Annotated in this window: 54 protein-coding genes and 1 pseudogene (2 of these 55 cut by a window edge); 23 read left to right on the top strand and 32 right to left on the bottom strand. The window is 33.2% G+C overall.

Going from position 1 to position 57,671, the window contains the following annotated elements; all coding sequences use genetic code 11:
* From DM444_RS06380 to DM444_RS06360, 4 genes are all read right to left on the bottom strand, one after another.
* Window positions 1-1,621, bottom strand: the 5' portion of a protein-coding gene (locus DM444_RS06380) for a TonB-dependent receptor domain-containing protein (RefSeq protein WP_111284982.1). It extends 1,208 nt beyond the left edge of the window; 1,621 of the gene's 2,829 nt are visible here — the first part of the coding sequence; it begins with the start codon at window positions 1,619-1,621; its stop codon lies off the left edge, out of view.
* 433 nt (window positions 1,622-2,054) lie between these two features.
* Window positions 2,055-3,905, bottom strand: a complete 1,851-nt coding sequence (gene glmS, locus DM444_RS06370) for a glutamine--fructose-6-phosphate transaminase (isomerizing) (RefSeq protein WP_111284964.1) — start codon at window positions 3,903-3,905, stop codon at window positions 2,055-2,057.
* Window positions 3,906-3,914: 9 nt separating this feature from the next.
* The gene (locus tag DM444_RS06365; RefSeq protein WP_111284963.1) at window positions 3,915-5,513 is read right to left on the bottom strand and encodes a DUF4270 domain-containing protein; all 1,599 of its coding nucleotides are present in this window, start codon (window positions 5,511-5,513) and stop codon (window positions 3,915-3,917) included.
* A gap of 22 nt (window positions 5,514-5,535) precedes the next feature.
* Entirely contained in the window at window positions 5,536-6,342 is an 807-nt protein-coding gene (locus DM444_RS06360; protein ID WP_111284962.1) for a glycogen/starch synthase, read from the bottom strand.
* 106 nt (window positions 6,343-6,448) lie between these two features.
* Between DM444_RS06360 and panC the strand changes: the two genes are divergently transcribed.
* The 4 genes from panC to radA all read left to right on the top strand — a co-directional run bounded on the left by panC (window position 6,449) and on the right by radA (window position 10,381).
* A complete protein-coding gene (panC, locus tag DM444_RS06355; protein WP_111284961.1) occupies window positions 6,449-7,297 on the top strand; it encodes a pantoate--beta-alanine ligase in 849 nt (282 codons plus the stop codon).
* Between the two features lie 14 nt (window positions 7,298-7,311).
* A complete protein-coding gene (panD, locus tag DM444_RS06350; protein ID WP_008465481.1) occupies window positions 7,312-7,662 on the top strand; it encodes an aspartate 1-decarboxylase in 351 nt (116 codons plus the stop codon).
* 203 nt (window positions 7,663-7,865) lie between these two features.
* The gene (locus DM444_RS06345; RefSeq protein WP_111284981.1) at window positions 7,866-9,020 is read left to right on the top strand and encodes an alpha/beta hydrolase; all 1,155 of its coding nucleotides are present in this window, start codon (window positions 7,866-7,868) and stop codon (window positions 9,018-9,020) included.
* Window positions 9,020-10,381 (top strand): DNA repair protein RadA, encoded by a 1,362-nt coding sequence (gene radA / locus DM444_RS06340; protein ID WP_111284960.1) that lies wholly within the window; start codon window positions 9,020-9,022, stop codon window positions 10,379-10,381. Before DM444_RS06345 ends, radA begins: the two co-directional genes overlap by 1 nt.
* An 86-nt stretch (window positions 10,382-10,467) precedes the next feature.
* On the opposite strand, the gene DM444_RS06335 is transcribed toward radA, so the two are convergent.
* Window positions 10,468-10,953 carry a DUF6252 family protein gene (locus DM444_RS06335; protein ID WP_111284959.1) on the bottom strand — a complete coding sequence of 162 codons (486 nt, stop codon included), beginning with the start codon at window positions 10,951-10,953 and terminating at the stop codon, window positions 10,468-10,470.
* Between the two features lie 267 nt (window positions 10,954-11,220).
* On the opposite strand from DM444_RS06335, the gene DM444_RS06330 reads away from it, so the two are divergent.
* Window positions 11,221-13,185, top strand: a complete 1,965-nt coding sequence (locus DM444_RS06330; protein WP_111284958.1) for a transglycosylase domain-containing protein — start codon at window positions 11,221-11,223, stop codon at window positions 13,183-13,185.
* A 299-nt stretch (window positions 13,186-13,484) separates the two neighbouring features.
* Here the strand turns inward: DM444_RS06330 and DM444_RS06325 are convergent, their stop codons facing one another.
* Both DM444_RS06325 and DM444_RS06320 read right to left on the bottom strand, forming a co-directional pair.
* Window positions 13,485-14,234, bottom strand: coding sequence for a LytR/AlgR family response regulator transcription factor (locus DM444_RS06325; RefSeq protein ID WP_111284957.1), 750 nt, complete (start codon window positions 14,232-14,234; stop codon window positions 13,485-13,487).
* Window positions 14,231-16,048: a tetratricopeptide repeat-containing sensor histidine kinase gene (locus DM444_RS06320; protein WP_239455600.1), complete on the bottom strand. Its 1,818-nt coding sequence runs from the start codon at window positions 16,046-16,048 to the stop codon at window positions 14,231-14,233. The genes DM444_RS06325 and DM444_RS06320 overlap by 4 nt, the downstream gene beginning before the upstream one ends.
* A gap of 148 nt (window positions 16,049-16,196) precedes the next feature.
* Here DM444_RS06320 and DM444_RS06315 point away from each other — a divergent pair, with 148 nt between their 5' ends.
* The 3 genes from DM444_RS06315 to DM444_RS06305 all read left to right on the top strand — a co-directional run bounded on the left by DM444_RS06315 (window position 16,197) and on the right by DM444_RS06305 (window position 19,138).
* The gene (locus DM444_RS06315; protein ID WP_111284956.1) at window positions 16,197-17,162 is read left to right on the top strand and encodes an SIMPL domain-containing protein; all 966 of its coding nucleotides are present in this window, start codon (window positions 16,197-16,199) and stop codon (window positions 17,160-17,162) included.
* Window positions 17,163-17,345: 183 nt separating this feature from the next.
* Complete coding sequence (locus DM444_RS06310; protein ID WP_111284955.1) at window positions 17,346-18,506, top strand: vWA domain-containing protein; 1,161 nt, start codon at window positions 17,346-17,348, stop codon at window positions 18,504-18,506.
* An 8-nt stretch (window positions 18,507-18,514) separates the two neighbouring features.
* A complete protein-coding gene (locus tag DM444_RS06305; RefSeq protein WP_111284954.1) occupies window positions 18,515-19,138 on the top strand; it encodes a murein L,D-transpeptidase catalytic domain-containing protein in 624 nt (207 codons plus the stop codon).
* Between the two features lie 104 nt (window positions 19,139-19,242).
* Here the strand turns inward: DM444_RS06305 and DM444_RS06300 are convergent, their stop codons facing one another.
* The 5 genes from DM444_RS06300 to DM444_RS06280 all read right to left on the bottom strand — a co-directional run bounded on the left by DM444_RS06300 (window position 19,243) and on the right by DM444_RS06280 (window position 23,075).
* Window positions 19,243-20,280: an aldo/keto reductase gene (locus DM444_RS06300; RefSeq protein WP_111284953.1), complete on the bottom strand. Its 1,038-nt coding sequence runs from the start codon at window positions 20,278-20,280 to the stop codon at window positions 19,243-19,245.
* A gap of 198 nt (window positions 20,281-20,478) precedes the next feature.
* Window positions 20,479-20,772, bottom strand: a complete 294-nt coding sequence (locus DM444_RS06295; RefSeq protein ID WP_111284952.1) for a type II toxin-antitoxin system RelE/ParE family toxin — start codon at window positions 20,770-20,772, stop codon at window positions 20,479-20,481.
* Complete coding sequence (locus tag DM444_RS06290; RefSeq protein ID WP_111284951.1) at window positions 20,765-21,016, bottom strand: hypothetical protein; 252 nt, start codon at window positions 21,014-21,016, stop codon at window positions 20,765-20,767. Before DM444_RS06290 ends, DM444_RS06295 begins: the two co-directional genes overlap by 8 nt.
* Window positions 21,017-21,221: 205 nt before the next feature.
* Entirely contained in the window at window positions 21,222-22,166 is a 945-nt protein-coding gene (locus tag DM444_RS06285; protein ID WP_111284950.1) for an OmpA family protein, read from the bottom strand.
* Window positions 22,167-22,313: 147 nt separating this feature from the next.
* Window positions 22,314-23,075, bottom strand: a complete 762-nt coding sequence (locus DM444_RS06280) for an exodeoxyribonuclease III (protein WP_111284949.1) — start codon at window positions 23,073-23,075, stop codon at window positions 22,314-22,316.
* A 119-nt stretch (window positions 23,076-23,194) separates the two neighbouring features.
* On the opposite strand from DM444_RS06280, the gene DM444_RS06275 reads away from it, so the two are divergent.
* Window positions 23,195-24,997, top strand: a complete 1,803-nt coding sequence (locus DM444_RS06275) for a GNAT family N-acyltransferase (RefSeq protein WP_111284948.1) — start codon at window positions 23,195-23,197, stop codon at window positions 24,995-24,997.
* Between the two features lie 88 nt (window positions 24,998-25,085).
* On the opposite strand, the gene DM444_RS06270 is transcribed toward DM444_RS06275, so the two are convergent.
* The 6 genes from DM444_RS06270 to DM444_RS06245 all read right to left on the bottom strand — a co-directional run bounded on the left by DM444_RS06270 (window position 25,086) and on the right by DM444_RS06245 (window position 28,424).
* On the bottom strand, window positions 25,086-25,544 hold the full coding sequence (locus DM444_RS06270; RefSeq protein WP_111284947.1) for a hypothetical protein: 459 nt from the start codon (window positions 25,542-25,544) through the stop codon (window positions 25,086-25,088).
* An 86-nt stretch (window positions 25,545-25,630) separates the two neighbouring features.
* Window positions 25,631-26,017, bottom strand: coding sequence for a DUF805 domain-containing protein (locus DM444_RS06265; protein WP_111284946.1), 387 nt, complete (start codon window positions 26,015-26,017; stop codon window positions 25,631-25,633).
* Between the two features lie 87 nt (window positions 26,018-26,104).
* Window positions 26,105-26,359, bottom strand: a complete 255-nt coding sequence (locus DM444_RS06260; protein WP_111284945.1) for a TM2 domain-containing protein — start codon at window positions 26,357-26,359, stop codon at window positions 26,105-26,107.
* A 212-nt stretch (window positions 26,360-26,571) separates the two neighbouring features.
* Window positions 26,572-26,850 carry a TM2 domain-containing protein gene (locus tag DM444_RS06255; RefSeq protein ID WP_111284944.1) on the bottom strand — a complete coding sequence of 93 codons (279 nt, stop codon included), beginning with the start codon at window positions 26,848-26,850 and terminating at the stop codon, window positions 26,572-26,574.
* Between the two features lie 16 nt (window positions 26,851-26,866).
* Window positions 26,867-27,367 (bottom strand): DUF805 domain-containing protein, encoded by a 501-nt coding sequence (locus DM444_RS06250; RefSeq protein ID WP_239455599.1) that lies wholly within the window; start codon window positions 27,365-27,367, stop codon window positions 26,867-26,869.
* A 106-nt stretch (window positions 27,368-27,473) separates the two neighbouring features.
* Window positions 27,474-28,424 (bottom strand): 2-hydroxyacid dehydrogenase, encoded by a 951-nt coding sequence (locus DM444_RS06245; RefSeq protein ID WP_111284942.1) that lies wholly within the window; start codon window positions 28,422-28,424, stop codon window positions 27,474-27,476.
* Window positions 28,425-28,650: 226 nt separating this feature from the next.
* Between DM444_RS06245 and nhaA the strand changes: the two genes are divergently transcribed.
* Together nhaA and DM444_RS24085 are read left to right on the top strand one after the other, a co-directional pair.
* Window positions 28,651-29,790 carry a Na+/H+ antiporter NhaA gene (nhaA, locus tag DM444_RS06240; protein WP_111284941.1) on the top strand — a complete coding sequence of 380 codons (1,140 nt, stop codon included), beginning with the start codon at window positions 28,651-28,653 and terminating at the stop codon, window positions 29,788-29,790.
* Between the two features lie 184 nt (window positions 29,791-29,974).
* Window positions 29,975-30,232, top strand: a pseudogene (locus DM444_RS24085) (c-type cytochrome); the annotation flags it as partial.
* A gap of 86 nt (window positions 30,233-30,318) precedes the next feature.
* Here the strand turns inward: DM444_RS24085 and proC are convergent.
* The 9 genes from proC to DM444_RS06190 form a co-directional block, all read right to left on the bottom strand.
* The gene (proC, locus tag DM444_RS06230; RefSeq protein WP_095930297.1) at window positions 30,319-31,095 is read right to left on the bottom strand and encodes a pyrroline-5-carboxylate reductase; all 777 of its coding nucleotides are present in this window, start codon (window positions 31,093-31,095) and stop codon (window positions 30,319-30,321) included.
* Window positions 31,096-31,206: 111 nt separating this feature from the next.
* Window positions 31,207-32,556, bottom strand: a complete 1,350-nt coding sequence (gene mgtE / locus DM444_RS06225) for a magnesium transporter (protein WP_111284939.1) — start codon at window positions 32,554-32,556, stop codon at window positions 31,207-31,209.
* Window positions 32,540-33,325, bottom strand: coding sequence for a 16S rRNA (adenine(1518)-N(6)/adenine(1519)-N(6))-dimethyltransferase RsmA (gene rsmA, locus DM444_RS06220; RefSeq protein WP_111284938.1), 786 nt, complete (start codon window positions 33,323-33,325; stop codon window positions 32,540-32,542). The genes mgtE and rsmA overlap by 17 nt, the downstream gene beginning before the upstream one ends.
* Window positions 33,326-33,502: 177 nt before the next feature.
* Window positions 33,503-33,814 (bottom strand): DUF4286 family protein, encoded by a 312-nt coding sequence (locus DM444_RS06215; protein WP_111284937.1) that lies wholly within the window; start codon window positions 33,812-33,814, stop codon window positions 33,503-33,505.
* A 118-nt stretch (window positions 33,815-33,932) separates the two neighbouring features.
* Window positions 33,933-35,714 carry a tetratricopeptide repeat protein gene (locus tag DM444_RS06210; protein WP_111284936.1) on the bottom strand — a complete coding sequence of 594 codons (1,782 nt, stop codon included), beginning with the start codon at window positions 35,712-35,714 and terminating at the stop codon, window positions 33,933-33,935.
* Between the two features lie 208 nt (window positions 35,715-35,922).
* On the bottom strand, window positions 35,923-36,756 hold the full coding sequence (lgt, locus tag DM444_RS06205) for a prolipoprotein diacylglyceryl transferase (RefSeq protein ID WP_111284935.1): 834 nt from the start codon (window positions 36,754-36,756) through the stop codon (window positions 35,923-35,925).
* A gap of 88 nt (window positions 36,757-36,844) precedes the next feature.
* Window positions 36,845-38,116: a serine--tRNA ligase gene (gene serS / locus DM444_RS06200; RefSeq protein WP_111284934.1), complete on the bottom strand. Its 1,272-nt coding sequence runs from the start codon at window positions 38,114-38,116 to the stop codon at window positions 36,845-36,847.
* 158 nt (window positions 38,117-38,274) lie between these two features.
* Entirely contained in the window at window positions 38,275-39,192 is a 918-nt protein-coding gene (locus DM444_RS06195) for a hypothetical protein (RefSeq protein ID WP_111284933.1), read from the bottom strand.
* Between the two features lie 78 nt (window positions 39,193-39,270).
* Window positions 39,271-39,810: a DMP19 family protein gene (locus DM444_RS06190; RefSeq protein ID WP_111284932.1), complete on the bottom strand. Its 540-nt coding sequence runs from the start codon at window positions 39,808-39,810 to the stop codon at window positions 39,271-39,273.
* Between the two features lie 149 nt (window positions 39,811-39,959).
* Here DM444_RS06190 and DM444_RS06185 point away from each other — a divergent pair, with 149 nt between their 5' ends.
* Together DM444_RS06185 and DM444_RS06180 are read left to right on the top strand one after the other, a co-directional pair.
* Window positions 39,960-40,646: a hypothetical protein gene (locus DM444_RS06185; RefSeq protein WP_111284931.1), complete on the top strand. Its 687-nt coding sequence runs from the start codon at window positions 39,960-39,962 to the stop codon at window positions 40,644-40,646.
* Window positions 40,647-40,833: 187 nt separating this feature from the next.
* The gene (locus DM444_RS06180; protein WP_111284930.1) at window positions 40,834-41,283 is read left to right on the top strand and encodes a protease complex subunit PrcB family protein; all 450 of its coding nucleotides are present in this window, start codon (window positions 40,834-40,836) and stop codon (window positions 41,281-41,283) included.
* Here the strand turns inward: DM444_RS06180 and DM444_RS06175 are convergent, their stop codons facing one another.
* Together DM444_RS06175 and DM444_RS06170 are read right to left on the bottom strand one after the other, a co-directional pair.
* Entirely contained in the window at window positions 41,284-42,837 is a 1,554-nt protein-coding gene (locus DM444_RS06175; RefSeq protein ID WP_162614926.1) for a patatin-like phospholipase family protein, read from the bottom strand.
* A 23-nt stretch (window positions 42,838-42,860) separates the two neighbouring features.
* Window positions 42,861-43,427: a hypothetical protein gene (locus tag DM444_RS06170; RefSeq protein ID WP_111284928.1), complete on the bottom strand. Its 567-nt coding sequence runs from the start codon at window positions 43,425-43,427 to the stop codon at window positions 42,861-42,863.
* 232 nt (window positions 43,428-43,659) lie between these two features.
* Here DM444_RS06170 and DM444_RS06165 point away from each other — a divergent pair, with 232 nt between their 5' ends.
* Window positions 43,660-44,562 (top strand): PhzF family phenazine biosynthesis protein, encoded by a 903-nt coding sequence (locus DM444_RS06165; protein ID WP_111284927.1) that lies wholly within the window; start codon window positions 43,660-43,662, stop codon window positions 44,560-44,562.
* Window positions 44,563-44,601: 39 nt separating this feature from the next.
* Here DM444_RS06165 and DM444_RS06160 read toward each other — a convergent pair whose 3' ends face one another.
* From DM444_RS06160 to DM444_RS06150, 3 genes are all read right to left on the bottom strand, one after another.
* Window positions 44,602-45,732, bottom strand: a complete 1,131-nt coding sequence (locus DM444_RS06160) for a DinB family protein (protein ID WP_111284926.1) — start codon at window positions 45,730-45,732, stop codon at window positions 44,602-44,604.
* 134 nt (window positions 45,733-45,866) lie between these two features.
* Window positions 45,867-46,094 carry a CDGSH iron-sulfur domain-containing protein gene (locus tag DM444_RS06155; RefSeq protein ID WP_111284925.1) on the bottom strand — a complete coding sequence of 76 codons (228 nt, stop codon included), beginning with the start codon at window positions 46,092-46,094 and terminating at the stop codon, window positions 45,867-45,869.
* Between the two features lie 245 nt (window positions 46,095-46,339).
* Entirely contained in the window at window positions 46,340-47,842 is a 1,503-nt protein-coding gene (locus tag DM444_RS06150; protein ID WP_111284924.1) for a family 43 glycosylhydrolase, read from the bottom strand.
* A gap of 474 nt (window positions 47,843-48,316) precedes the next feature.
* Here DM444_RS06150 and metG point away from each other — a divergent pair, with 474 nt between their 5' ends.
* The 9 genes from metG to DM444_RS06105 form a co-directional block, all read left to right on the top strand.
* Entirely contained in the window at window positions 48,317-50,452 is a 2,136-nt protein-coding gene (metG, locus tag DM444_RS06145) for a methionine--tRNA ligase (RefSeq protein WP_111284923.1), read from the top strand.
* 25 nt (window positions 50,453-50,477) lie between these two features.
* Complete coding sequence (locus DM444_RS06140) at window positions 50,478-51,365, top strand: DUF488 domain-containing protein (protein WP_111284922.1); 888 nt, start codon at window positions 50,478-50,480, stop codon at window positions 51,363-51,365.
* Window positions 51,366-51,368: 3 nt separating this feature from the next.
* On the top strand, window positions 51,369-52,184 hold the full coding sequence (locus DM444_RS06135; RefSeq protein WP_111284921.1) for a hypothetical protein: 816 nt from the start codon (window positions 51,369-51,371) through the stop codon (window positions 52,182-52,184).
* Window positions 52,185-52,281: 97 nt separating this feature from the next.
* Window positions 52,282-52,557 (top strand): hypothetical protein, encoded by a 276-nt coding sequence (locus DM444_RS06130; protein WP_111284920.1) that lies wholly within the window; start codon window positions 52,282-52,284, stop codon window positions 52,555-52,557.
* 117 nt (window positions 52,558-52,674) lie between these two features.
* Window positions 52,675-53,562, top strand: a complete 888-nt coding sequence (locus DM444_RS06125; RefSeq protein ID WP_111284919.1) for a DMT family transporter — start codon at window positions 52,675-52,677, stop codon at window positions 53,560-53,562.
* A 161-nt stretch (window positions 53,563-53,723) separates the two neighbouring features.
* Entirely contained in the window at window positions 53,724-54,431 is a 708-nt protein-coding gene (locus DM444_RS06120) for an HAD family hydrolase (RefSeq protein WP_111284918.1), read from the top strand.
* A complete protein-coding gene (locus tag DM444_RS06115) occupies window positions 54,431-55,060 on the top strand; it encodes a chloramphenicol acetyltransferase (protein WP_111284917.1) in 630 nt (209 codons plus the stop codon). The genes DM444_RS06120 and DM444_RS06115 overlap by 1 nt, the downstream gene beginning before the upstream one ends.
* A 33-nt stretch (window positions 55,061-55,093) precedes the next feature.
* Window positions 55,094-56,488, top strand: coding sequence for a hypothetical protein (locus DM444_RS06110; RefSeq protein ID WP_111284916.1), 1,395 nt, complete (start codon window positions 55,094-55,096; stop codon window positions 56,486-56,488).
* 180 nt (window positions 56,489-56,668) lie between these two features.
* Window positions 56,669-57,671, top strand: the 5' portion of a protein-coding gene (locus tag DM444_RS06105; RefSeq protein WP_111284915.1) for an OmpA family protein. The gene runs 134 nt beyond the window's last position; the window shows 1,003 of its 1,137 coding nt (coding positions 1-1,003); it begins with the start codon at window positions 56,669-56,671; the stop codon falls past the right edge of the window.

Genomic DNA, 57,671 nt, shown 5'->3' with positions numbered 1-57,671 from the left:
AACCTCCAACTTGAATTTCAGCAAATTTTATAATATCTCTAAAATTATAATTTGCATCAGAATGATACATTTTAGAATTATCAACCAATCTTGATCCGCTAAGAACATCTGGATCACTTATAACTTGATTAAACGCATTTTTAAATTCAGGTGTTCCTGGCAAGAAACGACCAGTATCTGCTGTAGCTCTAGCAGTTGCATGAGCCTGTTGCGGTGTCATACCTGCTAAAGTTCCTTGAATATAAGCTCCAGCATATTGACCAAACCAAGTATTATCGTCTTTCCATTTTCTGTTTACGTTAATACCTGTAAAAACCATATCGTAAGAATGGCCTCCATCTTCTGCAGTCATATACCCTCTTAAGAAAAAGTTTTTTCCTTTAAATTCTAATTTATGTTGCTGCATAAAAAAGTCATTTAAATAATACCTGTTTGCACCTTGATAAACGGCATTACCTGTACCAAATTTACTTTGCCAGATAATTTCCAATCTTTCATCTCCAAAAGGCCTTCCATGCAAAGAGAAATCTACCTTCTTATTCGCAGCTTTATTATCTGTTAAATCAATCTCATTATACCCCGTTCTACTAACAGTTGAATTTGGCAAAAGATTAGATGCACCAGCTGGAATCAACCCCATTGCCTCTAGCTTTAAACCAACACCTTTAATGTTTGTAGAAGCCTCATCACCATATACGTTTATACCATCATAACTAGGATCTGTTCTATCGAGACCGCCTCTTGTTTTATCGTTATAATTTGTTGCGTACCAATCTGTAGCCTGCATATAGGTAAAGTTGGCTTTTGCAGCAAAGTATTTATTGAAAGCATGAGCCAATCGTATACCAAAATCATAATATCCATTTGTGCCTGCCGCCTCTTGCGAAGTTGCTCCATATTTAAAATAAGTTGAAATACCTGGATTTGTAAACGGACTTTTACTTGTCATGAATAAAATTCCATTGAAAGCATTTGCTCCATACAAAGCAGATGATGCTCCTGGAAGTAATTCCACACTTTGAACATCAACTTCCGAAACCCCAATCATATTTCCTAAAACAAAGTTCAATAAAGGAGACGAGTTATCCATTCCGTCTACCAACTGCATGAAACGAGTATTCGCAACAGTTGCAAATCCTCTAGTGTTGATTGACTTGAATGACATACTACTAGTGTTCATCTGCACCTCTTTCATATTTTCTAAACCATCATAAAAAGAAGGTGAAGCTGTTTTTTTGATTTCCTGAACCCCCATTCTTTCAATTGTTACTGGAGATTCCAGAACTCTCTCTGGTGTTCTAGATGCAGAAACTACAATTTCATCTAATTTGTTTTCTTCATCTGTTAAAATAACACTTAACTTCTGATTTGTTGATGTCACACTAATTGTTTTAGACACAAATCCTACCGCCGAAACTTTTATTGAAAAAGGCAGTTTAGAATTGGTCGTCAATTTAAATGAACCATCAAAATCAGTGGAAGTACCACTATTTTCTCCAACAACGACAACATTAGCTCCTGGAATAGATTGTTTGGTACCATCTGTAACCGAACCTGTAATTGTATTCTGCGCAAAAGATATTCCGCTGAATAACAACATAATTAGCAAGTAGACTCTCATTTGGGTAGTTTTTTCGTTAGTATATGTAGCCAAAATACACAAATATTTTAATATGCATAAAAAACTGTTAAATAAAATTGATATTTTTCATCAATTTGTACAATATTTTAACTATTTGCTAATTGAATTTATTAGAATAAAAACAAAGAAATACAAAAGAAAAATCAATATACTATGCATACATATAATTTTTTATCAAATTTTTGAAAATTTCATAAAAATACATATCCAGAAAAAAATTTCTGATAATAAAAAAAAGCGAGACCTAAATCTCGCTTTTTTAACATTTTTAACCTTTTAAACTTACTTGGAGTTTAGTTTAACTTTATTTGGTCGTTTTTATAAATTTCATAATTAACATAAATCATAAGACACAAAAAAAAGCGAGACCTAAATCTCGCTTTTTAAAACTATTATATTTGGATAAATAAATTTATTCTACCGTAACCGACTTCGCTAAGTTACGAGGCTGGTCAACATTACAACCTCTCATTACAGCAATGTAATAAGAAAGTAATTGCAACGGAATAGTAGTAACCAATGGCGATAATGCATCTGAAGTTTCTGGAATTTCAATTACATAATCTGCCAATTCGCGTACTTGAGTATCTCCTTTTGTAACAACTGCAATGATTTTACCGCTTCTTGATTTAATTTCTTGAATGTTACTTACAATCTTGTCATAGTGCCCTTGTTTAGGAGCAATAACAATAACTGGCATAAATTCGTCAATTAAAGCAATTGGGCCGTGTTTCATTTCAGCAGCTGGATATCCTTCTGCGTGTATATAAGAGATCTCTTTTAATTTTAAAGCTCCTTCTAAAGCAACTGGAAAATTATATCCTCTACCTAAATAAAGACAGTTTGGAGAGTCTTTAAAAGCAGCAGCAATTTCTTTTGCTTTATCATTCGTTTCTAATGCCTCAGATACTTTCTCAGGAATAATTTCTAATTCTTGAAGGTAAGTATGGAAATCTGTATTTGATAAAGTTCCTTTAGCTTTTCCTAATCTTAAAGCAATCATGGTTAAAACAGTGATTTGAGTAGTAAAAGCTTTTGTAGAAGCTACCCCTATTTCTGGTCCTGCGTGCGTATAAGCACCTGCATGGCTTTCTCTAGAAATAGAAGATCCAACTACGTTACAAACTCCAAATACAAACGCTCCGTTTTCTTTAGCCAATTTAATTGCAGCCATAGTATCTGCTGTTTCACCAGATTGTGAAATCGCGATTACTACGTCATCTTTATTGATAATTGGGTTTCTGTATCTAAATTCAGAAGCATATTCTACTTCAACAGGAATACGCGTAAACTCTTCAAAAATATATTCTGCCACAAGACCCGCGTGCCAAGAAGTTCCGCAAGCCACAATTAGAATACGTTTTGCATTTAAGAATTTCTCTAGATTGTCTTCGACACCAGCCATCTGAACAATTCCTTCATTAGCATGAAGTCTTCCTCTGTATGTATCTTTAATTACACTTGGCTGCTCGTAAATTTCTTTAAGCATAAAGTGATCATAACCACCTTTTTCAATCTGCTCCAAATTCATTTGAAGTTCTTGAATGTAAGGATCAACTAAAGAATCATCGTGGATTTTTCTAATTTTAATCGGTTTATGTAATCTGATATTTGCCATTTCACCATCTTCTAAATAAACTGCATTAGAAGTATATTCAATAAATGGTGATGCATCAGATGCCACAAAATACTCGCCTTCTCCAACTCCAATTGCCAACGGACTTCCTAATCTAGCCGCAACAAGTTCGTTTGGATTTTTTTTATCAAAAACAGCAATAGCATAAGCTCCAACTACTTGGTTTAATGCAATCTGAACCGCTTTTCCTAATTTAATATTTTCTTTCTTCTGAACTTCTTCTATTAAATTAACTAAAACCTCAGTATCAGTATCCGATTTAAAAGAGTAACCTCTTTTAATCAACTCCTCTTTTAGAGGTGCATAATTTTCAATAATTCCGTTATGGATGATTACTAAATCTCCTGAATTTGAAAGATGAGGATGTGAATTAACATCATTTGGAACTCCGTGTGTTGCCCAACGCGTGTGCCCAATTCCGATACTTCCATTTGTTGTAAAACCTTCACTCGCTTTAGCTTCTAGATCAGAAACTTTGCCTTTTGTTTTACAAAGTTTGATACCCGCCTCTTCGTCATATAACATAACGCCGGCACTATCATATCCTCTGTACTCGAGTCGCTTTAATCCCTTAATAACAATGGGATAGGCCTCTCTATGACCGATATATCCAACAATTCCACACATATATATTTATTAATTTGGTTTCGTGTAGTAAACCTCAAGTCGCACTCTTTTATCTTCTGCAACAGATGCTTTTGAACCATATAAGATTGTGCCTAGAGGACTCATCACCGATGCTTTCGGTGCTTGTGAAATAGTTTCGTTTTTAAGTTTCAATACATTTGAAGCACTTACGTTAATGCTTTGAGAAACAACTAATCCTAAATCAACATTTTTTGCTGTCGCATCTTTAATAAGATTACGAACATGATCTGTTATTCTAATTTTATACGTTGTTCCTCGTTTATTAGAATCCAGATTAATTATACCCCCGAAAACATATTTCGAAAGTCCTGGCTGAACAGTATTAGACGTTCCATCAGAATAATAATCTATTAAAGGAGTATTATTTGTCAAATCATAAAGATAAACCCTATTAGGCTCTACTAATCCAGTCATTTTATCAGCATCAATAGTAAAAACTAAATTAGCTTCATTTACTTTCCAATTGCTAGCTCTAATTGTTTCCAATTGAGAAGCAAAATCTGTAAGACGAATAACAGACAAAGATCCCTGACCTCCTTTTAAGTAAAGTCTTTCGTCTCCTTCTGTTTTATTTACATTTGTTGTTATAGCACTTTCGTAATCAGGTTTTCGAACCGTTTGAAGAAAACTTGCTGTACTTGCTACACCCGTACTATAACCGCTCTTTAGCAACAAAGTAATTGTTTTATCCTCAGTAGTGCTATCAGCATCTGTCGTAATAGCTGTTTTAGCTTTATATTTGATAATAATTTTACCTCCAGAAAAATCAATTAATGCCATATTAGCAGGACTGCTTCCAGATCTTTCAACATTAAAATACAACCCTCTAAAATATTCCTGAAAAATATCTTCTGTAGAAAGTTTTGAAGCGGCTGCTTTTAATATTTTATCCTCAAAGAATTTCTTATTAAGGGTTAAATTCATTGCTGGAACACTTCTATCAACCGTTTCTTTCTTAGTATCAGGATCAATTGTTGTTACTGAAATTTCCTGTGAACTAAAGAAGAATTCATCATTTTCTAGCTTATTAGTGCTATCATTTAGTCTATCACCTGATTTTTTTCCAGAAAAATCAGCGTCTTGATCTGTATAATAATACTGTGGCAATTGAGAACCATTATTAAAATAACTGTTTCTCATCTGCATACCAGACTCATAAATACTTAATTTTAATTTTCCGTTTTTATCTCCATAAATAGAATCTAATTCGTAAGTATGGCTTCCGTCATCATTAGTCGTTTTTAACGTATTAAAATAAGGAATACTAAGAGTAACACTTTCAATTACTGGAGATTCTCCAATCGTTGGTGCATAAGTTTCAAGTCCTATTTGAGTTACAAAGCTTGCAGTTGTAGTTCCAAAAACCGGGTCATCATAAATACCTAACGCATTTGTACCCAAATTATTTGACTGGATAGGAGTTACTTCTTGGTTAAAAGCCACAACATCATATTTTTCAGGTTCAAGTCCAAAATGATCATCACCTACTAAACCATCACCAAGCGCATTAAAATCTTTATCGCAAGAATATAAAAAAACAGCAATTACAGCTAAAAAGATTTTTTTAACAAAAGAAGTATTATACATGTTTTATAATAAAGTTAAAAATTTAAAGTCCAAAAGTTCTATAGAAATCTGTATAAGCGTCAGCAAATGCATCTTTCGTGGCGAAAGGTAAAAAAGGTTTTCCTGAAGATTCTATAAATTTTGTTAAACTTGGCGAAACATTTTCTGACGCAATGATAACACCGTCCGAATGTAAAATACTAGCTTTTAACACATTCTCGTAATTTGGAACTTCTAAATCTGATACAGCGTCATGAGGAACACCATCAAATTTAACTTTATTAATCATTTCCAAATCTAAATTTTCATCAAACGACTGTCCATAAACAGAAGTAATAATTTTAGTTTCAGAAAACAATGCTTCATGTTTGTAATAATGTTTCATGTAAATTGGTAGCATTGCCGCCAGCCATCCGTGAACATGTATAATGTCCGGAACCCAGTTTAACTTTTTTACAGTTTCAACAACACCTTTTGCAAAGAAAATTGCTCTTTCGTCATTATCAGGATATAAAACACCCTCTTCATCCGCGAAGGTTGCTTTACGTTTAAAGTATTCATCATTATCAATAAAGTAAACCTGAATTCTTTCTTTCGGAATTGAAGCTACTTTAATAATCAACGGCATATCTAAATCATTCACTACCAAATTCATCCCTGAAAGTCTGATCACTTCGTGTAACTGGTGTCTTCTCTCGTTGATATTTCCATATCTTGGCATGAAAATTCTTATCTGACCGCCTTGATCATTAATCATTTTCGGAACGTCATAAGACATTAAAGAAACCTCATTTTCAGCCAAATAAGGCACGACTTCAGATGATACATATAATATCCTCTTATCTTTCATAATAGTATTTTACTTAATTTTGGTAATAAAAACGTCGCAAAATTACAAAAATTTATGCAGTTTATAACTAATATATTATGTTTGCATAAATTTTAATAATACCTCAATGCATATTTTCTACAGTAAAGCAGCTTTGATAGCCTATCTTAAAACTATCAAAACCGCAAATTCAACTATCGGATTTGTACCAACAATGGGCGCTTTACACCAAGGACATTTGGCTTTAATGCAACGTTCGCTAAAAGAAAACAACGACACAGTAGTTAGTATTTTTGTCAATCCAACGCAATTTAATAATCCCGAAGATTTAGCAAAATATCCTAGGACACTAGAAGAAGATGTTAAGAAAATGCGTACATTAAGTGATAAAATTATTTTATACGCTCCTTCTGTCGATGATATTTATGAGGGAAATACCGTTTCTCAAACTTTTGATTTTGACGGATTGGAAAATCAGATGGAAGGAAAATTCAGACCTGGACATTTTAATGGAGTCGGAACAATCGTGAAACGTCTATTCGAAATCGTAACTCCAACTAATGCTTATTTTGGAGAAAAAGATTTCCAACAGCTTCAAATTGTTAAAAAACTGGTCGAAAAAACACATTTACCAGTAAACATTGTGGGCTGCCCTATTTTTAGAGAAGAAAATCAGCTTGCGATGAGTTCACGCAATGAACGTCTTACTGCAGATGAACGTAAAGAAGCTGCAATTATTTATAAAATTTTGACCGAAGCAAAAGACTTTTTTCAAAATCATAGTCCGCAAGAAACTGTCGAATTCGTAGAAAATTCTTTCAAAGACAACAAGGAATTTGAACTTGAATATTTTGTTATTGCTGACGAATCCACACTTTTATCTATCGATCAGAAAGAGAATGACAAAAATTACCGAGCATTTATAGCGGTATTTGTTAATTCTATAAGACTGATTGACACCATTTCATTAAATTAATCTAACTTTGCAGCATGCAAATTCAAGTTATAAAATCAAAAATTCATCGTGTTAAAGTAACGGGAGCCGATTTAAATTATATTGGCAGCATTACTATTGATGAAACTCTACTAGAAGCTTCAAACATCATTGAAGGCGAAAAGGTATCTATTGTTAACATTAATAATGGCGAGCGTTTTGAAACTTACGCTATTAAAGGTGAAAAAAATTCAGGCGAAATCACTTTGAATGGTCCTGCAGCAAGAAAAGTACAAAAAGATGATATCATCATTATCATTTCTTATGCAACCCTAGATTTTGAAGAAGCTAAAACCTTCAAACCTTGGATTATTTTCCCTAACGAAAATGACAATTCTTTAACCTAAGATTTTCTTTTTCTTACCGAATTACCCTACTTTGTCAAAAGCTAATTTTGCACAAAAACACTCTTCTTTTGTCTCAATCCAAAATGATTAAGACGATAAAACACTGTGCTTCAATTTTTAATCTACTTAACAAAGAAGCAAATAAAATAGTATATTGCCACACTATTTTCAATACTTTTTAATTCACTGAAATGCCACAAATCATGAAAAAAGTTTACCTGCTAATTTTATTAATTTCAATTTCGTCGTTCGCACAAAAAACGTTCGACAACATTAAATCAGAAAAACTAGGAGAAGAACGAAGAATCACAATCGGACTTCCTGCTTCTTACGAAGCAAACAAAGACAAAAAATATCCAGTTCTTTATTTATTGGATGGCGATTATTTATTTGACCCGTTTTCTGGAGCTATAAGTTATGGCACTTATTGGGATGACATTCCCGAAATGATTATCATTGGAATTCATCAAAATAAAGACGGAGAACGTTTTGATGACACAACAATCGATCAAAATGAAGGGCTTCCTTTTGAAAAAGGAGCAAAATTTTTCGAGTTTATCGGAGCTGAATTAATTCCATATATAGAAAAAAAATACCGTACATCGCCTTTCAGACTTATTGCAGGTCACGATTTAACGGCAAGTTTTGCTAATTTTTATTTGTATAAAGAAATTCCGCTTTTCGATGCCTACATCTGTTTAAGTCCAGAACTTGCACCAAAAATGGAAGTGCGTGTTGCCGAAAAGTTTGCTAAAATAAAAAAACCAGTGTTTTATTATCTTTCTGCTGGAGAAGGCGATATTAAGAAAATAAAAGAACCTATAGATAAATTAAACGGAAATATTAAAATTGCCAATAATCCGTTAGTGAATTATAAATATGATGTATTCAAAGGTGCTACGCATTATACAGAAGTATTACACTCTATACCAAGTGCACTGTACCAGATTTTTGAAATATACAGACCAATAAATTCTGCCGAATACAACGACAAAATTGCGGTTCTTCAAACAGGTTACGCAGAATATTTAGAAAAAAAATATACAGCGATGTCTGAGGTTTTAGGAGTTCAGATTCCTGTTAGATATAGTGATTTTAAAGTAGTAGAAAATCTTATTTTAAAAAGAAACGCCTACGATGAATTAAGTAAAATGGCTGAAATTGGAAATGTAAATTATCCAAAAGCCATGTTAGGAGAATATGAATTAGGCTTGATGTACGAAAAAATGGGTGATCCTAAACATGCTTCGAAAAAATATCAAAATGCTTCTCAAATGGAGCCAATTGGTGATTTAAACAAAGACATGATGTATGAGAAAATTGACGAAATGAATACGCTTGCTAAAAAAACCAAATAATGTCAAAAGTTAAAACTTCCTTTTTTTGCCAAAACTGCGGAACCCAATATGCCAAATGGCAAGGGCAATGCAACGCCTGCAAAGAATGGAATACGATTGCCGAAGAAATCATTCAAAAACAAGACAAAGTTGCCTGGAAAAGTGAATCTGCTCCAGTTAGCAAAGCGCCAAGACCTTTAAAAATAACCGAAATTGATTCTGCACAGGAAGTTCGAATGGACACTACTGACAGTGAATTGAATCGTGTTTTAGGAGGCGGACTTGTTCCTGGATCTTTAACGCTTTTGGGCGGTGAACCCGGCATTGGAAAAAGTACACTTTTACTTCAAGTTTCTTTAAAATTACCTTATAAAACTTTATACGTTTCTGGTGAAGAAAGCCAAAAACAAATAAAAATGCGCGCAGAAAGAATTACGCCAAACAGTGATAACTGCTATATTCTTACTGAAACAAAAACGCAGAATATTTTCAAACAAATTGAAACCATTCAGCCTGAAGTAGTCATAATCGACTCGATTCAGACTTTACATACCGATTATATCGAATCGACTGCGGGAAGTATTTCTCAAATTCGTGAAACCACTGCAGAACTCATCAAATTTGCTAAAGAAAGTAATATTCCCGTAATCTTGATTGGGCATATTACAAAAGATGGAAATATCGCGGGTCCAAAAATTTTGGAACATATGGTCGATACCGTTCTACAGTTTGAAGGCGACAGAAATCATATTTACCGAATTTTACGTTCGCTAAAAAACCGATTTGGTTCAACATCAGAACTTGGAATTTACGAAATGTTAGGCAGCGGATTGCGAGAAGTTAGCAATCCTTCTGAAATCCTGATTTCTCATAAAGACGAAGAATTATCAGGAACTGCAATTGCAACAACTTTAGAAGGTATGCGTCCGTTGATGATCGAAATACAATCTTTAGTGAGTACAGCTGTTTATGGAACACCTCAACGAAGCACAACAGGTTACAACGCCAAAAGACTAAACATGATTTTGGCTGTTTTAGAAAAAAGAGCTGGATTCCGTTTAGGCGCAAAAGACGTTTTCTTAAATGTAACTGGCGGAATTTCTGTTGATGATCCTGCAATTGACTTGGCGGTTGTGGCTGCGATTTTATCTTCAAACGAAGATATTCCAGTTGGAAAAGGTTTCTGTTTTGCTGGCGAAGTTGGGCTTTCTGGCGAAATTCGTCCTGTAAATCGTGTTGACCAACGCATTCAGGAAGCTGAAAAATTAGGTTTCGATACAATTTTTGTTTCTAAATACAACAAAATTGCTTTAAAAAATACTGGAATTAAGATTGAGCTTGTAGCAAAAATTGAAGATGTTGCAAGTATCCTTTTTGGATAATTTTTAGAATAATATATTATAAAAAAATCCTGCTAAAGTGTATTATTATACATGCTAGCAGGATTTTTTATAACCTTCTTAAATTCTTACCATTTTATAATTCTAAAGCTTCCTTCAGTAACTGTAAATGTTTCTCCTTTTGAAGTACCTGAAAAACTAAAAGTTCCTTCAATTTTTTTATCATCATTAGCGGTTATATTTATAGTTCCAGATGTAGCATTAGAATTGTTTATTTCTGGAATAAAACTAAAAGTTGCCTGATAAGTAGTTGTAAGATTTGACAAATCATACACTATTGGATGGCTTCCCGTTGTAATGTTTAAAGGAGCCCATAAAGAGATTTTTTTATATGTGTCATCAATTCCTGAACTTCCCATTATATTTACACTTCCCGAAGTAATTAAAGCAGGTTCTGAAAAAGTATATACTTTTTCATTATACTTAAATTTCATAAATCCTTCTTGGCTGCCTGGAACATCTGTATCATCAGACGAATTATCACTACTGCATGAAGACAAGACTAATGCACCAATTGCAAAAGACAAAAACATAATTTTTTTTAAAATTTTCATTTGACTGGTTTTTTTATTGTTTAACGAGACAAATATATAAGATATTTACTACATAAAGTTATGGTTTTCCACAAATATCAAAAGAAAATAGAATCAAGAAGGTCGTAACCTTTTAAAATAATATCGACAAGTAAACACAAACATTATTATATCAGCATTTTAGACATATTGTTTAAAAATTAAAAGAAAAACTCTACAAGCTGATAATTTTAAATTTAAATTTATCCTAGATTTGAAAACTGAATAATTTCGAAGCAAATTAATTTTATGAATTTTCCAAAACAAAAAATATACAAAGCGCTAAAAATACTGGGAATAGTAATCGTAGTGCTTTGCATCGGACTTTACTATTTTCGTGATTCGCTTTTAAAACAGGCTATCGCAAAAGTCACTCATAAAATGGCCGTGCAATACAACAGTAACTTTTCTGTAGAGTCGGCTTCATTTGATGGTTTATCAACCATAAAATTGACAGATGTGGTTTTGGCACCAATAAATGCTGACACGCTTTGCAAAATTAAAAATGTAGAAACTAGCATCAGTTTAAGTAATTTATTAATTGGCGATGTTCAGCTTGGAACTTTAAAAGTTGATAACGGTTATATTCAATTAGTCAAAAAAGGCAAAAAACGAAATTTTGATGCCTTTTTAAAAAGAGACAAAGAGGAAACAGAATCGAACGAAAAACGCAAATATGCTGCTTTTGCATACAGAATTATTTCAAAAGTGCTGAATTTGGTTCCAACCGACATGGATTTGAAAAACTTTCAATTCAAAATCGACGATAACGGAAAACAAACTTCTATAGGCGTAGATAAACTCGTTTTAAACAACAAACAGCTCGAGACCAATCTTCATGTCCAAGCAAAAGATTTTGATCAGCGCTGGAACATTAAAGGATTTGCTGATCCGAGAAATAAAAAAGCAGATATTCGGTTTTTCAATTTAGATACTGGCGCTATTCGCGTTCCATATTTAGATCAGCGTTATAACTTAAAAGCAAGTTTTGATTCTATTCGTCTGAATGTTCAAAACATTGACAAAAGTGGCAGCGAACTTCATATCGACGGTTACACTTCTATCGCAAATCTTAAAATCAATCACCCAAAAATCGCGAGCAAAGATGTGGTGATAAAAAATGCCCGTTTTGATTACCGTTTTTTATTGGGCGATAGTTTTATTTCTATCGACAGTTCTTCGACCATGCAATTGAACAAGATTAAAGTTCGCCCTTATATTTCTTACGACACTGAAAAAGACACGGTTTATACTTTGAAAGTCGATATTCCGAAAATGAAAGCGCAGGATTTTATTGTTTCGCTTCCTGACGGATTATTTACACATTTTCAAGGAATGCAGGCAACTGGAAATTTTGATTATAAGCTAGATTTCAAATTCAACAAAAACAAACCAAACACTCTTATTTTTGATAGTAAATTAAATAAAGAAGATTTAAAAATCACCAAATATGGCGAAGCAGATTTAAATAAATTAAATGGCGAATTTGTATATCGAGCGATTATTCAAAACGTATTACAAAGACCTGTTTTGGTTGGAAATGCAAATCCTAATTATACTCCTTTGGACCAAATTTCTCCATATTTGAGAAAATGCGTTTTAACGACCGAAGATCCGTCTTTCTTCTCACATCGCGGATTCATAAACGAAGCGTTCAAACAATCAATTCTTAAGAACATTCGAACTAAGAAATTCTCTCGCGGTGCCAGCACAATCAGCATGCAGTTAATTAAGAATGTCTTTTTAACTCGTGAAAAGACGCTTTCGCGAAAGCTTGAAGAAATCCTTCTAGTTTACATTTTAGAAAACAACCGAATTGTAAGCAAGGAAAGAATGCTGGAAGTGTATTTCAATATTATTGAATGGGGTCCAAATGTATACGGAATTGGCGAAGCGAGTCATTTCTATTTCCAAAAAAGCCCTTCGGCTTTAAATGTTGACGAATGTTTATACTTGGCAACGATTATTCCGAAACCAAGAAAATTCATGTATCAGTTTAATGATGAAGGTAACTTGAAAGATTACGCTATTAAAAACCAAAAATTCCTAAAAAATTTAATGTTCAGAAGAGGACTTTTAGTTCCTGAAGACACAATTGGTTTATTGCCTGTTTACATTTCAGGAAATGCACGTTCTTTAATCAAAATTAAAGTTCCAGATTCTACAGCAATCAAAACAGATTCTTTATCTGTTGATGATGAATTTGATTTGTAATTTTTTGCCACGAAGGCACTAAGACACAAAGTTTTTTTGTTTTTAATCTCGCAAAGACGCAGTCCCGAGGCTTCGGGAGCAAAATTAATTTTTTAAACTCAATTGCGTCCAGCTTTAGCTGGATGGAAATATAAATGCAAATCTAAGGGCTTTAGCCAAACTTTATAAGTTTGGCTAAAGCCCTTTTCTATTTCGATCTTATTCCCCTAGCTAAAGCTAGGGACTATTCAAAAGACTTTGCGTCTTTGCGAGATTAAAAAACTTTGTGCCTTAGTGCCTTTGTGGCATTAGCAAAAAAACTATTTAAAGTTCTTTAAAAACTCTTCTTTATAAGTTGGCGAAACTTCAATTTCAGTTTCATCGTTTAATGTTACGATTCCGCCTTTATTATACGATTTCACGCAATTGAGATTGATGATATGCGATTTATGAACACGAATAAAAGGCAAAGGCAAAATCTCCGAAAAATGCTTCAGAAATCGGCAGACCATTTTCTTGGCTCCAGTATTTAAATACAAATCGGTAAAATTTCCGTTTCCTCGAAGACGCACGATATCTTCCATTTTTACGACTTCAAAACCCTCAAGCGTTGGAAGAATGACTTGTTGTTTTTCTGGTTTTTGTTCGTGGAAATTCTCTACAATAATTTTATTTCGATTGAATATTTCATGATTTAAAATCTGATGATGCACTTTGTTTACCGCAATAATCAATTCTTCAATGCTGATTGGCTTTAAAAGATAATAAGCTGCACTTTGATTTAAAGCACGAAGCGAATATTCAGAAAAAGCAGTTACAAAAATAGTCTCAAATTGAAGATCTTTACAAGCTTCCAAAACATCAAAAGCATTTCCGAAAGGCATTTCTACATCTAGAAAAACCAACTGCGGTTTAATTTCATGCAACAACGGAACGGCTTCTTTTATATTCTGCGCTTCACCTACAACCTCAACTTGCGGACAATATTTGCTCAAATAATTTTTAAGCACTTCACGCGCTGCCAATTCGTCTTCGACAATTACACTTTTTATTTTCTGTAAAGTCATCATATTTTGTCAATTAATGGAAAAACAATTTGAACAATCGTGCCTGATTCTGGTACTTCTTTTTCCGAAACAGTAAATGAAATATCCTTTTTGTACAATTCTTTCAAAAGGTCAATTCTTTCTTTGGTATTGTTCAAACCGCGCGATTCATAGATTTTCTGATTAGTCGTTTTGAGTTCTCGGCTTTTGGTTAAACCAATTCCGTTGTCTTCAATTATCACATTGATTTTTCCGTTTTTAAACTCAAATCGAAGTGACAAAAAGCCTTTTTTATCCAAATAACGTAATCCGTGCCAAATGGCATTTTCTAAATGTGGCTGCATAATCATATTTGGAACAAAAACTCTTTCGGTATCGAGAGACTCGTCAACCACAATTTCAAAATCGAATTTATCCTGAAAACGCAAATGTTCTAAATCCAGATATTTCTTTAATTGTTCCACTTCTTTATCCAATGAAATAAAATCTTTATTAGAATTTTCCATCATATTTCGCATCAGATTCGAATAGGAAGTCAAATATTTATTGGCTTCCAATTCTTTATTTTCGGCAATAAACTGATTTACGCTGTTCAAACTATTAAAAATAAAATGCGGATTCATTTCGCGACGCAATGATTGCAAAGCGATTTCCTTATTTTTGATTCTGATCGAATAAAACGCTTTTACAATGAAGAAAAACAAAAGCAGTAACAAACCAATTGAACCTAAAAGGAAATAATTGAAGGAGTTTTTCTTCGAAATCAATTCGTCTTTTAAAACCTTTTCTTTTTCAAGCTGACGAATTTTATCTTCTGTAACCTGAAAAGTTTTAGCATCAATTAAAGTCGTATCGGATTTGATTAATTGTTCGAAATTATTAAAAAACTGTTCGTACAAAGCCATGCTTTCCTTGTCCTCGCCTTTTGTTTTATAATATTTGATTAATGAAGATAAACTCTTTTTGGCTTCCGATGAATTTCCTTTCTGAAAAGATAAATCGTAAGCTTCTTTTAGGGAAGAAATTGCTTTTTCTGGCTCTTTCTTTTCAAAGTAAAGCGAAGCCAGCGATTGCAGCTGTTTTATTTCGGTAGTAAAATCGTTATTGGTTTTGGCATCAGCAAGCAGTTTTTCATTAATGGCAAGCGCTTTATCAAATTGATTGTCTGCTACGTAAACTTTTGCAATTTCATTTTTGATTTTAACTTCTTCTGGTTTGTCTTTCGCATATTTTAAAGCTTTTTTATAACTTTCAATTGCTACTGCTTTGTCCTTTAACTGCAAAGAATTCTCTGCTTTCTGAATATAAGCTTTACTAACTTCTTCGGTTTTTTTTTCTTTTTTTAGCAATTCAATATTAGAATTCAAATAATCTGTCTGACTTGCAGGATTAGATTGATTTTTGAGTCGGTTGGCATCGTTAAGATTGATTTTCTCTTCAGATGCGTCTTTTGTTAGTGAACCTGCAGCTTCGTAATTTTTTATAGCAGAATCGAAGTTTTTCTGATTTTCCTGAACTTTAGCCAAACTTCTTGTAACGCGCGTTTTATCATCGGTCAGTTTTAATTTGGTAAAAGAGTTTAAAGCTCTTTTAAAATATTCTTCTGCTTTTGCATTATCGCCTTTGCTTAAAAAATCATTAGCCAGCTTTTCATAGTTTTGAGCAATTTTCGATTCATCGTTTTCATCTAATGATTTAGATAATTCTTCAGCGGTTTTACTTATTACGGCTTTACTCTTTTTTTCACTTTTTTCAGGAAGTGACTGCGCTATTATTTCGTGAGGAAATAAAAACGCTAAAAAAAGCAGACTAAAAACAATTAATACATGACGTTTCACAAACAAGTTATTTAGAAAGTGTAAAGTAACTTAATTTCAAATTCCTATCCTATCACATTCACCAAGTCAAACGGCCTGTTGACCCATTCTCTCAAAAATACGTTTTTTCGATCAATACTTTTACCTCATAATCTTAAAAACCATCATTATGAAAAAACTATTTTACTCCTCTTTCATCCTTTTTTCTCAGTTTATTATTGGACAAGTTTCTGGAAATGTCAATTATCAGAATCAATATACTGATAATAATGCTATTGATATTAGTTTCTCTTCTAGCGAAGGAATTATAGCAAGTGTAAAAGGGCTTGCCAATGTCAAAGCAGATTCTTACACAGCAATTTTCAGTACGACTCAAACGGGTAAAACAACTAAAGAAGTCAATGAACTAATTGACCAGAGAATTGAACGTTCGTTAAGCGAAATCAAACTCAAAAAAGGCGTTGAGATTTTCGTCGATATGATTTCTTTTGTTCCGGTTTATGAATATGAAGTAGAGAAAAAGATTTTTAGCCGTAAAACTTACAATGAAGTTCCTGTGGGATTTGAGTTGAAGAAAAACATCCACATAAAATACTCCGATCCAAATCAGCTGAATGATTTTATTTCGATTTTATCTAATCATGAGATATACGATTTGGTTCGAGTTGATTACTTCTCAAACTCATTGGAAACCATCAAAAAAGAAATGATGAACAAAGCCAAACTGCTGATTCAGGAAAAAATCAAGAACTATGAACTTCTTCTTGGAGAAACATTCACAAACGTTGAAAAAAGAATTACCGATGGTTTTATTGTGAATTTACCTGTCGAAATGTACAAATCGTATGAAGCGTACAACAGTTCTTCTTTAAACTTAAAAAAATCTGCAGATGTTAATCAGACCAATAAATCGACTACGCTATATTATCAGCCTGTATTCAATAAAGAATTCGACTTCATCATTAATCCTGCGGTTTTGGAACCAGTTATTCAAGTACAATATGAAGTAAAGATTTTCATTAACAGAGAAAAAGAAAAGAAACAAGTTGCCAAAACAGATAAAGAATTTATTCTGATTACTCCAAATGGCGATTTAAAACCTATTAATGTCAATTCTCCAAAACCAACCAATTAAAACATAATTAAAAGCACAACATTTTGACGCGGATAAAACAGATTCGTTATCCGCGTTGTAATTTATCTAGTCAATCCCATAACTATTTCACCAAGTCAAAAGACTGTTTCACCATTTGTCCCAAAAACGTGCTTTTTTAGTTTCTAAGTTTGATCTGTAATCATCCAATTAAAAACTAAAATTATGAAATCAAATCTTTTTATAACAGCACTTTTGGCGGCGTCAATTTCTTTTGCTGCGTGTAATTCGTCTAATGCAAAACCAATAAAAAATACTGAAATCGAAAAACCGGATTCAGGTGAAACGACCAAAATTCAAGTCGCGCTTTTATTGGACACTTCTAATAGTATGGACGGATTAATCGATCAGGCGAAATCGAGATTGTGGAATATTGTAAACACTTTAACGACTTTAAAATACGAAGGAAAAACGCCAGATATCGAAATCTCTTTATATGAATATGGAAATGACGGTTTATCTGAAAAGTCAAATTACATTCGACAAGTCACGCCTTTATCGACAGATTTGGATTTGATTTCGGAGAAATTATTTGCTTTAAGAACTAATGGCGGAAGTGAATATTGTGGCGCCGTAATTCAGGATGCGACCAAAGGATTAAAATGGTCAGCAGAAAACAATAGTATGAAACTGATTTACATTGCAGGAAATGAAGGATTCGATCAGGGAAAAATCAGTTATAAGGAAACAATTAGCGATGCTTTGAAAAATAATATTTATGTGAATACTATTTTCTGCGGAGACAAAACAGAAGGCATTAATTCATTTTGGAAAGACGGCGCAGATCGCGGAAAAGGAAAATATTTCAATATCGATTCGGACAAAGCGGTTCAATATATTGCAACACCATATGATGATGAAATCGCTAAATGTGATGAAAAAATCAATAAAACCTATATCAATTACGGAGCGAAAGGTGCAGATAAAAAAAGAAACCAAGTAATGCAGGATCAGAATGCTAAAATGGTTTCGGCTTCCAATTATACTGATCGCGCGGTAAGCAAATCGAAAGCGGCTTATAAAAACGAAAGTTGGGATTTAGTAGATAAAGTAAAAGATGATGCAGGCGCTATTTCTAAAATTCAGAAAGAAGAACTTCCGGCAGAACTTCAAAATAAAACTACTGCTGAAATTCAGGTAATCGTAAACGAAAAGAAAAAAGAAAGAGAAACAATTCAGAAAGAAATTAGTGTCTTGGCAAAAAAGCGTCAGCAATATATTGATACTGAAGCTAAAAAAACTAAAACGCAAGACGATCTTGGAAATACGATAAACTCTTCTATTCTAGCTTTCGCTAAAGTAAAAGGCTATACGGTTGAGAAATAAGAATTCCAATGAAAAAGAAAATCTTCTTTCTGCTCTTTGCTGCGATTCCGTTGATTTGTTTGAGCTGTGAAAATAAAAAAGAGAAAACAAAAGATACAAGAACTACAAAACCGATTTATTCCTATGAAAAGAAACTAAAAAGTGAAATTGCTGAAATAAGAAGCTTCTTGGGGAAATCTTCAAAATACAATTCAGATGTTGCGCTATTTTTAGTCATGAAGATAGAATCTGGAAGAAATAGGTTTTTTATTTATGATTTGAAACACAGCAAATTGCTAGATAAAGGTTTGGTTGGACATGGTTCTGGTTCGGAAACAGGAATTCCAGGCGAGTTAAAATTCAGCAATATTAAAAATTCCAATTGCAGTTCGTTAGGCAAATATGCTATTGGTAGTTCTTATTTTGGAACGTTTGGAAAAGCCTATAAATTATATGGTTTAGACAAAACCAATAGCAATGCTTTTGATCGAAATATAGTGCTTCATAAGTATTCTGAAATTCCATTTGATGAACAACCCTATCCAATTTGCAATAGTCTTGGATGTCCAATGGTAAACGAAAAGTTCTTCGGCGTTCTCGAAAAACTGATTGACAATTCTAAAAAGAAAATCATTTTGGTTATGTATTATTAATTCAAAAAACAAATCCCGATAATCAAGATTATCGGGATTTTTGTATTGTCAGTCTGAAACCTAACAGGTTTTTAAAACCTGTTAGGTTTGATTGTGTACATTTTTTAAGGAGCCGGATCTGGAATTATAGCCTGAACTGCATCAATTTCTGCTAAAATTTGTTTAGAAAGAACCACATCAATTGTGTCGATGTTTTCTTTTAATTGTTCCATAGTTGTCGCTCCGATAATAGAACTTGTCAAGAATGGCTGTTGCAACACAAATCCCATTGCCAATTGCGTTAACGTTAAACCATGTTTTTTAGCGATTTCCAGATACAATTTAGTCGCTTCGGTACATTGGTCGCTATTGTAACGTTTGTATTGCGGAAAAAGATTAATTCTCGCTTTCGGGTGACTTTCTCCAGTTAAGAATTTTCCAGTCAAAACTCCGAATGCTAAAGGCGAATATCCTAATAAACCAACATTTTCATATTTTGAAACTTCTGCAGAATTCACTTCAAATAAACGGTTCAATAAAGAATACGGATTTTGAACAGTTTTGATTCTTGGAAGATTGTTGTATTTGCTTTCTTCCAAAAGGCGCATCATTCCCCAAGCATTTTCATTAGAAACTCCAATATGTTTGATTTTACCTTCTTTAATTAATCCGTCGAAAGTTTCAAGAATTTCTCTGAAGTTATCTTCCCAAACATCATCATGTCCGTGAAAAGCACGCTGTCCAAAATTATTCGTTTTTCTTTCTGGCCAGTGCATTTGGTACAAATCGATATAATCGGTTTGCAGTCTTTTTAAGCTATTTTCAACCGCATATTTAATACTTGCTGGAGAAAAATCCAATTTCTCACGCATATAACCAAAATTCGGATTCGGACCCGCAATTTTAGACGCTAAAATAACTTTATCTCTATTTCCTGATTTCTTAAACCAAGTTCCAATAATTTTTTCTGTGCTTCCGTAAGTCGCTTCACTCGCAGGAACCGAGTACATTTCGGCAGTATCAAAGAAATTAACTCCTCTTTCAAGAGCATAATCCATTTGTTCGTGTCCTTCTGCTTCTGTATTCTGCTGCCCAAAAGTCATTGTTCCAAGGCATATTTTACTAACTTTTATATCGGTGTTAGGTAATGTAGTGTATTTCATTTTTTTTCTAAAAGGTTCAAAGTTGCAAAGGGACAAAGGTACAAAGGGATTTTTCAAATCAGGATTTGAAAAAGGTTAAAAAAAGTACAAGTTTTTTTACTGATACCTTCCTGAAAGGTTTTTCAAACCTTGTAGGAACAAAAAAGGCTCAAAGAAAAACCTTTGAGCCTTTGTACCTTAGAACCTTTGTTTCTAGATTTATTTTAAACTTTTTAATGGATTTTGAAATGCATTGAAAATCCTAACAATGAAAACAGAATCATCTTTTATTTGATATAGAATTTTAAAATTTCTGACCACAATTCTACGGCAATCTATCCTATATTCATCGAATTGAAACTGCTCTGCAAAAACGATATTATTCGCACTATTAAATAATTCGTCTCTAACTTTTAATGCGGTTACTTTCGAATATTTACTTTTAAGCTCAAAATAAATTTCCTTCAAATCCAATTTTGCATTTTCTGACCAAAAAACTGTTGGTTTATTCATTATCCCAATCTTTCATTTCTTTTGACAAATCTTCACTGGAAATTATTCGATTATATTTAATATCCTCTAAACCTTCTTCTACTTTATTATGATAATCAGTTAATGTCATGGGATTTCCTTTCGCATCATACGAAACCACTTCATTTAAATAATTATCAAATACGGAAGAAACAATTCGCAGAACTCTTTCATCAGCCAAATCTAATTGATTTTTTATTTTCTCTTTTAATTCTGGAAGCCCCATAGCCTAAATTTTTGAAATCCAAAGTTACGAAAATAATAAAAGAAAAATTCCAATTTGAAAAATCCAAATTCCAAAACTAAAGCTTCAAATCTAATAAGAAACTTTCAAGGTTTTGGGAATCTTGCAGGAACAAAAAAGGTTCAAAATAAAACTTTGAACCTTTTTAAAAATCTTAGAAGCTTAGCATCTCAGAACCTTAGAATCTTTAATTAATACTATTAAGCATCTCCGCAATCTCATCTAATCTTGGTGTCAAGATAATTTCGATTCTACGGTTTTTAGCTTTTCCTTCTGGCGTTGTGTTACTTGCCAAAGGAGAGAATTCGCTTCTTCCCGCTGCTGTTAGTTTTTGTTTATTGATTTTTGGGTTTTCGCTCAAAATTGCAACAATTGCTGTTGCTCTTTTAGTCGATAAATCCCAGTTGTTTGCAATTGGTCCAGAACCTGCGTATGGATCATCGTCTGTATGTCCTTCAATTAAAACAGAAAGATCTGGATTGTCACCTAAAACTTTTCCAAGTTCTACAACCGCTTTTCTACCTTCTGTTCCAACTGCCCAGCTTCCTGAATTGAAAAGTAATTTGTTTTCCATAGAAACATAAACTTTTCCGTTTTTATGTTCAACTGTTAAACCTTTACCTTCAAAACCAGTTAAGGCTTTAGATAAAGTCTCTTTTAGTTTTCGCATTGCTTCTTCTTTCGCTGCGATCATATCTTCAAGTTCTTTCAAACGACCTGCTGTTTTGTCCAAACGAGCTTGTTCATCTGCAAGAGCTTTACCTTTTGCTTCTAATTGCGCTAACAATTCACGGTTTTTAGCCATGTTTTTCTCCAATGCATCATTGCTGTTTTTCTCTAACGCATTATAAGAATCTTGTAATACTTTATATTTCTTTTGTTCAGCAGCAAGATCAGCTTTTTGTTTTGCCAAATCATCTTTTGTGCTTGCCAAATCTTTAGTCAGTTTATCGCGATCTAGTTCTAACTGATTTTTTGCTTGCTTTAAACTTTCATTTTCATCAGCAATAGAACGATTCTCTTTTTTCAAATCAGAATATTTCGTTTCTAAATCATTATAAATTTTCTTAGAAACACATGACGTTGTGGATAAAGCTATTGCCAGCAATCCAATAGAGGCTTTTTTAATCATCTTACTTAATTATTTTTATGGGGGCGTTTAACAAATCAAAACTTTTAGTCAAATTCCAAATTTTAAATTCCAAACTCCAAAAGCAAGAATCTGAATTCATACTTGAAATTTAAACTGCATTTTACTTTACAAGAACAATACCAAAAATTAATCAATCTCGACTAAAATCGGACAATGATCTGAATGCATAGCGTCTGGTAGTATAACAGCTCTTTTTAATCTGTTTTCTAGCGCATTGCTTACCAAATTATAATCGATACGCCAACCTTTGTTGTTTCCTCTCGCTCCTGCACGGTAACTCCACCAAGAATAATGATGCGGTTCTTTATTGAAATGACGGAAACTGTCTATAAATCCAGATTTCATAAAAGCATCCAACCAAGCGCGCTCTGCAGGAAGAAATCCAGAAACCGTTTTGTTACGAACTGGATCGTGAATATCAATTGCTTCGTGACAAATATTATAATCGCCACATATAATCAGATTTGGAATCGTAAGTTTTAATTCATTTATATAATTCTGAAAATCATCCATAAACATAAACTTATGATCCAATCTTTCAATATTTGTTCCAGATGGAAGATAAAGACTCATAACAGAAACATCGTCAAAATCTGCACGAAGATTTCTGCCTTCAAAATCCATATGATGAATTCCTGTTCCATAAACTATATTATTTGGCTTTGTTTTAGAAAGAATAGCAACTCCGCTATATCCTTTTTTAGTCGCTGGATAGTAATATTGAAACGGATAACCCGCTGCTGTAAGATCGTCTACTGGAATTTGATCTTGTGTAGCTTTTATTTCCTGAAGGCAGATAACATCAGGATTTGCTTGTTGCAGCCACTCAATAAAACCTTTGTTTATTGCAGCTCTAATTCCGTTTACATTATAAGAAATAATTTTCATCAGTGATTTTTTTAAGGATTTCAAATGTAATAAAAAAGTGCAAAGTTTATCTTGGAAACAATGAAAAGTAGACTTTTTTGTTATCTTTGTTCGCTGTTCTAATAATTTAAAAGTAGTACATGGGTTTAGTTACCGCGAAAGAAGTTGCAAAAGCAATAAATGTTGAAAAGTACGGAGTTTTCGGTACATTTTCTGGCTGGATTCTTATGAAGGTTCTTAAGATCTCGACCCTTAATAAAATTTACGACCGTAATAAACACCTGGAAGACCTTGCGTTTTTGAACGGAATTTTGGACGAAATGGAAATTAAGTTCGAAATCCCTGAAGAAGATTTGAAGCGTCTGCCAAAAGATGGTGCGTATATTACCATTTCAAACCATCCGCTTGGAGGAATTGATGGAATTTTGCTTTTGAAATTAATGCTTGAAAGAGAGCCGAATTTTAAAATCATTGCCAATTTCTTGTTACATAGAATTGTTCCGATGAAAAAATACATTATGCCGGTTAATCCTTTTGAAAATCATAAGGATGCAAAGTCGAGCGTAATTGGTATTAAAGAAACTTTACGTCATTTAAGCGACGGAAAACCTTTGGGTATTTTCCCAGCTGGTGAAGTTTCAACTTATAAAGATGGTAAATTAGTAGTTGATAAACCTTGGGAAGAAGGTGCACTGAAATTAATCAGAAAAGCAAAAGTTCCTGTAGTTCCTATTTACTTTCATGCCAAAAACAGTAAATTATTCTACTGGCTTTCTAAAATTGATGATACTTTACGTACTGCAAAATTACCTTCTGAACTTCTAACGCAGAAAGATCGTGTAATTAAAGTTCGTATCGGAAAACCAATTTCTGTATCTGAGCAAAATGAGATTGAATCTTTTGAAGAATATTCAGAATTCTTGAGAAAGAAAACCTATATGCTTGCCAATCCGTTTGAGAAAGACACTAAACTGATTGACACAGCTAGCTTAAAAATCACAAAAGCACCTAAAAAAATTGTTACTCCTGCAAACGAATCAAAATTAATTGATGAAGTTCAGGCTTTAAGAAACAGCGACAGCAGATTTTTGCAAAGTAAAAACTATGAAGTTTTCTTTGCCAGCGCAAAAGAAATTCCGAACATTTTACATGAAATTGGTCGTTTACGTGAAATCACTTTCCGTGAAGTTGGTGAAGGAACTAATGAATCTATTGACTTAGACGAATACGATCAATATTATCACCATATGTTTTTGTGGGATGATGAAACCAAAAAAATCGCTGGAGCATACCGTATGGGATTAGGTTCTGAAATCTATCCAAAATACGGAATTGAAGGTTTCTATCTAACTGATCTTTTCAGATTTGAGCCGGAACTTCACGATATGATGCATAAATCGATCGAAATGGGTCGTGCATTTATCGTAAAAGATTATCAGCAAAAACCAATGCCTTTGTTCTTATTATGGAAAGGTATTATTCATACCACTTTGCGCCATCCAGAACATAAATATTTAGTTGGCGGTGTAAGTATCAGTAATCAGTTTTCAGATTTCTCTAAATCGTTGATGATTGAGTTCATGAAATCTAACTATTATGATCCGTATATTGCACAATATATTCACCCGAAAAAAGCGTACAAAGTAAAACTGAAAGACGCTGATAAAGATTTCATTTTCGACGAAGCAGAATCTGATTTGAACAAGTTTGACAAAATCATTGACGAATTAGAACCAGGAAACTTACGTTTGCCTGTTTTAATTAAGAAATACATCAAACAAAATGCAAGAGTTGTAGCTTTCAACGTTGATCCATTATTCAACAATGCAATTGATGGTTTAATGTACATTAGAATTGCAGATATTCCAGAAAGCACAATGAAACCTGTTATCGAAGAGTTTCAGATTGAATTGGAACGTAAATTATCTGAGAAGGAAGATTAAGTTTTCTCTTTTGATATATAATAAAATTAGAAAATCCCATTTGCTTAATTAGTAAATGGGATTTTTGCTTAAATAACTTTTTATTAAATTACTTATCTAGATCTGCACTCCAATCAATCTCTTCATTAAACCAATTATTTAATTTAATTTCTCCACTATCCATTTTAATTGGAATTTTTTTCGCCCAATTTTTAATATTATCGATAAATTCTTCTTTATCTAAACCATCAAATTTATGTTTATCTAAAGCATTATCTAAATACTCAAGAAAAATTTTCCCTAAATGATATCGCTGTTCTACTTTATACATTTTTTCATATTGTTCTAAAGAAACAGTAATATCTATTGTTAAGAAGTTTTCCTTTTTTGAGTATCGTATAAACGATTTTCTTTCATAACTTTTAGGAAGACATCGCAATCCAATTCCGATTGAAAGATTTACTTTTTTATACTTTTTGTTTATTTTATTTTCTAAAGAATCTATCAATTCATCAGCTAATTCATAAACTTTCGCTCCTGCAGTATCTGTTTCTATAGAAAAATCCATATATCTTTAATTTGAGTGAGTAATTTTAAAACAAAAAACCAACATTCTACTGAAGCAGAAGTTCCTCATTTACATTTTTTTTATAACTAATTAAGATCTTTCCCCAATTCTCTTAAATACTCCATTTCATCTATAGGATCTTCGCCATAGCTATTTGTCCCTTCTCCACCTCCTGTGCATATCAATATGACATTATAAAATGGAATTAAGGCATACAAACTGCTTTTGCCAACATCATGCATTCTCCTTACCGTTGCCCCAATTAAAGGAATCAATACAAATAGATTGTATATTAATCCTAACGCTCCTATTTTCGTTTCTTCAAAAGTCAATTTGGCAACATTATCTATTTTATTCAGCATGATTACTAGAATAATGTGCACTAAAATAAAAGCCAAGTATTCTTTTCTTCGTATTCTTCCATTAAAGTTCGCATAATTATGCAGAACTACCTTTTTATATATTTCGATCATTATTAAAGCTTTTATTGATTAGACAACATAAACTTCATTAAAACAAAAAATCCCAATCGTTACTGAAAGGGATTTTTTATTCTAATCTTAGAACCAAGGTTTTTTTCCAACTTGATACGTTTGATAAAACTCATCATCTGATTTTGTTAAGTAGATGATTCCTTCAACAAATCCAACCATTCCACCAAGTCCAAAAGTAACCACACTAGCAATTAATTGAATAATCCCTTCTTTTTGGTAACCTAAATAAAATTTATGAGCACCGAAAGCTCCTAATACAATACCTAAAATTCCTGCAACAACTTTTTTATTCTCTACTTTTCCTGAATTTGTGTTTTCCATTTTCTAAATAATATTTTTATTTGTTATGACTTAAAAGAGCATCTTTTTTGTTTCTAGAATGCTCTTAAAAAGTCTGCAATATTATAAAGTGGTAAGCCAAAGTATAATCTCTAAAAGTTTTTATTATAACAGAAAAAGACAATTTATTGCATAAAAAAAATCCCATTCAAAATTGATTGAATGGGATTTCTAGTATTATATGCGTTTTTCTCTTAAAACCAGCCTTTTTTACCAACTTGGTAAGTTTGGTAAAACTCTTCATCTGATTTTGTCAAGTAAATGATTCCTTCAATAAATCCGATTATACTACCAATTCCACAAGTAACTACACTAATTACGATTTGTATAATTCCTTCTTGAGTATAACCAAGTACAAATTTGTGAATTCCTAAAGATCCAAAAAGAATACCCATAAGTCCAGCTAATACTTTCTTATTTTCCTGTCTTGGTTGCGACGGTGTGTTCCAGCTTTCTGGTTTTGTTGTTTCCATTTTTTATATTATTTAGTTAATTATTAATTCCAATTTCATCAATTTCTTCTGTTGTACTTTTTGGGTCTGGACCGTAATAGTTTTCTCCAAACTCTCCTTCTGTAATCAACAAAACTAACATCCAAATAGGTCCAGCGAACGGAATTAAAGCAACTAAAATTGTCCAGCCACTTTTGCCCAAATCATGCATTCTTCTAACTGTAACCGACAAAGACGGAATTATAGATGCAAGCATGTAAAGAAAAAATAGAACTCCTACAATTGAAAGACCTACTATTGGGCCTAGAATTGCAGATAATATTATCGCTAAAAAAGCAAATGCAAAAAAGAGAATTCCTGTCGCAAGGCGAAAATACCAATATTCACTTCTTCTAGCTCTTCCGCTAAAGTTTGCATAGTTCTGGAACATGGCAATTTTATACCATTCAATCATATTTAAAATCGTTAGCTTTTCCCTACTCTTTTTAGGATTTTCGGTATGCTCCAAGCTTCGGCCAAACAAGTTATTTAGACTCATTCTTTGAAATTCGGAAACAATATTATTAAAAATTAACAAATAAAACTAATCTCACTAAATAAAATTCACAAGAAAAACCTCGTTATTAAAATCTAAAGCCTGTACGCTATTTTTTATTGTAAACTGCTTTAATTTTATCGACAATTACCTGAGCTAGACGTTCATGGCTTTCAAAAGTCCAACCTGCAATATGAGGCGTCAGTAAGACATTTTTGGCTTCCAAAAGATATTGAAAGGCTTCTGGCGTGTTTTTATCTTGAAAGAGCGTTTCGAACGAAAGTTTTTCATACTCCAAAACATCCAAACCTGCACCTAATATTTTTTTCTCTTTCATCGCTTCAACCAAGTCTGCTGTCACTATGTTTTTACCGCGAGAAGTATTGATGATCCAAAAAGGCTTTTTAAACGCATTTATAAAGTCGCTGTTGACCATTTTATCTGTTTCTGGTGTCCAAGGAAGATGAAGGCTTAAAACGTCTGTTTTTTCACGTAATTCTTCTAATGAAACTTGTTTGGCATTTTCATCCCCAACATTATCCAAAATATCGTAGCATAAAACTTCTGTATCAAAACCTCGTAGTTTTTTAGCGAAAGCTTTTCCCATATTTCCGTAACCAATAATTCCGACTGTTTTTAAATCCAGCTCATGACCGCGATTGCTTTCGCGATTCCATTGTCCTGCTTTAACCTCTGCGTCTGCTTGATTTAAGTTATTGAATAAAGATAAAATTACGCCAAGCGAATGTTCTGCAACAGCGTTGCGATTTCCTTCTGGAGCTGCAATAAGATGAATTCCTTTCGAAGAAGCATACTCACAATCAATACTTTCCAAACCTGCGCCAACTCTTGCAATAAATTGCAACTTTGTTGCAGCATCTAAAAAAGTCTTGTCAATCTTGAAACGACTGCGAATTACGATTCCGTTATAGTCTTGAATTTTTGTTTCGATTTCTTCTTTTGAAGATTTAAAATCAGCATGATTTTCGAAACCAGCTTCTTCCAATTGATTCCAAAGAATCGGATTATTGCTGTCGATATGAAGAATTTTTATACTCATTTTGTGTAGAATTTTATAAATACAAAAATACGGGAATTGTTTAAGATTTTGATTTTAATCTCGTAAAGTCGCGAAACCGCAAAGAAATAGTGGAAGACAAAAAAATAAAAGCTTCTTGCTTCCAAGCCTTCCTGGCAAACTCTTTTTTATTGCTTAGATTTTTTCTAACTTTGAAAGAATAAGAATTTTCAAATTCTAACTTCAATACTCCAGAAAATCTTCTGCAATGAAATTAACCAAGACTTTTACAGCCTTTTTTGAAAACGAAAAATCGGGAGGAATTATCTTGCTCTTGGTCACGCTTTTATCTCTTTTTCTTGCCAACTCAACGGTTCAAATTCCGTATGTGGCATTTTGGGAAAAAGAAATTGTGGGACATTCTATAACCCACTGGATCAACGACGGATTAATGACCATCTTCTTCCTTTTAATCGGTTTGGAGCTTGAACGCGAGATATATCATGGCGAATTATCGAATTTTAAAAATGCTTCTTTGCCAATAATGGCCGCTTTTGGCGGAATGCTAGTTCCTGCCGCAATATTTTTAGTTTTAAATTACGGAACGACCACACAAAACGGAGCCGGAATTCCAATGGCGACCGATATTGCTTTTGCAATCGGAATCTTGTCACTTCTCGGAAATAAAGTTCCAGCTTCATTAAAAGTGTTTTTAACTGCTTTGGCCGTAATTGATGATTTGGGTGCCATTATCGTGATTGCGATTTTTTACACCACGTCAATTTCTTTTCTAAATCTCGGAATTGCACTTGGAATTTGGTGTCTTCTTTTTGTTTTAAACCGAATGAAAATTCACAACCTAATTCCATATCTCATTGGTGGAGTTGTAATGTGGTATTTTATGCTTAATTCTGGCGTTCACGCCACAATTACTGGTGTGATCTTGGCATTTGTTATTCCGTTTGGAGATGGCGGAGAAAAAACGTCTTCATACAAGTTGCAGCATTTTCTACACAAACCCGTTGCTTTTTTCATTTTGCCTTTGTTCGCAATTGCCAATACTGCTTTAACGATTACCGAAAACTGGCATGAAGGTTTAAATCATGTCAACACATACGGAATCATTCTCGGACTAGTAGTTGGAAAACCACTTGGAATTTTGCTTTTCTCTTCTGTTGGCGTAACGGCAGGCTTGTGCACTTTACCGAAAAATTTAAAATGGGCGCATATTTTAGGTGCAGGAATGCTGGGCGGAATTGGTTTTACAATGTCAATCTTCATTACAGTTCTTGCTTTTAAAAATCCAGAAATTATTGTTTTTTCTAAAATTGCGATTTTGATTGCATCATTTTTGGCGGGACTTATGGGATTTGTTTATTTGAAATACACGCTGAACAGATTGAAATAAAATTCCAATTTAGTAAGTTTAATAAATGAAAAGAATCAGACAAATACTTACGATATCAATATCACTTATAATATTGCTTGCTGGTATTATCTTTTATCAAATAAAATACAATCCTTCACGCCCAAACTTAGATCCTCAAATGCCCGTTCCGTTTTGCGGAACCCAAGCTTTTGAATTAATAGGAGATGCTTCCAAAGGAAAAGAGATTTTTAATTCCAATTGTGCAGCTTGTCATAAATTAGATGCCAAGAGTACAGGACCTGCATTTAGAAATTTAGACTCATTGGTTTTTGTCAAATGGATGCTAAGGAAAAACCATAAAATCGACAGCACTAAAATTGAGAATTTAGGAATCGATTATCATCGTACAATGTTTAAAGACGTTCTAGATGAAAACAATCTTCCTTTCGTAATCAAATATTGTTCGAGAATAATTGATTAAACTTAAAAACAAAAAATCCCAAACCCCAACAAGAATTGGAATTTGGAATTTATCCCGAAGCTTCGGGATTGGAATTTCTTTAAAATCTACCCTTTGATTTGTTTCAAAGAAGTCTTAATCCCTTTAATTAATGATGAACTGAAGCCATTGTGTTCCATTTCATTTAAACCTACAATTGTACAACCTTGAGGTGTTGTTACACGGTCGATTAATTGTTCTGGGTGCACTCTTTCTTCTAAAAGCATTTTTGCCGCTCCTTTTACGGTTTGTGCTGCAATTGCCAAAGCGGTGTTAGAATCAAATCCAATTTCGATTCCTGCTTGCATAGACGCGCGAATATAACGCAATGCATACGCTGTTCCGCAAGCGCCTAAAACGGTTGCTGCATCCATCAATTTTTCGTCGATTACTGGAGCTGTTCCTAAATCTTGGAATAAATCAACAATTGGCGAAGCATTTGCCGCATATTTTTCTGGGAAAGAAATACAAGTCGCCGATTCTCCAAACTGCGCCGCAATATTTGGCATAATACGTACAACTGGATATTCGTAGTTTGTTTTGGTTTGAAGCACATCCAAAGACAATCCGCTTACTGCTGAAGCAATTGTTTTGTTTTGAATAACTGGCAAAATTTCAGCCAAAACAGTATCTACCTGATACGGTTTTATAGTTAAAATTACAACATCAGCTTCCTGGATGTTGTGTTTATTATCGTTTGAAACAGCAATTCCATATTCAGATAAATATTGAATGCTTGCTATGTTTCTTCGTGTGACAGTAACTTGGTTGTTTTTCGAGAATTTAGCAATTCCCAAGGCAATAGAAACCCCAAGGTTTCCTCCTCCAATAATGTGTACTTTCATTTTGGTTGGCTTTAATTATTCGTAACTGATAAACAGCATTTTTTCCGCCTGTAAATTACGTAGATTTTAGAGATCTTAAATCACTGTAATCTGCTAATTTGTGGCAAAAATCTAAAATCCAAGAATTAAGTTTGCTACACCAAAGTAGAGCATAATTCCAAATACATCATTGGTTGTTGTGATAAACGGACCAGTAGCAATTGCGGGGTCAATTTTATTTTTGTTCAAGAAAAGCGGTACTAAAGTTCCTAAAGTTGCTGCAAAAAGAATTACTACAATCATCGAAATTGAAATCGCAAATCCTACCAAATATTGCTGATACATAATAGAATGGTATCCTAATAAAAGCAAAGAGATAATACTTCCCGATATCATAGAAACGGTAATTTCTTTAGTAAAATAAGCACGGCTGAAATCTTTCAGCGTTCCGTTTGCCAAACCTTGTACCACGATTGCCGAAGCCTGAACTCCAATATTTCCTGCAGTTGCAGAAAGCAAAGGCACAAATATGATTAAAGTAGAATATTTTTGAAAAGTTGCTTCGTTTCCTTTCAAAACAAAAGAAGCTACAATTTCGATCACCATTCCAATTAAAAGCCAAGGCAAACGTGCTTTTGTCAATTCGTAAACGCTGTCATTCGATTCAACGTCTTGCGTGATACCCGCCGCTAACTGGTAATCTTTATCGGCTTCTTCCTTGATTACGTCTACAATGTCATCGATGGTAATTCTTCCCACCAAACGCCCTAATTCGTCAACCACCGGAATAGCCTCTAAGTCGTACTTCTGCATGATACGAGCAACCTCAACGTCTTCAGTATCAACTTTTACAAAATTTAATTTTCGGATATAAACATCACCAATTTGCGTTTTGGTAGAAGAAGTCAATAAATCTTTAAGTGATAATCTTCCTTTTAAACGGTTTTCATCGTCAACCACATAAATTGAATGTACTCTAGAAACATTCTCGGCCTGAATTCGCATTTCTTTTACGCAGGTCAAAACGTTCCAGTTTTCATTCACTTTTACAAGCTCTTTACCCATCAAACCACCAGCAGTGTTTTCGTCGTAACGCAAAAGATCAACAATGTCTTTGGCGTGTTCAACATCGACTAATTCCGAGATTACTTCTGCCTTTATTTCTTGCGAAAGTTCGGCAATAATGTCGGCAGCGTCATTAGTTTCAAGCTCATCAAGCTCTTCCGCGATTTCCTTTGGTGAAAGTCGGCTTAAGATGTTTTCACGCAGATCTTCCTCTAATTCAAGAAGAATTTCGGCAGTTTTATCACTATCTAAAACCTTAAAGATGTAAGTTGCCTCATCAAAATCTAATTCTTCTAAGATTTCGGCAATATCGGCGTGGTGCAGATCATTAAGTAAAACTTCAAGTTCGTTGTCGTTTTTCTTATTGATAAGTTCCTCTAACTGGTGTATAAATTCTCTACTAACTTTGAACTCCATCGGTTTCTATTTTTTGAGTTAGTTCAATAAATTCATCAACGCTAAGTTGCTCCGGACGTTTATCAAAGATAGTGTCTTCTCGCAAATTGTCTGATAAATTTAATGTTTTCAAACTGTTACGTAATGTTTTTCGTCTCTGCTGAAAAGCAGTTTTTACAACTGTAAAAAACAACTTTTCGCTGCAAGGAAGACTATAATCTTCCTTTCGGGTCATTCTCATCACACCCGATTTCACCTTGGGCGGAGGAATAAAAACGTTTTCATTAACCGTAAACAGATACTCGGTATCATAGAAAGCCTGAGCTAAAACTGATAGTATTCCGTAGGTTTTTGAGCCTTTCTTTTCACAGATACGCTCAGCTACTTCTTTCTGAAACATTCCAGAAAATTCTGGAATCTGGTCTCTAAGCTCTAATGTCCTAAAAACAATCTGAGAAGAAATATTGTACGGAAAGTTACCAATTATGGCAAATTGTTTATTTTGGTAAACTTCATTTATATTATACTTCAGGAAATCCTGAGAGATAATTTTATCTTTTAATTTTGGATAATTGGCATCCAAATATGCCACAGATTCTGTGTCGATCTCAATAACGTGTGTGTTAACTGGCTTTTCAAGTAAGTACTTAGTAAGCACACCCATCCCTGGTCCTATTTCTAAAACCTCATCATATCCCTTAAAAGTCAAAGTATCAGCAATAGCTTTTGCGATACTTTCATCTTTAAGAAAGTGCTGTCCTAAATGTTTTTTGGCTTTTACTTTTTCCATTTCATTTATCTTGTTTGCCACGAGGCTGCAAAAGTATTCTTTTTACTGTAAAGGCACTAAGAAGCAAAGCTTTATTTTTTGTTTTTTTGCCACGAAGACTCAAAGACGCCAATATTTAGTCCCTTTCTTCTCAATTAAAAAACTGAAAACTGCGACCGTGACTGAAAACTAAAAAAATTAATGCTCCGAAATAACTTCCAATTCTGTTCTGAAAGAAAGCATTTTATCGGCAAATAAACCTAACGCTTCTCTGTGAAATTCTGGTTCGTCTTCGATATAAAACTTCTCTAGGGTTTCTTTACTGTCTGTTACATATTGTACAGAATAGGTAATTCCTCCCATTTCTTCTTCAACTAGAACTTTTACAATTCGCGCCGAAGAAAATTTCTGAGTTGCCAGAATTTCTGGTATGTGTTTTTCCTGCATCCATTTTAACCATTGGTCATGAACGCTTTCGTGTATATTTGTGGTAACGTTGTAAATAATCATTTTTTCTAAGGTTCTGAGATGCTAAGGTTCTGAGTTTTTTTCTGAAACTTAAAAATCAATTCTCATATTACTAATTTTTCTTGTTTAATCGGTTAATCGATTAACCGATTAAACCAAACTATAAATTCTTATCTCCTCTCAATTCTCGGTATTTTTTTCTGGCATCGACAAAGTAAATACTGTCTTGATGGTTAAAAATTACTTTTTCATATAAAGGTTTTGCCTTTTCTGGATCTTTTAGTTCGTCGTTGTAAATTTCGGCTGAGAAAAATAGTGCTTCATCAACATAAATTCCGTCGCTGTGATTGTCTATAATTTGCTGATATTGGCTTAAAGCTGAAGCAAAATCCTTCTGACTTTCGTAAACTTTTCCTAAACGAAGTAAAGTAACCGCTTCAATTTCCTGACCTTTAAAGTTTTTTAGAATATTCTGAAACTGCGTTATTGCTTCTTGCTTTTTATTCTGATAAATTAAAAAATCTCCTTTTGCAAGTTGCTTCAGAGCCACTTGAGTCGAATCTGCTGCGGTATTATCATTAATTAAAAGAAAATATTCTAAAGCATCATTGGCGATTAACTGCGTGTTTGCTGCTTTTAATTCTTTAAATTGTTTATTCGCCCACTCAAAATCACCTTTGTAATAACTTGTTTTCGCCGCTTTCAAACTTGCTTCATGTGCCATTACATCATTCTTCAGATCCAATTGAATTTGCGAATAGTAAATAAGCGCCTGATTGTACTTTTCTTCCAAAAGCAAAATATCAGCCAATTCCATTTTAGCATCGGCTTTTTGATATTCGTTTAAATTCAATTCTAAAGCCTTTTTGATTACTGCCTTTCCTTCTTCTGTTTTTTTCAAATTAAAAGCCAGAAAATGGGCTTGAATGATTTGCAAAGATAAGGTAAAAGGATTGATTTGGTAAGTTGCCAGCAATTGCTGCAATTCTTGATCGATGGCCGGATAATCTTTTTCCTGCGCTTTATCGATCTTAATCTGCATCAAATATGCATTCGACTGAATTAATAAATCTAAATCTTTTGTATTTTGAAGAATGAAATTCAAAATTTCTTCTGCTGTATCAGTATCGTCTTCAGTCAATGCAAACTGACTCAAATTAACAATGCTTAACAGCGATTCTGGTTCGCGTTTGTAAATCGCTTTTTCTTGAATAAACGCTTTTCCGAATTCTTTCTGCTGTACATAAAACCAACTCAAATAATGATTCCAGAAAACATCTTGATCTTTCTGAGTTTTTAAGATTAATGCTTTACGCATTGCATCTTTAAAAGCCGTATTATCGGTTTCGCCGTTCATGAATCGAGACAATTGTGTCTGAATCAGATTGGTGTTCTGCGGATTTGTAAAAGATTCTGTCAATAGTAAATCGATCATCAAATCGGTTTTTCCTAATTGACCGTACAACATTCCGATTTGGAAATTGAAATTAAAATTTGGCTGAACCTGCATAGCCGTTTGATACGATTTTAGAGCATATTCCAACAATACTTTTTTCTCGAATGAACTTGCTATTCCGTAAACATCATTCGGATTTACTTTTATTTTCTCGATTGCCTGTTCGTAGTAATTTTTGGCTTTCGAATCATTTTTCTGCAATTGAAAATTATATCCTAATTCAACTAAAAAAACTCCTTGCTTGTAACGGTTGAAACGATCTTGAATCGCTTTTTCAGCATTTGCGTATTGCTGCAATTGCTGATAACAATCAACCGTTCTTAAAAAATATTGGGTGTTAGATGGCGCACTTCTTAAAAGCTCTTCATAACTGATTTTAGCTTTTTCGAAATCACCTTTATCGTAGTAATATTGTGCCAGTTGCTCGTTTTGGCCAAACGCAAAACCAGAACATAACAAAACGATACAAATCAATATGTTTTTCATATTTTTTAAGTTTTCAGTCTAAGTCGCGGTTTTCAGTCTAAGTTTAACTGTAAACTGTCACTGTAAACTGGGACTTTTTTTTAGTTTTCAGTCGCAGTAACGGTTTTCAGTCTTGTTAAAACTGCAAATTGGCACTGCCAACTGGCACTTTTTTTAAGTTTTCAGTCGCAGTTTTCAGCCTTGTTAGAACTGTAAACTGTGACTATTTTTAGTTACTGTCCACTGAGACTTTCTTAGTTTTCCAGAAAATCAAACCTAAGCCAATTAAAATGAACGGAATACTCAAAATCTGTCCCATATTAATTAGCATACTGTTTTCAAAAGCTTCTTGGTTTTCCTTGAAAAATTCAATTATAAAACGAGCCGTAAATAATAAAGTTAAGAAAGTTCCAAAGATTAATCCCTGTGCATTTCTAATTTTCTCCGATTTATACATATAAAACAGAATTCCGAAAATCAATAAATAAGCAAAAGCTTCATATAATTGCGTTGGATGTCTCGGAATCAAATCGTCTCTCTGAAAAACTACGCCCCAATTTCCGTTGGTTGGTTTTCCATAGATTTCAGAATTCATAAAATTTCCCAGTCTGATAAAAGCGCCCGTTACAGGAACTGCAACTGCCATTTTATCTAAAAGTCCGAAGAATTTTACTTTGTATTTTCGGCAGTATAAAATCATTGCCGTTATAACTCCAATCGAACCTCCGTGACTTGCCAAACCTTGATAACCCACAAATTGATAAGCTCCTTTTATTTTTTGAATTGGTAAAAGAATTTCTATCGGATGTTTGAAAAAATACTCAGGTTCGTAAAAGAAACAATGTCCGAGTCTTGCACCTAAAACGGTTCCGACAATGACATAAATAAGTAAAGAATCGAGATTGTCTAAAGAAAGGTTTTCTTTTTTATAAATGTTTCTGACGATGTAAAACCCGAGAAGAAGTCCGCAGGCAAAAAGAGCTCCGTAATATTTTAACGGAAAAGTATCTGTGATCCAGAAAATGACAGGATCTACGTTCCAATTTAAAATTCCGTTTTTCATTGGTATGAGTTTTTAGTTTTCAGTCGCAGTCGCAGTTTTCAGTCCAGTATGAAACTGAGACTGAAAACTGCGACTGAAAACTAAAAAACTAGTTTATAATATCAAATCCGCAGTAAGGACGTAAAACCTCTGGGATTACGATTCCTTCTGGAGTTTGGTAATTTTCAATAATTCCAGCTAAAACACGAGGAAGCGCTAATGAACTTCCGTTAAGTGTGTGAGCCAATTGGTTTTTTCCGTCTTTATCTTTAAAACGTAATTTCAAACGGTTTGCTTGGAAAGTTTCGAAGTTAGAAACAGAACTAATCTCTAACCAACGATCTTGAGCAGTTGAAAATACTTCAAAATCATAAGTCAAAGCAGATGTAAATCCCATATCGCCTCCGCAAAGACGTAAAACTCTGTATGGTAATTTTAGTTCTTTTAAAATCTCTTTTACATGTTCTACCATTCCGTCTAATGCTGCATAAGAATTATCTGGATGCTCCACACGAACGATTTCTACTTTATCAAATTGGTGCAAACGGTTTAATCCACGAACGTGCGCTCCGTAAGAACCTGCTTCACGACGGAAACATGGCGTATACGCTGTATGTAAAACAGGAAGATCACTTTCGTTTAAAATAACATCACGGAATAAATTCGTTACTGGAACCTCAGCCGTTGGAATCAAATATAAATCATCAATTGTAGAATGATACATTTGTCCTTCTTTATCTGGCAATTGTCCTGTTCCAAAACCTGAAGCTTCGTTTACCAAATGAGGAACTTGAACTTCGTTGTATCCTGCAGCTGTATTCTTGTCTAAGAAATAATTGATCAAAGCACGTTGAAGCTTTGCCCCTTTTCCTTTATAAACAGGAAATCCTGCTCCAGTTATTTTTACACCCAATTCAAAATCGATGATGTCGTATTTCTTTACCAATTCCCAGTGTGGCTGTGCGCCTTCGTGTAAAACTGGAATATCTCCTTCTTGAAAAACATTCAAATTATCATCTGGAGTTTTTCCTTCAGGAACAATATCAGCTGGAAGGTTTGGTAAAGTGTATAGTTTATTGGTTAACTCAACAGCCAAAGCTTCTGCTTTTTCGCTAAGTTCTTTACTTTTCTCTTTTAGTGAAACTGTTTTTTCTTTTAAGATTGCTGCTTTAGCTTTCTCACCAGCTTTCATCAATTCACCAATATCTTTGGACAATTTATTAGATTCTGATAAAGTATTGTCTAATTCCACCTGTGCAGCACGACGATTTTCGTCTAATTGAACCACCTCTTCAACAACGCTTTTAGCATCGATATTTCGTTTTGCTAAAGCTTTGATTACTTTCTCTTGATTTTCTCTAATAAATGCAATTTGTAACATAGCTTGATTTTTATAACTATTGTATTTTTTATAACGGAAGCAAATTTAAGGAAATGTTTGTTAACAATAGGTCAAAGTTTTGCAGGAAAACTGAAATCTCCTATAAACAGCAAAAGCACCTTAAAAGTGCTCTTGTTGTTTTTTGATTTTTTCTAAATTTATTCCAGAAAACGATGTCTGTCATCTCTATTGAAAGCATATTCTTTTCCGTTAAACTTGAGCTTTTCAAATTCTCTTTTAGTTTTAAGATCGCTTTTTTCTTCTACTCCATTTTCTAGATCATCTTCAACCGATTCTTCATAAGAAAAGTTTTTGGTGATCATTAAATCAAAGTAACCATTGGTTTTTTCGTCAGAAAAACTCATTCCGGTTTCTAGAGTTTCGATCTGAAAAGTACCACTTCCGTTAGAATCTCCATTCGTCAAGTGAATAGGATATTCGTACAATACTTTTTTGATTTCTTTATTAGCCAAAGTTACCAAAGTGAATTTTTGCTCCGAATACAATACAATTCTACTGCTTGCGCTGGCTTCAGTGTAAAAAGCAACTGCAGGAGTTTTTCCGTTTAAAAAAACGAGGTCTTTTAAAATATGAGATTTTGAAAATCGGATGGCTTCATTATCGTAATAACCTAAATTATCATCAAATTCTTCGGCAATTACACTTCCGTTTTCCCGATTTACAAATAAGTACTTGCGCTGAAAATAATTGCCTAACTCTTCCTCATCATTCTTTATCGCTTTTTTATTGTGTTCTACAATTGTCAAAACAAAAAAAGCGGTTTTATCATCGTAGTTAATCGAACTCGTTTCGCTAATCTTGATGGCAGAATATTTAATTTTAAGATTTGTCGCGACTTTCGAAAGCAATGGAAGATCCAATTCTGTTGAATCTTCAATTTCATCTGTGTTTTTAAAAATGAGTTTCTTAATCTCCTTTTTATTTAAATCCGCATCAATTTCGGTCTGGGAAAGTAGTTCTTGATTCTGAATTTGTGTTTCGTCTTTGATCTTATCACTTTTCCCGCAGGAAAGCAAAAGCACCAAAATTCCGTTCAAAAGGGCAGTTTTTTTCATAGGTTTTGGTTTATTAGAAAATTTTAGGGCACTTCAAATATAAAATTTTCTTACAAACCATAACAAAAAATTGAAATTTTAATCTCTCTTAATTTCGTGTCCAACAAACTCTTCCAGTGCTTTAAACATTTCTTCAACCGAAAGAACTTCTGTATCAGGATGCGATTTTAAAAACGTTGCATTTAATTCAGCCAGATTTTCATCCAATTCAAAATAAGCGTTATTATTTAGCAAATCCTTGAAAGCGTTTGGAGCATCAAATTTCTCTTTTAGAAATTTTGCTAATTTGATATTGCTTTGCAAACGAAGCTTTCGGCATTGTTCTTTAAATAATTCTAAATGTTTTTCGGCACCAATTAAAGCCAAACCTTCTTCTATTAATTCATTCAATTCTTTATTCCATCCTGAATCATGAACGAATTTTGAAAAATTTCCTTCGGCATATTTAGACGCATAAAAATCCAGATAATAGCTCATTAAAGCATCTTCATGAATCAAATCGTCGTCTATTTTTTCTTCGCGCATTAAATTGATTACCGAAATATTCGAATTTACAACATCTTGTGGATTTTCACTTTTTGCTGCCGTTTCTGAAATAATGATTTTACCGAATTCCATTTACGTATATATTTAGAGGATTATTTTGCAAAGTTGGTGGAAAATTTTGAAGAAACGAAATTGTTTTTGTGATGTAATTTTGAATGGTAAACGACCCACTTTAAAGTAAGAAAAAAATTACTATTTTTGCAGTGTTTATAAACTCAAAAATGGAATCAAAAATCATAATTCGTATTCTTATTATTATTGTTGTTTTAGCTGTTAGTAATATATTAAAAAAGACTTTAGCAAAGAAACAAGAAGTATTGTTTGATGAGTCAGACAATAATTTAGAAATTGATAATGCAATAGATTTCGGTTACAAAATGCAATGGTTCGCAGTAAAAACAGATAATAAAAAAAGAATTGCAGAAATTTTAAAATTACAAAAAGTATCAAATTGTAATTGGGAACTAGGAATACAAAAAGCCTACAACAACTCAATTTTTATTACGCCACAAATCGGCAAATGGACATTAGTTTGTGGAAATAATTTTTCTTATAATACAGAGAAACAAATTTTACTAGAATTAAGTAAAGAATTTGGTGAAGCTCAGTATTTTGCCACACATAGAGTTTCCGATTATCATAGCTGGATGAAAGCTATTGACGGAAAACTAATAAGATTGTTTACTTATTCTGGCGAATATGAAAATGGCTATATTATGGAAGGTGAACCAACTGAAATAGAGAAAAAATATATAGTCCAACAAAGTTCTACAGAAAATGATGCAGATTATATTGATTCTATAAATGAACAAATTTTGATGCAAATTGCAGAAAACTGGAGCATAAATCCAACAAAATTAAGTCAACGCAAAGATGTCAAACATGAATTTGGAATATTGGGTTTATGATGATATTTAAAAATATTACAATTGTTTTTAATTTTTCTTAACTAACACACAATTTTTAATCAAAACTTCCGTTATGGTTAAATTAGTTTTAAAAAACCTAACACCTTTTTTACGCAACTATTTAGAGACAAATGCATCTATTATAGATAAAGCTTTATACTAAAGTTTCAAAACCAAAACCAAAACCATGAAACAAATTATATTAATTGTTAGTATTCTGCTTGCATTAACTAGTTGCGAAAGTGAAGATTTACCAAACTCTGATGTGCAATTTTCGTTAGTTGCGAAAGGAGATTCTTTTCCAAATGATCAAAGTCTTGCGCCGAGACATTTAATTATCAAAGACCAAAAAAACTGGGATAAACTAGTTAAGGAAATGAATGCTTCTACTAATCTTTCCAAATATTTTAAAGAAAACACTATTGATTTTAGCAAATATCAAATCATTGCTGTTATAGACAAAACACAAACCAGCGGTGGACATTCTATAGATATTGTTGAAATTAGCGAAAATCGAAATACTATAATTGTAAAAGTCGAAAAACTACAAAACGGTAATAATACTTCCAAATTATCTAGACCTTACGATATTGTAAAAACAGACAAAACAGATAAAAAGGTTATTTTTGAACAATAGTTATCCTCTATTCTCCACCAGTAAATCTTTCAATTCCTTCGTTTTCAAATAAGCCGCAAAACGTCCAGCCAAGAGCAGCATTTCTTTTTCTTGGGGTGTTATTTTTAGCTTGGTTTCTACGTGAGACGAATATTCATATAACATCAAAAGCTCGGCTGCGCCAAAATCTTTAAACTTTTCTTTGTCTAAAGTAGAAAGCTGCACTTCGCCATATTTATCTTTTTTAAAACTACCTATTCCAAATTTTGCAATTAACTGCGCTCGAAAATCATCATGAAGTTTAAGCCAGCTTGTCGCATCATCATCAGTATTTTTTAATTGCGTTACCAAATCTTCGTAAGCTTGATCTTTGTTTAGCTTTAAAAGATAATCCCGCAATGTTGTAAAACCAATTATCTGGTAATTTGAAGTTGGAATTTTATATTTCTCAAGATCACTTTCGACATCTTTTTCAAAAGTTATGTAACGAGTTTGAACCGTATATAAAGAAGCGGTTTCTAATAAAGAAATCAATCTGATTTTTTCATCATTTATAAAAGGCGCCTTTTTTCCTTGTCCTAAACAATCAATAAATAGCGCTTTTTTGTTTTTGTCTTTGACTTTAGAATCATTGTGAAGCAGTTCGATCAAGGTTTCGTAACCCATATTATCAGACGCACCGCCATCAATCACGCATAAAATTTTATCTTGATTTTTGATTCCGAATTTGGTTTTTGGAAGAACACCAGGAAAAGCAGAACTTGCAGTAATAGCATAAGTCAAAGGAAAATCATAACCATTATTAATATAATTTTCGTCAAGCGAAAGTGACGCTTTATTGGGAGCCAAAGACGAATTGATTTTCAAAGCCCGAATAATATGTGGCATAAACGGAAAACGCTCGCCGTTGTTATAAGCCGTTCCGTTGGCAACCATAATGGGCAATTGCGGATTCTGTTTACTGTCTTTTGGAATAAAGAAATCAGACAAAAGCATTTGCGTTTTAAACTTATTCTGATTCTCTGGATTGCTGCTGTCATATTGCAAAACTTCCAAATCTAAACGTTGTGCCATAGAGATTTTTTCTCCTTTTTCGTTTCTGCTATTATTCAAAAGCGAAAAAAGTGTCGCCGATTTACTGACATCCGATTTAAAGGCATCGGCTTTAGAAAAATAAAATTCGTTGAAGGTACAATTGTCATATTGCAGTTTATTTTTCAAGATCGTCAAATAATATCCCGCCGAATAACAGCCTCCCGAAACAGTAGAAAAGTAATCTACTTCATTTAGAAAATTACGTTTCGAGTTGTCTTCCTGAATATCTTCTAAACCTAAAAGAACTCCCATACTAAAAAACTGCGCTCGCGACCCTCCGCCCGAAATACCGACTCCTAAAGCAATATTCGGATTCTGAAGCCTACTGTCACGATCCTGAACCGATTTATATTCGCTTAAATCAACAGCAGGAATTGAATTATAATTGATTTCTGAAAAGAGATTTATTTTATTCTGGGTTATTCCTTTATTTATTATAAAAAGAAAAAAGAATCCTAGAGAAAGACTTTTAATTTTCATCTTAAATTCCATTTAATTACTATCTATTCAACATTAAATAATCGCAATATATACGAGAGTTCGTAAACAATAAAAAGTGCCACTAAAATAGTATGAAACTTTTTATTATCTATTTTTATTGCTATTAAACATAAAATTATGTGACTTATAACCCGAACAAAATATTCGTTTTGGTTGTATAAAAAATAGTCTCCGCCTTTGATTGCCGTATCGATTATATCGGCTCCGAAACTTATTGCCAATACCGAAAAAAACCATTTTTTTCTGGAATAAAAATAATCTTCATATCCTGTATAATCTACTAAATCGTCGGGATAAAGAATGGCACAAAGCAAATAATAGATTAAGATATAACAGATAATGAAGAAATAATCTGCAAAATACCACTCATGGATTAATTTTAGATTAAACTCCCACCACCAAAAATGAATAAGCATCAAGAATACGTAAAACACCCATAAAGCATGTACAAAGTAGAATTTCTTGCGCCCGGGATGTTGAATAAAAATTACGGAACCTTTTATAAGATGCGTTAAACTTAAACCCAAAATGATTCCGATAATCGATTTGACATGCGTAAGTTCTTCCATAAATAAAGATTATTTACAATGAACTAAAATTAATTGAATTAATTCAAACCTAAATGTTTTTACACTGATTTTTAAATCTTTAAGATTCTGGCCTAATCTTACTGATTGATTTCAAAAACAAATTTTTAATCAAAAAGTAATATTAAAATAACCGTGAAATGTAAAACCTATAAATAAAATACAAGAATAAACAGTAATTTTATTGCATTCAAACTCAGTTTAGCAGAAAAGTATGAATCAAAGAAAAGTATTAGAATATTACGTTTTAGACGTATTCTCAAACGAGAGCTACAAAGGAAATCCGCTTTCTGTGGTTTTTACAGATGGAAATCTAAAACTAGAAACCTATCAGGATATTTCTAGAGAATTTCGCTATTCTGAAACCTCATTTGTCTATTATTCTACAAGAGAAAAAGCACTTGTAGTCCGTTCGTTTACTCCAATCGGAATCGAAATTGATGGTGCGGGGCACAATTTATTAGGTGCAGTCTGCGGCGCTCTCCTAAAAGGAATGCCCATTTTTGATGAACAAAATGAAAGTGAGCCTTTTGTAATTATGAAACATTCTGCAATTCCAGTAACAGTAAGTATTGATTCTGATACTTTTTCGCCAATGGTTCAAATGCATCAAAAATCGGCAGTCATTAAACAAGAAATTCCAACGTATAAAATTGCAGTTGCTCTGGGCTTAAAGATTGAAGATTTGGATGTAAATGCTTTTGTGCCAACAATTGTTAAAACAGAAGTTGCTCATACAATGGTTCCTATAAAAAACAGCCAGATACTTAACAGCTTTATTCCTGACAACCAACTTTTAATTGAAATCTCAAAAGAATATGATTTTGAAGGGTTTTATTGTTTCACCCCAGCTGAGGAAGGCCTAGATCACATAGTCGAAACAAGATTTTTTAATCCCATAATCGGAATAAACGAAGACCCTGCAACAGGAACTGCAGCTGGACCATTAATTGGTTTTTTAACGCAAAAGAAATTCACTAAATCTGAAAAGGAATATAAAATTCTTCAAGGCGTAAAATTAAAACAGCCTTCAATGATCGAAGTTATGAATCGCGAAGAAGATATTTTGGTAGGCGGTTCTTCGATTATAACTATGAAAGGAGAGCTTTATATTTAAAGTAAAAAGCTGCATTGTATAATGCAGCTTTCATCTATTCTATTTTTTAATTTCCTGTGGTAACGTTTTTTTCTGTTCTGGCGGAATTCTCTTTTTCAGAAACAAAATCTGACCTAAATGACTCGATTGATGTTCCATAACATGAAACCAGCAATATTGGTTTGTCCAATCGTATCTTGTTTGCACTTCTGCAAACCAAGCATCGTCTCTTTTCTTTAATTCTTCAATTGTTTTTGCTCTTACTTCATTATAGATATCCAAATAATATTGAATATCATGACCTTTAAATTCGTCTCTTCCGCCTTGATCCAAATCTAAAGCATTTCCCCACTTTTTCTTTTCTTCTTCATTAAAATCTCTATTTTCAAAAGTAAAGACCTGATAATATTTTTCGGCTGCAGCCAAATGCATTACCAAAGCTCCAATTCGGTTTGCTTCTGCATCATGAAGATAATCAATTTCATATTGGCTCATGTTTTTTACTGTTCTCTCAACACGAGCTTTTAAATCTTCAAGCATAGAAATCATATCTGCAATTTTTGGAGATGCTCCTTCGACATTTCCAATTTTAGCTTCTAATCTTGGTTTTATTCCTTTTCCTTCTATAAGCAAACTGTTTTTTCCATCAACACTAGATTTGTCCGAAGTAATTTTATATTCTTTTACTTTAACAATTGCATCGTTGCTTATTCCTTGAATCCATTTTGGAACATCTCCATTACTTATCGGACTTTCAAAACTTGAATTTAAAACAGTCACAGGTTCGTAAACACCTTTATCATTTTCAATAAAAAGTTCAAATTTGTCAAAGTAAAACTTCCCGTCAAATAGACATAAACCTCCAAAACTTAATGATTTACTATTCTTATCGACAGTTCCTTCAACAGTGTATGAATTCCATTCTTTAGATTTTACTGGTCTGTCGCTCATATTATCAAAAAAACCATCTTCATCGTTTTTGGTATCAACACGAGCCCAAACTCCCGCCCATGATTTTGGTTCTGTAGTTTCGACTTTAACATAAGCAGTTACTTTAAATTTTTTCTTTACAGAAGTCTGAATAGCAATAGTCTGACTTATAGATGTCCAATCTGTAGAAACTGTTTTTACAGTTTGAGCCTGACTCATACTAAAAAATAAAAACAGCAGTGGTATTATTAGTTTTTTCATTTTTGGAAAATTAAATGTTGCCGTAAATGTAATATTGTTTTCCTAAGTAATAACTTACTTTTCAAAAAAAAACTTCATAAAAAAACCGCATCAGGCAGGATGCGGTTTAAAATATTTAAAACTAGAAAAACTTCTTAGTTCGTTTTCATTGGCGGTAAATCAAATGCCTTTGAATCGTGTTCGAAGTTGTTTCGGTGTGCTCCATCGCAAAATGGTTTGTTTGCAGAATGTCCACAACGGCAAAGACCTAATGCAGTTCTTCCTTGTAAGCCATAAAGTGTTCCTTCTGGATCCATAATTTCGAAATCTCCTTCGATTTTTATTGAACCATTTTTATTGATGATTAATTTAGCCTTGCTCATAAATTTTGTTTTTTTCGACTGCAAAGATTGCGAAATATATTCTCATTTATAAGCGTGAAACGTAGTTTAAACTGGTTCTATTTTATGTGGGTTTTGCCACGAAGACGCGAAGGCGCAAAGTTTAATCCCAATCTTGTCATCCTGACGAAGGAAGGATCTCACGCGTAACTCCGCAAAGAATATTCACCAATCTTTGTCGAATTTCTAGTGTGATCCTTCGTTCCTCAGGATGACAAACGGAACGATTACTCTAAAGTTTTATAAACAAAATTCTTAAACTTCACACTTCCCTTTCCAATCGAACAAAGACCAATTCTTAATCCCAAAAACCCGCTTAAGACATTATGATTATATCCTGAAACTTCTACAGAGTTTTCGATTTTCTTCCAATCTTTTCCATCAATGCTGTAAAACATATCTACTGTGTTCTTGATGTTTTTTAGTTTAAGAAAGACTTTTCGCGTATGAGTATTTTTCTCCGTTGGAAACTGCCAACCTCTCAAATTCGCCAAGATATTGTTTTGATCGGCTAATATTCCAGAGTAATATCTATTATCGTAAAAAAGCGTTAATCCGCCTACTGCATTGCCTTCTATTTCCATTTCTACTTCCGCAGAATAAGAATGTCCGCCCGGAACAATTACAAGAGGCGAACTGTTTCCTACTCCGTCGCCTTTTCCTTCAATAGTCAAAGTGTTATTCGCAACTTTAAATCTTGAAGCTTCTACCCCACTATAAAATTTCCATTGCGGTTTAAGAGCCGAACCTTCAAAATTGTCGCTTAAAGAAAATTCAGGAAGTGTTTTACCTTCTGGTTTTGCAATTGGTTTATCCGTCTCGATATTATCTGGAATTTTATACCAGCCGTCTTTTGTCCATTCTACTGGCTGAAGTAAAGTTTGTCTTCCTAAGTTGTAATAATCTTTTTCATAACCGTGAAAAATCATCCACCATTTTCCGTTGGCATCTTCAAAAATAGTACTATGTCCTTTTGACCACCAAGTTTCAGAACTGCTGTTGGTTCTCACAATCGGATTATAAGACGAGTTTTCCCAAGGTCCAAAAGGCGATTTTGATCTTGCTGAAATTACCATATGACTTGTCGCTGGACCTGCAGTTCCACCTTCAGCAACGGTCAAATAATAATATTCTCCTCGTTTAAATAATTTTGGGCCTTCCATACAAAAACATTCGATGCTCCATTCGCGCGGAATTTTCCAGCCATCGTAAACGTGTTTTAATTCGCTTGTTACCGAAAGTCCGTCTTTTGATAAAGCAACATAACCGCCGTTGCTGAAATATAAAAATCGGTTTCCTTTATCGTCTGTAATATGTCCGGGATCTATATTCCCGATTTTCAAATCTACAGGTTCGCTCCACGGACCATTTATAGAATCGGCAGTTACGACAAAATTGGTATTATTGGCAGGAAAATAGATGTAATATTTATTGTTGTACTTAATTAAATCTGGCGCCCAAACTGCTCCAACATATTTATGAAGTGCATTTGTAACAGGTTCCCAATTCATCAAATCGGTCGAATGCCAGATTAAAAGTCCAGGATAATAATCGAACGAAGAATGAACGACATAATAATCTTTTCCGTCACGCAACAAACTCGGGTCTGGATAATCTCCCGCAAAAATTGGGTTTGAATATTGATTTTGTTTTAGACTTTTTTCTGGTTGTGATTGAGAATAAACACAATACGAAAACAGTATTAAAAAGGTTAGATATATTTTTTTCATGTTTTGATATTTTTTTCAAATATAGTCAAAAAGACTATAAGATATAATTTAGCCACAGATTAAGAGGATTAAAATGATTTTTGAATTGCGTCCAGCTTTAGCTGGATGTAATAATAATGATGCTACAAAATGGCTTTAGCCAAAAATACGTGTGTTTGGCTAAAGCCCTACCCCTTCAAATTACATAACCTCCGGCTAAAGCTGGAGGCAATTCATATCTAAAATTAAAATCTTTTTAATCCTTTTAATCTATGGCTTAATAAAAAGCTTAGCCAATCTTTGTCGAGCTACTTGCGGAGATTTCTCCTTCGTCGAAATGACAAATATTTACGATTACCTATTTACTTAAAACAAAAACTTTGCGACTTTGCGAGATTAAAACATCACAATTCTCAGTAAAAACTCCAGTGAATCTCCGTGCAATATTAAAATCTCAATTCTATTGCTTATTTTTGCACTCTAAAATTCATATTAATGACACAGAATCCAAAGAGATATACGATCACGGCGGCATTGCCTTACACCAACGGACCTATTCATATTGGGCACTTGGCGGGAGTTTATGTGCCTGCAGATATATATTCGAGATATTTAAGATTGCAAGGAAAAGATGTAGCATTTATTTGCGGAAGCGATGAACACGGGGTTGCAATTTCGATGAAAGCCAAAAAAGAAGGAATTACACCACAGCAGGTTATTGATAAATATGATGGAATTATCCGTAAATCGTTTGAAGATTTTGGGATTTCATTCAACAATTATTCAAGAACTTCGGCTAAAATTCATCATGATACGGCTTCGGAATTCTTTAGAACATTATATGATAAAGGCGATTTTATTGAAGAAGTTACCGAACAATTATACGATGCAAAAGCAAATCAGTTTTTAGCAGATCGTTTTGTTGTGGGAACTTGTCCAAAATGTGGTAATGATGGAGCTTACGGAGATCAGTGCGAAAATTGCGGATCTACTTTAAACGCTACGGATTTAATTAATCCAAAATCGACAATTACGGGAGAAACTCCAATTCTTAAAGAAACAAAACACTGGTTTTTACCTTTAGATAGATATTCTGATTTCTTAACCAAATGGATTTTAGAAGGTCATAAAAACGATTGGAAAACCAATGTTTATGGACAAGTAAAATCTTGGATCGACGCAGGATTAGAGCCTCGCGCCGTAACACGTGACTTAGATTGGGGAATTGATGTTCCTGTTGAAGGTGCGGAAGGCAAAAAATTATATGTTTGGTTTGACGCGCCGATTGGTTACATTTCTTCTACGAAAGAATGGGCTGCGCGCGAAGGAAAAGATTGGGAACCGTATTGGAAAGATCAAGAAACGAAATTGGTTCACTTTATCGGAAAAGACAATATTGTTTTCCATTGTATCATTTTCCCAGCGATGCTAAAAGCTGAAGGAAGCTATATTTTACCAGACAACGTTCCTGCAAATGAGTTCTTGAATTTGGAAGGAAACAAACTTTCGACTTCTAAAAACTGGGCGGTTTGGTTACACGAATATTTAGAAGAGTTTCCAGATAAGCAAGATGTTTTGCGTTATGCATTAACATCAAATGCTCCTGAAACAAAAGATAACGATTTTACTTGGAAAGATTTCCAGGCTAGAAATAACAACGAATTGGTTGCTGTTTTTGGAAACTTCATTAATCGTGTTGTGGTTTTAACCAATAAATACTACGATGGAATTATTCCAACTCCGAATGAATTTACAGAAATTGACGAACAAACTTTAGCAGAATTAAAAGCGTATCCAGCTGTGATTTCAAGTTCGGTGGAGCGTTACAGATTCCGTGAAGCTTTGGGCGAATTGATGAATGTGGCTCGTTTAGGAAATAAATATTTAGCAGACGAAGAGCCTTGGAAAGTTATGAAAGACAATCCAGAGCGTGTAAAAACGCAAATGTATGTGGCGTTGCAAATTGCTGCCGCATTGAGCGTTTTAGCAGAACCGTTTTTACCTTTTACCGCTGCTAAACTTTCTAAAATCTTGAATTTGGCTGACCTTAAAGAACATTTTGCAGGTTTCAGTAAATTCTTGAAAGAGAAAGATCGCGATGCAAAAGACATTTTTATTGATAAAACTTTAGGTTGGAATGATATTTCTGAAAACTCAGATTTAATTCCGGCAGGCCATAAAATTGGCGAGGCAGAATTGCTTTTCGCTAAAATTGAAGACGAAGAAATACAAAAACAAATAGATAAATTGGAAGCAACAAAAACAGCTAATTTAGCTGAAAGCAAACAACCAGAACCGCAAAAAGATTTAATTCAGTTTGATGATTTTGCGAAAATGGATATTCGTATCGGAACTATTTTGGAAGCTGAAAAAATGCCAAAAGCAAACAAACTTCTGGTTCTTAAAGTTGATACCGGAATCGATGTTTGTACGATTGTTTCAGGAATTGCTGAAAGTTTTTCTCCAGAAGAAATTATCGGAAAACGTGTTTCTGTATTAGCAAACCTTGCTCCAAGAGCTTTACGCGGTGTTGAAAGTCAAGGAATGATCTTAATGACAACAAACGCTGAAGGAAAACTGGTTTTTGTAAATCCAGATGCTGATGCACCGAACGGAGCTACGGTAAACTAAAGATTTTTAAAATTATATCACAAACATGTATTACAGAAGAAAAATCTTACTATCTTTGATTCAGGTTTTTGACGGTGAATTAGAAAAAATTCAACTTCAAAAACTCTTATTTCTATATACACGTTCACAAAGACAAAAGAAAACATATGATTTCGTGCCATATAGAATGGGATGTTTCTCTTTTCAAGCAAACGCAGACCTACTTACATTAAAAAAATATGGAAATGTAAGTGAAAGTGATAAATCTTGGAAAAAAGAAGACGATGTAAATTATTTGAATGAATTAACGAAAGAAGATAAAAAGATAATTAGTGATTTTAGAATAATCTATGCTAATAAAACAAGCGAAGATTTGATTAATCTTACATATAAAAGATATCCTTATTTCGCTATAAATAGCATAATTGCACAAAATTATTTAAGTGAATCTGAAATTGAAAACTTAAATAATTATCGATCTTTTGACGAGGAAGTTGTTTTATTTACCATTGGTTATGAAGGAATATCTTTAGAAAGTTACCTTAACAAACTAATAAAAAATAATATAAAGGTTCTATGTGATGTCAGAAAAAATGCACTAAGTATGAAGTATGGCTTTAGTAAAAGTCAATTAAAAAATGCTTGTAATGGTGTAGGAATAGAATACATCCATATTCCTGAAGTAGGTATTGATTCTGATCAAAGGCAAGAACTCAAATCTCAAATAGATTATGATGTTTTGTTTGACAAATATAGAGTACAAAATTTAGGTGAAACATTAGATAATCAAATAGAAATTCTAAATCTGCTTAAAACTAATAAAAGAATTGCTTTAACTTGTTTCGAAGCTGATGTTTGTCAATGCCATCGAAAGCATTTATCAGAAGCAATAACAAACTTAAAAGGTTTCAACTATAAACTAGAGCATCTATAATTTATGCCAATAAAGAAAATTCTAATAACGGTTACTACTTATCCATTACCATCTAGAAGCTATGATGAATTGGTTTGTACAGCTGGATTATTAGAAGATGGAACTTGGATAAGAATTTATCCTGTTCCATTAAGTTTTCTTAATCAAGTAAAAAAAGAAACCGGATTTAAAAAGTATACTTGGGTAGAATTAGATCTAAAAAAAAGAACAGACGATTTTCGTCCCGAAAGTTATTCTCCAAATAACTACGACATAAAAATTTATAATACTATAAACACAAATAACTTTTGGGAAGAAAGGAAACTTTTCTGTCTAAAAAATATTTATACCAATAGAGATAAACTTATAAATGATTCTAAAGCTCCTGCAAATATTTCCTTAGCAACTTTTAAGCCAACAAAAATTACTGCTTTTGAAATTGAAAATGATTCCAAAGAATGGAAAAATGAATGGCTTGAATTAAGAAAACAAACTAACCTTTTTGCAGAAATTGATAGTAATCCTGAAAAAATTATCAGGAAAGCACCATATAAATTTTATTATTTATTTGAAGATGACGAAGGCAAATCTTGCCGATTGATGATTGAAGATTGGGAAATTTTTGAATTATATTGGAATTGCTTGGCTAAGAGTAATAACAATGAAAAAGAAGCTATAGAGAAAGTTAAAAATAAATACTTTGATACTTTTTCTAATGAACATGACATATATCTTTTTTTAGGAACAACTATGCAATGGCATAGAAGAAGATCTAATAATCCTTTTGTAATTATTGGCATTTTTTATCCTAAAATAAAAAGCCAATACTCTCTCTTTTGATAAAAAATACAGGTTTTTCTTATTTATTAGGTTTTTGTTTTATAAGTTTGCTCCGCAAAAAATACCCTTAAGGATTTTTAATTAAAACTTTAAGAGAATGACTAAAGAAAATCAAAAACGGACACATCAAGATGTAATACCATCGATGGCAAAATTTCTTTCAGACCTTTGGTTTGAAGGAGATTTTAGAGAACAGCCCAATTATCTATCTGAAATTTTCAAGCGAATTCTTGAAACAGAATTGGGAGATGACAAAGAGCTAAGATCAAAAATGATGGAATGCATCAAAACCAGTGAAATGCTTGCCGAAACACTCGAACCGTTTTCGGATAAACAAATTCAGAAAGCCTGCAGTAAAATTTTAGCTGCTTAAAACAACAAAAAAGCGTGAATCACTTACTATTTTTAATCGATTCACGCTTTTTAGTTTCAAAATACTCGCTTTCTAAGCTATCTTTGAAAAAAAATATCAAAGAATAAAATACATCTAATGAAACTCACAAAACCAAGATTAGCTTTAATCTGCGGTATACTCTGCATATCTATTTTCCCGATATTGGTAAAATTACGTTTAACACCAGGATTAATTTCGGCTTTTTACCGAATGTTTTTTGCAGTTGTTTTGCTTTTGCCTTATGTTATTTTAAGCGGAAATTTTAAACTTCCAAAACTAAAATTTGCTCTTTTGGCAATACTTTGTGGTGTTTTATTTTCGTCTGATGTTGCGGTTTGGAATATCGCCATTCAGGAATCAAGCGCGACTCAAGCTTCTTTGTTGACCAATTTATCTCCGGTTTGGGTTGGAGTTGGTTCTTTCTTTTTTCTAAAAGCAAAACCCGCAACAAATTTTTGGATCGGAACATTAGTCGCTTTATTCGGAATGGTCACTTTGGTCGGTTTTGAATTTTTTATCGATTTAAACTTTGATAAAGCATTTCTATTTGCCGTTTTATCTGGCATTCTGTATTCCATTTATCTTTTGGTTAGCAAAAATGTACTTTCAGAAGTCGATGTTCTTTCGTTTATGACGATTAGTTTATTCGCTTCAAGCATCTATTTAGGAATTTTATGTTATGCATTGGGCGAACCTTTTACTGGGTTTTCAAATGCTGGCTGGTTTGTTCTCGTGCTTCAAGCTGTTATTTGCCAATTGTGTGCTTGGCTTTCGATTAGTTACGCCACTCAGCACATGCGTGCAACAAGAGTTTCACTAAGTTTGTTAAGTCAAGCTGTAATTACCTCAATTTTAGCTTGGTTGTTTTTGGAAGAACAAATAACTTTACAGATGGTTTTCGGCGGAATTATATTACTTTTCGGAATCCGAATTACATTTTACGATAAAACGATTTCTTTGAAAAGGCTTTTTTCTAAGAATTAAGATAAAAGGTTTCACGCAGATTCAACAGATTTGAGCAGATTTTAATCTCATAATCTGTGGCTAAAAAATTAGTTTAATTCGTGAATTGCTTCGCCTGTTCGCTATCGCTCGGGTCGTGGCTAAAAACCTGAAACAAAAAAACACTTGAAACAAAAAACTCTATGTTACATAAAACTAAAATACCAAACTTAAAAGTAATCGCATTTGATGCCGATGATACTTTGTTTGTGAACGAACCTTATTTTCAGGAAACCGAACATAAATTTTGCGCTTTGATGGAAGATTACCTTTCGCATCAAGGCATTTCGCAGGAATTATTTAAAATCGAAATTGCCAATCTTCCTTTGTACGGTTACGGAATCAAAGGTTACATTCTTTCAATGATTGAAGCCGCAATGAATATTTCAAATAATACCATTCCGATTGAAGTCATTGAAAAAATCATTCAATACGGAAAAGAATTACTCGAAAAACCAATTGAATTATTGGACGGAATCGAAGAAACACTTCAGGCTCTAAAAGGCAAATACAAATTGGTTGTTGCCACAAAAGGCGATTTAAAAGATCAGCACAGTAAATTACACCGTTCTGGTTTAGGACATTATTTTCACCACATCGAAGTAATGTCAGACAAACAAGAAATTGATTATCAAAAATTACTTGGCCGTTTGGATATTCAGGCGCATGAGTTTTTAATGATCGGAAATTCATTAAAATCAGATGTTTTGCCAGTTTTAGGAATTGGAGGTTATGCCGTTCATATTCCGTTTCATACTACTTGGGAACACGAAAAAATTAATCATACTATAGAACACGAACACTTTAGTTCATTTGAAACCATTGCAGAAGTTGTTCCGAATTTATTATAATGAAAACACTTTTAGACTTAGAAAATTGGAATAGAAAAGAGCATTTTGCCCATTTTAAACAAATGGAAGAGCCTTTTTTTGGTGTTACTGTAGAAATAGATTGTACCAAAGCGTATCAAACCGCAAAAAGTATAAATGCTTCTTTTTTCATTTTCTATTTACATAAAACTTTGACTGCGGTAAATGCCATCGAAAATTTTAGATATCGCATTTCAGAAAACCAGATTTACATTAACGACCAAATAGATGCATCGGCTACTATTGGCCGTGAAGATGGCACTTTTGGGTTTTCTTTAATAGAATATCACCCAGATTTTAAAACATTTGAGCAAATTGCCTTAACCGAAATTGAGCGTATTCAAAATACAAGCGGACTTTTTACAAGATATTTCGACAATGATAATCTGATACATTTCTCCGCAATTCCGTGGATAAATTTTAGTTCGATTACTCATGCACGCAGTTTTACGTACCCAGACAGCTGTCCGAAAATTTCTTTTGGGAAGATGATGGTCAATGAAACTGGCAAAAAAACAATGTCAATGGCTGTTTATGTACATCACGGTTTAATGGACGGAATACATGTTGGTCAATTTATAGATACTTTCCAAGAGCTTATGAATCAATAAAATAAGCGGAATGATTTTTGAGCGTAAAAATATATGAAACAAATCTTCCTTTTTTTGTCTTTAATCTCAAGTACTGTTTTGTTGAGTCAAACGGTACTTCATTCTTATCCCATAGATTTAAAAAACAAAATAGGACAGACTCAAGTTTTAAATGCCGAAAATACTACAACTCATGATGTATTTGCTTTTGTCGCAACTCCAGATAGTCTTTCAATATTAAAATACAACAGCGCTTTATTTCTAAATGATAAGTTTATAACTTCTCGAAAATATGTCGAAAACAGATCCTTAATGGGATGCAGTTTTAGCGAAGATGGAAATCCGACCTTATATTGGTTTTCTGGAGAAGAAAAGAACATCATTTTGGTTAAATATTTCATGGAAACCAAGACATTTAGGGCTTTAAAATTTCCCGTTCCTCTCGACGAACAATTTATTGTAACACAATATCAGAGAGACAACCATTTCTATTTATTGATGCAGAGCAAAACAAAACAATCCTTAACTGCGTTTGTTTTTAAAAATGGAATAGCAGAAGAAAGACTTCTTGATTTTAGTCCTTTTGTTTTTCGAGATCGTAAAACCCAGCAAAAAACATTCAATCAGATTTTGAATGAAAATCCCATTGAGAAAATGGATTCTGGTGAAAATAATCCGTTATATAAAGCTACTTCAAAAACTAAAATTTACACGTTACCTAATCGTTTGATTCTAACATTGGATCAGAGTTTTAGAAAAACACAGCTATTTGAAATCAATTTAGATAGTTTGGAGATTACCGAAAAGACTTTTATGAAGCCAATTGGAGAAAAAAATCCAAAAACCTCCAATTCTTTTTATCATGAAAACAAGCTGTATCAAATCAACGTTAATGCTGATGAACTCTTATTTGACATCAAAGATTACACAACTGGCGAATCGATAAAAACATTTGCCGTTTCAAAAAAAGATACGATCCGTTTTAGTAATTCGCCATTATTAATGCAGATTGAAGATCGCGCGCCCAGACAATTAAAAAACACAGCCAAGTTTTTAAAAGAATTATCCAATCTTGATGCTGGCCTTTCTGTATTCAAAAACAAAAAAAATCTCTTTATAACTTTAGGAGGAACGGGCAGCGATTTAAAAACAGTTTCCATGAGTGGTTTCAATTTTGATGATTTTTTTGGAGATTTTCCTTCTCGCGGTTATTATAATTTAGAAACCAACTATTCTGTGTTTATTGAAAGTATTTGGACTAAAAAACTAGAATTGACTCAAGAAACGCATGAACCATTTGCGAGTGATAAGATTTATTATTTTTTAGATTCTCATAAAGAAGCTCTTCTTTCTAATACCCTAAAATTAAGTAATTACACTCTTTTAAGTTATTACGACTTAGTTACCAAACAACTTGTCTTGCGCAAGTTCACAGATGAATTTAATTAAAACAGATTCGCTATCAGTGACTTAGCTCTAAAAAGACGAATTATAGCCATTTACAACCTCTTTTTTCAACTATTTCATAATCAAGGAGTAAGCTTATTCTAATACCTTTTTGGCTTTTAGGGGAAGTATTTACTTACAAATTATTGTTGTTTTGACCCAAATTTAAAATCTCAGATAACAATGAAAAAAGTTGTAATGACCCTTGCACTTGCCCTTGCATTAACAGGAGTACGTGCTCAAACAGAAAACAATAATAGTTTTAATAAGTGGTCTGTAGAATTAGGTGCTGGTTTTAATAAACCACAAAAACCTTTTAGCGATGGATATTCAACTAATACTGTAAGTCCATGGACTGGAGATCTAGGTGTTCGCTACATGTTTAATAACAAATTTGGTTTGAAGGCAGATTTTGGGTACAATAGTTTAACTGCAAAAGGCAGCTCTATCGATTTTGATTCAAAATACTATAGAGTAGATTTACAAGCCGTTGCCAACTTAGGCCGTATCATGAATTTTGAAACCTGGACTAATACTATTGGCCTATTAGGACATGCTGGTTTTGGTTATGGTCAATTAAGAAATGATAATTTTAAAGGAGCAGATGAAGTGGGTAACTTTATTGCTGGTGTAACTGGTCAAATAAGATTATCAAATAGACTTGCTTTAACTGGAGATTTCTCAACTATCTTAAACGCATCTCAAGATCGTACTTTTGACGGAGCTTATGTTCCAGGCAACAGAGGTTTTTCAGGAATTTTATTTAATGGAACTGTAGGTTTAAATGTGTATTTAGGAAAAAACACAAAACATGCTGACTGGGTTGTTACTGAAGGTAATAACAATTATGCTGATCTTACTGCTTTAGAAAATAAAGTATCAGATCTTGAAGAACAAATCAAAAACAGACCAGTTCAAAAAGAAGTTGTTGTTGAAAAACAAGTTAACAATGCACAGCTAACTGATAATGATTTGATCAAAAGAATGATCAACGATAAATATTACAGTGTGTATTTTGACTTTAATAAAACAACTCCAATCGAAAATTCAACTGCTGCGATCGATGTTGTTTTAAATTACTTAAGAAAAAATCCTTCTGCATCTCTAGACCTAGTAGGTTATGCTGATCAAGTTGGAAAAGCGGAGTACAATGAAAAACTATCTCGTACAAGAGCAACTAATGTAA

Origin of the sequence: Flavobacterium ginsenosidimutans (assembly GCF_003254625.1) — a bacterium.
Taxonomy (GTDB): domain Bacteria; phylum Bacteroidota; class Bacteroidia; order Flavobacteriales; family Flavobacteriaceae; genus Flavobacterium; species Flavobacterium ginsenosidimutans.
Note: the sequence above shows the minus strand (reverse complement) of the source record. Positions and strands in the feature narration are given on the sequence as shown.

Coding starts and splice junctions, on each gene's coding strand:
- mgtE (WP_111284939.1), bottom strand. CDS start 32,556: ATGGAGTTCAAAGTTAGTAGAGAATTTATACACCAGTTAGAGGAACTT.
- DM444_RS06130 (WP_111284920.1), top strand. CDS start 52,282: ATGACTAAAGAAAATCAAAAACGGACACATCAAGATGTAATACCATCG.
- DM444_RS06335 (WP_111284959.1), bottom strand. CDS start 10,953: ATGAAAATTTTAAAAAAAATTATGTTTTTGTCTTTTGCAATTGGTGCA.
- DM444_RS06125 (WP_111284919.1), top strand. CDS start 52,675: ATGAAACTCACAAAACCAAGATTAGCTTTAATCTGCGGTATACTCTGC.
- lgt (WP_111284935.1), bottom strand. CDS start 36,756: ATGAAAAACGGAATTTTAAATTGGAACGTAGATCCTGTCATTTTCTGG.
- rsmA (WP_111284938.1), bottom strand. CDS start 33,325: ATGGAAAAAGTAAAAGCCAAAAAACATTTAGGACAGCACTTTCTTAAA.
- serS (WP_111284934.1), bottom strand. CDS start 38,116: ATGTTACAAATTGCATTTATTAGAGAAAATCAAGAGAAAGTAATCAAA.
- DM444_RS06215 (WP_111284937.1), bottom strand. CDS start 33,814: ATGATTATTTACAACGTTACCACAAATATACACGAAAGCGTTCATGAC.
- DM444_RS06325 (WP_111284957.1), bottom strand. CDS start 14,234: ATGATGACTTTACAGAAAATAAAAAGTGTAATTGTCGAAGACGAATTG.
- DM444_RS06255 (WP_111284944.1), bottom strand. CDS start 26,850: ATGGAAACAACAAAACCAGAAAGCTGGAACACACCGTCGCAACCAAGA.
- DM444_RS06180 (WP_111284930.1), top strand. CDS start 40,834: ATGAAACAAATTATATTAATTGTTAGTATTCTGCTTGCATTAACTAGT.
- DM444_RS06110 (WP_111284916.1), top strand. CDS start 55,094: ATGAAACAAATCTTCCTTTTTTTGTCTTTAATCTCAAGTACTGTTTTG.
- DM444_RS06305 (WP_111284954.1), top strand. CDS start 18,515: ATGAAAAAGAAAATCTTCTTTCTGCTCTTTGCTGCGATTCCGTTGATT.
- DM444_RS06160 (WP_111284926.1), bottom strand. CDS start 45,732: ATGAAAAAACTAATAATACCACTGCTGTTTTTATTTTTTAGTATGAGT.
- DM444_RS06210 (WP_111284936.1), bottom strand. CDS start 35,714: ATGAAAAACATATTGATTTGTATCGTTTTGTTATGTTCTGGTTTTGCG.
- DM444_RS06330 (WP_111284958.1), top strand. CDS start 11,221: ATGAATTTTCCAAAACAAAAAATATACAAAGCGCTAAAAATACTGGGA.
- DM444_RS06140 (WP_111284922.1), top strand. CDS start 50,478: ATGTATTACAGAAGAAAAATCTTACTATCTTTGATTCAGGTTTTTGAC.
- DM444_RS06195 (WP_111284933.1), bottom strand. CDS start 39,192: ATGAAAAAAACTGCCCTTTTGAACGGAATTTTGGTGCTTTTGCTTTCC.
- radA (WP_111284960.1), top strand. CDS start 9,020: ATGTCAAAAGTTAAAACTTCCTTTTTTTGCCAAAACTGCGGAACCCAA.
- DM444_RS06315 (WP_111284956.1), top strand. CDS start 16,197: ATGAAAAAACTATTTTACTCCTCTTTCATCCTTTTTTCTCAGTTTATT.
- DM444_RS06185 (WP_111284931.1), top strand. CDS start 39,960: ATGGAATCAAAAATCATAATTCGTATTCTTATTATTATTGTTGTTTTA.
- DM444_RS06165 (WP_111284927.1), top strand. CDS start 43,660: ATGAATCAAAGAAAAGTATTAGAATATTACGTTTTAGACGTATTCTCA.
- panC (WP_111284961.1), top strand. CDS start 6,449: ATGCATATTTTCTACAGTAAAGCAGCTTTGATAGCCTATCTTAAAACT.
- panD (WP_008465481.1), top strand. CDS start 7,312: ATGCAAATTCAAGTTATAAAATCAAAAATTCATCGTGTTAAAGTAACG.
- DM444_RS06365 (WP_111284963.1), bottom strand. CDS start 5,513: ATGTATAATACTTCTTTTGTTAAAAAAATCTTTTTAGCTGTAATTGCT.
- DM444_RS06155 (WP_111284925.1), bottom strand. CDS start 46,094: ATGAGCAAGGCTAAATTAATCATCAATAAAAATGGTTCAATAAAAATC.
- DM444_RS06260 (WP_111284945.1), bottom strand. CDS start 26,359: ATGGAAAACACAAATTCAGGAAAAGTAGAGAATAAAAAAGTTGTTGCA.
- DM444_RS06190 (WP_111284932.1), bottom strand. CDS start 39,810: ATGGAATTCGGTAAAATCATTATTTCAGAAACGGCAGCAAAAAGTGAA.
- DM444_RS06115 (WP_111284917.1), top strand. CDS start 54,431: ATGAAAACACTTTTAGACTTAGAAAATTGGAATAGAAAAGAGCATTTT.
- DM444_RS06280 (WP_111284949.1), bottom strand. CDS start 23,075: ATGAAAATTATTTCTTATAATGTAAACGGAATTAGAGCTGCAATAAAC.
- DM444_RS06170 (WP_111284928.1), bottom strand. CDS start 43,427: ATGGAAGAACTTACGCATGTCAAATCGATTATCGGAATCATTTTGGGT.
- DM444_RS06150 (WP_111284924.1), bottom strand. CDS start 47,842: ATGAAAAAAATATATCTAACCTTTTTAATACTGTTTTCGTATTGTGTT.
- glmS (WP_111284964.1), bottom strand. CDS start 3,905: ATGTGTGGAATTGTTGGATATATCGGTCATAGAGAGGCCTATCCCATT.
- DM444_RS06295 (WP_111284952.1), bottom strand. CDS start 20,772: ATGAATAAACCAACAGTTTTTTGGTCAGAAAATGCAAAATTGGATTTG.
- nhaA (WP_111284941.1), top strand. CDS start 28,651: ATGAAATTAACCAAGACTTTTACAGCCTTTTTTGAAAACGAAAAATCG.
- DM444_RS06175 (WP_162614926.1), bottom strand. CDS start 42,837: ATGAAAATTAAAAGTCTTTCTCTAGGATTCTTTTTTCTTTTTATAATA.
- DM444_RS06275 (WP_111284948.1), top strand. CDS start 23,195: ATGGGTTTAGTTACCGCGAAAGAAGTTGCAAAAGCAATAAATGTTGAA.
- DM444_RS06120 (WP_111284918.1), top strand. CDS start 53,724: ATGTTACATAAAACTAAAATACCAAACTTAAAAGTAATCGCATTTGAT.
- DM444_RS06135 (WP_111284921.1), top strand. CDS start 51,369: ATGCCAATAAAGAAAATTCTAATAACGGTTACTACTTATCCATTACCA.
- DM444_RS06285 (WP_111284950.1), bottom strand. CDS start 22,166: ATGATTAAAAAAGCCTCTATTGGATTGCTGGCAATAGCTTTATCCACA.
- metG (WP_111284923.1), top strand. CDS start 48,317: ATGACACAGAATCCAAAGAGATATACGATCACGGCGGCATTGCCTTAC.
- DM444_RS06270 (WP_111284947.1), bottom strand. CDS start 25,544: ATGGATTTTTCTATAGAAACAGATACTGCAGGAGCGAAAGTTTATGAA.
- DM444_RS06245 (WP_111284942.1), bottom strand. CDS start 28,424: ATGAGTATAAAAATTCTTCATATCGACAGCAATAATCCGATTCTTTGG.
- DM444_RS06360 (WP_111284962.1), bottom strand. CDS start 6,342: ATGAAAGATAAGAGGATATTATATGTATCATCTGAAGTCGTGCCTTAT.
- DM444_RS06345 (WP_111284981.1), top strand. CDS start 7,866: ATGAAAAAAGTTTACCTGCTAATTTTATTAATTTCAATTTCGTCGTTC.
- DM444_RS06300 (WP_111284953.1), bottom strand. CDS start 20,280: ATGAAATACACTACATTACCTAACACCGATATAAAAGTTAGTAAAATA.
- DM444_RS06250 (WP_239455599.1), bottom strand. CDS start 27,367: ATGAGTCTAAATAACTTGTTTGGCCGAAGCTTGGAGCATACCGAAAAT.
- DM444_RS06290 (WP_111284951.1), bottom strand. CDS start 21,016: ATGGGGCTTCCAGAATTAAAAGAGAAAATAAAAAATCAATTAGATTTG.
- DM444_RS06310 (WP_111284955.1), top strand. CDS start 17,346: ATGAAATCAAATCTTTTTATAACAGCACTTTTGGCGGCGTCAATTTCT.
- proC (WP_095930297.1), bottom strand. CDS start 31,095: ATGAAAGTACACATTATTGGAGGAGGAAACCTTGGGGTTTCTATTGCC.
- DM444_RS06265 (WP_111284946.1), bottom strand. CDS start 26,017: ATGATCGAAATATATAAAAAGGTAGTTCTGCATAATTATGCGAACTTT.